At 71.2% G+C, this 57,671-nt stretch carries 41 protein-coding genes and 2 pseudogenes (1 of these 43 running past the window's edge); 19 read left to right on the top strand and 24 right to left on the bottom strand.

The window, feature by feature from the left end; all coding sequences use genetic code 11:
• Together IF11_RS0124390 and IF11_RS0124385 are read right to left on the bottom strand one after the other, a co-directional pair.
• Positions 1 to 306, bottom strand: partial view of a PLP-dependent cysteine synthase family protein gene (locus IF11_RS0124390; RefSeq protein WP_030353855.1) — the start only. 810 nt of this gene lie to the left of the window's left edge; the window shows 306 of its 1,116 coding nt (coding positions 1-306); its start codon is at positions 304 to 306; its stop codon lies beyond the left edge, outside the window.
• 140 nt (positions 307 to 446) lie between these two features.
• Positions 447 to 890, bottom strand: a complete 444-nt coding sequence (locus tag IF11_RS0124385) for a hypothetical protein (protein ID WP_133243191.1) — start codon at positions 888 to 890, stop codon at positions 447 to 449.
• A gap of 174 nt (positions 891 to 1,064) precedes the next feature.
• Between IF11_RS0124385 and IF11_RS0124380 the strand changes: the two genes are divergently transcribed.
• Positions 1,065 to 1,868, top strand: coding sequence for an SAM-dependent methyltransferase (locus IF11_RS0124380; protein ID WP_030353853.1), 804 nt, complete (start codon positions 1,065 to 1,067; stop codon positions 1,866 to 1,868).
• A 160-nt stretch (positions 1,869 to 2,028) separates the two neighbouring features.
• Entirely contained in the window at positions 2,029 to 2,601 is a 573-nt protein-coding gene (locus IF11_RS0124375) for an NUDIX hydrolase (protein ID WP_030353852.1), read from the top strand.
• 36 nt (positions 2,602 to 2,637) lie between these two features.
• On the opposite strand, the gene IF11_RS0124370 is transcribed toward IF11_RS0124375, so the two are convergent.
• Entirely contained in the window at positions 2,638 to 3,327 is a 690-nt protein-coding gene (locus IF11_RS0124370) for a YoaK family protein (protein WP_030353851.1), read from the bottom strand.
• A 314-nt stretch (positions 3,328 to 3,641) separates the two neighbouring features.
• Between IF11_RS0124370 and IF11_RS0124365 the strand changes: the two genes are divergently transcribed.
• Together IF11_RS0124365 and IF11_RS0124360 are read left to right on the top strand one after the other, a co-directional pair.
• Positions 3,642 to 4,904 (top strand): FAD-binding protein, encoded by a 1,263-nt coding sequence (locus tag IF11_RS0124365; protein WP_030353850.1) that lies wholly within the window; start codon positions 3,642 to 3,644, stop codon positions 4,902 to 4,904.
• A 112-nt stretch (positions 4,905 to 5,016) separates the two neighbouring features.
• Positions 5,017 to 5,541: a DUF5954 family protein gene (locus IF11_RS0124360; RefSeq protein ID WP_030353849.1), complete on the top strand. Its 525-nt coding sequence runs from the start codon at positions 5,017 to 5,019 to the stop codon at positions 5,539 to 5,541.
• Between the two features lie 33 nt (positions 5,542 to 5,574).
• On the opposite strand, the gene IF11_RS0124355 is transcribed toward IF11_RS0124360, so the two are convergent.
• Positions 5,575 to 6,402, bottom strand: a complete 828-nt coding sequence (locus IF11_RS0124355; RefSeq protein ID WP_030353848.1) for a class I SAM-dependent methyltransferase — start codon at positions 6,400 to 6,402, stop codon at positions 5,575 to 5,577.
• The gene (locus tag IF11_RS43250) at positions 6,402 to 7,271 is read right to left on the bottom strand and encodes a helix-turn-helix domain-containing protein (protein WP_425315198.1); all 870 of its coding nucleotides are present in this window, start codon (positions 7,269 to 7,271) and stop codon (positions 6,402 to 6,404) included. Before IF11_RS43250 ends, IF11_RS0124355 begins: the two co-directional genes overlap by 1 nt.
• A gap of 608 nt (positions 7,272 to 7,879) precedes the next feature.
• Between IF11_RS43250 and IF11_RS0124345 the strand changes: the two genes are divergently transcribed.
• From IF11_RS0124345 to IF11_RS0124335, 3 genes are read left to right on the top strand one after another with little or no spacing between them, the layout of a single operon-like run.
• Positions 7,880 to 8,761 (top strand): ABC transporter substrate-binding protein, encoded by an 882-nt coding sequence (locus tag IF11_RS0124345; protein ID WP_030353846.1) that lies wholly within the window; start codon positions 7,880 to 7,882, stop codon positions 8,759 to 8,761.
• 20 nt (positions 8,762 to 8,781) lie between these two features.
• Positions 8,782 to 9,693: an amino acid ABC transporter permease gene (locus tag IF11_RS0124340; protein ID WP_030353845.1), complete on the top strand. Its 912-nt coding sequence runs from the start codon at positions 8,782 to 8,784 to the stop codon at positions 9,691 to 9,693.
• On the top strand, positions 9,690 to 10,496 hold the full coding sequence (locus tag IF11_RS0124335; protein ID WP_051746171.1) for an amino acid ABC transporter ATP-binding protein: 807 nt from the start codon (positions 9,690 to 9,692) through the stop codon (positions 10,494 to 10,496). Before IF11_RS0124340 ends, IF11_RS0124335 begins: the two co-directional genes overlap by 4 nt.
• A 523-nt stretch (positions 10,497 to 11,019) precedes the next feature.
• Here the strand turns inward: IF11_RS0124335 and IF11_RS42255 are convergent.
• The 6 genes and pseudogenes from IF11_RS42255 to sthA form a co-directional block, all read right to left on the bottom strand.
• Positions 11,020 to 11,493: pseudogene (locus IF11_RS42255) on the bottom strand (hypothetical protein); the annotation flags it as partial.
• Positions 11,490 to 12,098 (bottom strand): GTP-binding protein, encoded by a 609-nt coding sequence (locus IF11_RS0124325; RefSeq protein WP_030353842.1) that lies wholly within the window; start codon positions 12,096 to 12,098, stop codon positions 11,490 to 11,492. The pseudogene IF11_RS42255 and the gene IF11_RS0124325, both read right to left, overlap by 4 nt.
• Positions 12,076 to 12,441 (bottom strand): DUF742 domain-containing protein, encoded by a 366-nt coding sequence (locus IF11_RS0124320; protein WP_030353841.1) that lies wholly within the window; start codon positions 12,439 to 12,441, stop codon positions 12,076 to 12,078. Before IF11_RS0124320 ends, IF11_RS0124325 begins: the two co-directional genes overlap by 23 nt.
• On the bottom strand, positions 12,438 to 12,848 hold the full coding sequence (locus tag IF11_RS0124315; protein WP_030353840.1) for a roadblock/LC7 domain-containing protein: 411 nt from the start codon (positions 12,846 to 12,848) through the stop codon (positions 12,438 to 12,440). The genes IF11_RS0124320 and IF11_RS0124315 overlap by 4 nt, the downstream gene beginning before the upstream one ends.
• 2 nt (positions 12,849 to 12,850) lie before the next feature.
• A complete protein-coding gene (locus tag IF11_RS42250; RefSeq protein WP_240627585.1) occupies positions 12,851 to 14,563 on the bottom strand; it encodes an ATP-binding protein in 1,713 nt (570 codons plus the stop codon).
• Between the two features lie 900 nt (positions 14,564 to 15,463).
• Positions 15,464 to 16,867, bottom strand: coding sequence for a Si-specific NAD(P)(+) transhydrogenase (gene sthA, locus IF11_RS0124305; RefSeq protein ID WP_030353838.1), 1,404 nt, complete (start codon positions 16,865 to 16,867; stop codon positions 15,464 to 15,466).
• Positions 16,868 to 16,982: 115 nt separating this feature from the next.
• On the opposite strand from sthA, the gene IF11_RS0124300 reads away from it, so the two are divergent.
• The gene (locus tag IF11_RS0124300) at positions 16,983 to 18,065 is read left to right on the top strand and encodes a DUF475 domain-containing protein (RefSeq protein WP_030353837.1); all 1,083 of its coding nucleotides are present in this window, start codon (positions 16,983 to 16,985) and stop codon (positions 18,063 to 18,065) included.
• Positions 18,066 to 18,083: 18 nt separating this feature from the next.
• Here IF11_RS0124300 and IF11_RS0124295 read toward each other — a convergent pair whose 3' ends face one another.
• The 4 genes from IF11_RS0124295 to IF11_RS0124280 form a co-directional block, all read right to left on the bottom strand.
• A complete protein-coding gene (locus IF11_RS0124295) occupies positions 18,084 to 18,806 on the bottom strand; it encodes a VOC family protein (protein WP_030353836.1) in 723 nt (240 codons plus the stop codon).
• A gap of 82 nt (positions 18,807 to 18,888) precedes the next feature.
• The gene (locus IF11_RS0124290; protein WP_051746195.1) at positions 18,889 to 20,802 is read right to left on the bottom strand and encodes a glycoside hydrolase family 15 protein; all 1,914 of its coding nucleotides are present in this window, start codon (positions 20,800 to 20,802) and stop codon (positions 18,889 to 18,891) included.
• 62 nt (positions 20,803 to 20,864) lie between these two features.
• On the bottom strand, positions 20,865 to 21,563 hold the full coding sequence (locus IF11_RS0124285; RefSeq protein WP_030353834.1) for a glycoside hydrolase family 16 protein: 699 nt from the start codon (positions 21,561 to 21,563) through the stop codon (positions 20,865 to 20,867).
• 125 nt (positions 21,564 to 21,688) lie between these two features.
• A complete protein-coding gene (locus IF11_RS0124280; protein WP_030353833.1) occupies positions 21,689 to 22,321 on the bottom strand; it encodes a DUF6629 family protein in 633 nt (210 codons plus the stop codon).
• Positions 22,322 to 22,657: 336 nt separating this feature from the next.
• Here IF11_RS0124280 and IF11_RS0124275 point away from each other — a divergent pair, with 336 nt between their 5' ends.
• Both IF11_RS0124275 and IF11_RS0124270 read left to right on the top strand, forming a co-directional pair.
• Positions 22,658 to 22,861, top strand: coding sequence for a cold-shock protein (locus IF11_RS0124275; RefSeq protein ID WP_014061102.1), 204 nt, complete (start codon positions 22,658 to 22,660; stop codon positions 22,859 to 22,861).
• A gap of 284 nt (positions 22,862 to 23,145) precedes the next feature.
• Positions 23,146 to 24,675 (top strand): annotated as a pseudogene (locus IF11_RS0124270) (DEAD/DEAH box helicase); the annotation flags it as partial.
• Between the two features lie 171 nt (positions 24,676 to 24,846).
• Here IF11_RS0124270 and IF11_RS42245 read toward each other — a convergent pair.
• The 4 genes from IF11_RS42245 to IF11_RS0124250 all read right to left on the bottom strand — a co-directional run bounded on the left by IF11_RS42245 (position 24,847) and on the right by IF11_RS0124250 (position 28,273).
• On the bottom strand, positions 24,847 to 25,224 hold the full coding sequence (locus tag IF11_RS42245) for a hypothetical protein (RefSeq protein ID WP_078490896.1): 378 nt from the start codon (positions 25,222 to 25,224) through the stop codon (positions 24,847 to 24,849).
• Between the two features lie 75 nt (positions 25,225 to 25,299).
• Positions 25,300 to 25,608: an SCO5918 family protein gene (locus IF11_RS0124260; protein WP_030353830.1), complete on the bottom strand. Its 309-nt coding sequence runs from the start codon at positions 25,606 to 25,608 to the stop codon at positions 25,300 to 25,302.
• An 85-nt stretch (positions 25,609 to 25,693) separates the two neighbouring features.
• Positions 25,694 to 27,214, bottom strand: a complete 1,521-nt coding sequence (locus tag IF11_RS0124255; protein WP_030353829.1) for a DUF6056 family protein — start codon at positions 27,212 to 27,214, stop codon at positions 25,694 to 25,696.
• Between the two features lie 66 nt (positions 27,215 to 27,280).
• Entirely contained in the window at positions 27,281 to 28,273 is a 993-nt protein-coding gene (locus IF11_RS0124250) for a glycosyltransferase family 2 protein (protein ID WP_037728434.1), read from the bottom strand.
• A gap of 728 nt (positions 28,274 to 29,001) precedes the next feature.
• Between IF11_RS0124250 and IF11_RS36915 the strand changes: the two genes are divergently transcribed.
• Genes IF11_RS36915 through IF11_RS0124220 form a run of 7 tightly spaced genes read left to right on the top strand, consistent with a single transcriptional unit; the run spans position 29,002 to position 44,619 of the window.
• Entirely contained in the window at positions 29,002 to 34,506 is a 5,505-nt protein-coding gene (locus IF11_RS36915; RefSeq protein ID WP_078490895.1) for a type I polyketide synthase, read from the top strand.
• Positions 34,409 to 35,842, top strand: a complete 1,434-nt coding sequence (locus tag IF11_RS42990; RefSeq protein WP_169746441.1) for an SDR family NAD(P)-dependent oxidoreductase — start codon at positions 34,409 to 34,411, stop codon at positions 35,840 to 35,842. The genes IF11_RS36915 and IF11_RS42990 overlap by 98 nt, the downstream gene beginning before the upstream one ends.
• A gap of 5 nt (positions 35,843 to 35,847) precedes the next feature.
• On the top strand, positions 35,848 to 40,386 hold the full coding sequence (locus IF11_RS0124240; RefSeq protein ID WP_078490893.1) for a type I polyketide synthase: 4,539 nt from the start codon (positions 35,848 to 35,850) through the stop codon (positions 40,384 to 40,386).
• On the top strand, positions 40,376 to 40,711 hold the full coding sequence (locus IF11_RS0124235; RefSeq protein WP_206300645.1) for an acyl carrier protein: 336 nt from the start codon (positions 40,376 to 40,378) through the stop codon (positions 40,709 to 40,711). The genes IF11_RS0124240 and IF11_RS0124235 overlap by 11 nt, the downstream gene beginning before the upstream one ends.
• A gap of 4 nt (positions 40,712 to 40,715) precedes the next feature.
• Positions 40,716 to 41,525: an alpha/beta fold hydrolase gene (locus IF11_RS0124230; protein ID WP_030353825.1), complete on the top strand. Its 810-nt coding sequence runs from the start codon at positions 40,716 to 40,718 to the stop codon at positions 41,523 to 41,525.
• The gene (locus tag IF11_RS0124225) at positions 41,522 to 42,712 is read left to right on the top strand and encodes a glycosyltransferase (protein WP_030353824.1); all 1,191 of its coding nucleotides are present in this window, start codon (positions 41,522 to 41,524) and stop codon (positions 42,710 to 42,712) included. Before IF11_RS0124230 ends, IF11_RS0124225 begins: the two co-directional genes overlap by 4 nt.
• Positions 42,713 to 42,768: 56 nt before the next feature.
• A complete protein-coding gene (locus tag IF11_RS0124220; RefSeq protein ID WP_078490892.1) occupies positions 42,769 to 44,619 on the top strand; it encodes an ABC transporter ATP-binding protein in 1,851 nt (616 codons plus the stop codon).
• 89 nt (positions 44,620 to 44,708) lie between these two features.
• Here the strand turns inward: IF11_RS0124220 and IF11_RS0124215 are convergent, their stop codons facing one another.
• The 5 genes from IF11_RS0124215 to IF11_RS0124195 form a co-directional block, all read right to left on the bottom strand.
• Positions 44,709 to 45,509 carry an SGNH/GDSL hydrolase family protein gene (locus IF11_RS0124215; RefSeq protein WP_030353822.1) on the bottom strand — a complete coding sequence of 267 codons (801 nt, stop codon included), beginning with the start codon at positions 45,507 to 45,509 and terminating at the stop codon, positions 44,709 to 44,711.
• A 75-nt stretch (positions 45,510 to 45,584) separates the two neighbouring features.
• On the bottom strand, positions 45,585 to 46,268 hold the full coding sequence (locus tag IF11_RS0124210; protein ID WP_030353821.1) for a 4'-phosphopantetheinyl transferase family protein: 684 nt from the start codon (positions 46,266 to 46,268) through the stop codon (positions 45,585 to 45,587).
• Positions 46,265 to 47,113: a metallophosphoesterase family protein gene (locus IF11_RS0124205; protein ID WP_030353820.1), complete on the bottom strand. Its 849-nt coding sequence runs from the start codon at positions 47,111 to 47,113 to the stop codon at positions 46,265 to 46,267. The genes IF11_RS0124210 and IF11_RS0124205 overlap by 4 nt, the downstream gene beginning before the upstream one ends.
• A gap of 90 nt (positions 47,114 to 47,203) precedes the next feature.
• Positions 47,204 to 49,054 carry an ABC transporter ATP-binding protein gene (locus IF11_RS0124200; RefSeq protein WP_030353819.1) on the bottom strand — a complete coding sequence of 617 codons (1,851 nt, stop codon included), beginning with the start codon at positions 49,052 to 49,054 and terminating at the stop codon, positions 47,204 to 47,206.
• Positions 49,023 to 50,789: an ABC transporter ATP-binding protein gene (locus IF11_RS0124195; RefSeq protein WP_037728432.1), complete on the bottom strand. Its 1,767-nt coding sequence runs from the start codon at positions 50,787 to 50,789 to the stop codon at positions 49,023 to 49,025. The genes IF11_RS0124200 and IF11_RS0124195 overlap by 32 nt, the downstream gene beginning before the upstream one ends.
• A gap of 275 nt (positions 50,790 to 51,064) precedes the next feature.
• Between IF11_RS0124195 and IF11_RS0124190 the strand changes: the two genes are divergently transcribed.
• A complete protein-coding gene (locus IF11_RS0124190) occupies positions 51,065 to 52,096 on the top strand; it encodes a GDP-mannose 4,6-dehydratase (RefSeq protein WP_030353817.1) in 1,032 nt (343 codons plus the stop codon).
• A 184-nt stretch (positions 52,097 to 52,280) separates the two neighbouring features.
• Positions 52,281 to 57,671: type I polyketide synthase (locus IF11_RS0124185; protein WP_030353816.1), on the top strand; the 5,391-nt coding region annotated here is incomplete at its 3' end.

The raw sequence follows: 57,671 nt of genomic DNA, 5'->3' as shown, positions 1-57,671 counted from the left end.
GGTGACGACGGTGACGGGATGGCCGAAGGCCACCCCGGCCAGCGCCAGCCCCAGGCCCAGCGTGCCGGAGGTGGACTCCACGATCCGTGCCCCGGGCCGCAGTTCGCCGCGCTCCCGGGCGCGCGCCACCATGTACAGGGCCGTACGGTCCTTGATTCCGCCGGGATTGTGTCCCTCCAGCTTGGCCCAGAAGCCGCGGCCGGGGGCCGTGAACGGGGCGCCGATCCACAGCGTCGGGGTGTCGCCGACCAGCGCCGCCGGGCTGTGGGCCGGTTGAGGCGTGGGTGAAATGTCGAAGTGGTCCATCGCGCAGAGCTCCAGTGGCCGGCCGCGCGGGGGCGCGCCCCGGCCGTGGTGAGGGGGTGAACGGTCAGAGAGCCTGAGGGGCCACCGGCGGTACGGGCGGACGGAGCCGCACGCGCGCTGTCAGAGGCCCGGGGCCGTCGTCAGTTCCGCCACACACCCAGCGCCGCGCGCCGCCGCTGTTCAGTGTCCCGTCCGCCCCGGCCGTCCTCGCGTGCCGCATGAGCGCGTGGGCCCATCGGGTTCCGTACGGCGGTGTCCGCCGCGTCCGGTCCGTCCACCGTGAGGGGTGCGACGGACGCGTCCGGACGCTGCGGCAGGACGCTCGGTTCATCCGCGTCGGTACAGGAAGCCGCCCCATGGCTGGCCCGACCGGCGCAGCCGGCCACCGGCGCGGTCGCGTGACCGGGGGCGGGGGACTGCGGCGCGACCGCGGTCGTGGGCATCGCCGCGCTCGGGACGGGCGCGGCGGAGACCGGACCGTGCGCGCAGCCCAGCACATGGAGCAGCGCGGCCAGCACGGTGAGCAGCACGACGCCGGGCCTCGGCCCGCGCCCGCCCTTCCCGTACCTCGCCGCACCGTTCATGTAGCGCAGCGTATGTGATCGGTCACCCCAAGTCGCAACCGGAGGGTGCTCGCCGCGCTGCCCGGTGCGTACCCTGTGGCTCCTGGGCTGTGGCTCCTGCTCTGTGCCCGCTGGTCTGTGGCTGCTGAGGGAACCTGCCGTGTGCTGGGACGACGGGACCGAGAGGTGGATGCGATGGGCGCGGAGCGACCGCCGGAATTCGACTCGGGCGTGGCACACCCCGCACGGGTGTACGACGCATGGCTGGGCGGCACGCACCACTTCCCCGCCGACCAGGAGGCCGCCGAGCTCGCGGCCGTGGCCAACCCGGGGATCGTGCCCGCCGTCCGCGCCAACCGCGCCTTCCTCGGCAGGACCGTCCGGTATCTCGCCGGGGAAGCCGGAATCCGGCAGTTCCTGGACATCGGTACGGGCATCCCCGCCGCGGACAACACCCACGAGGTGGCCCAGTCCGTCGCCCCGGACTCCCGGGTCGTCTATGTGGACAACGACCGGATCGTGCTGGCCCACGCGCGGGCGCTGCTCGAAGGGACGCCCGAGGGGAGGACCGACTACATCGAGGCCGACGCCCGCGACGTGGAGTCCGTCCTCGCGGAAGCCGCGCACACACTGGACTTCAGCCGGCCGGTGGGGCTGATGCTCGTGGCGATCCTCCAGTACATCCCGGACGCGGACGGCCCGTACGGCCTCGCGGCCCGGCTGCTGGACGCGCTGCCCTCGGGCAGCCATCTCGTGCTCTCCCATCCGGCGAGCGACATCGGCGCGGACGAGGTGGCCGAGTCGATGCGGGTGTACAACGAGCGGGCCGCCGCCCATGGCGCCGCCACGCCCCGGACGCGCGACCGGGTACGACGCTTCTTCGACGGTACGGATCTGCTGGCGCCCGGAGTCGTGGCGCTGCCGGACTGGCGGCCGGGGCCGCACGACGCGCGGGCCGCGAACATCCCGATGTGGGGCGGAGTGGGCCGCAAGCCCTGAACGCGGAAACCGAGCGCGGAGAATCGAGTGCGGAGAACGAGCGCGGAGAACGAGCGCGGAAAACCCGGAGGACATCGGCCGCCGTAATCCGTAACGTCCTCGGTGGCGTGGCGCGCGACGGCCACGCCGCTTCAACGAGTTGACGGGTATGGAGAACGCGATGCACGCTGTCGGCCGACCGATCGTCGATCTGTTGTCCCAGTACCGGACACGGGATGCCCGGGAGGCCGCCGACGCGGCCCGCGTCCGCGCGCTGGTGGAGGGCACGGACGATCCCTGGCTGCGCTCGATTCCGCTGCATGTGACGGCGTCCGCGCTGATCGTGCACCCCGGGAGCGGACGGGTGCTGATGCGCTGGCACGCGCGCCAGGGCTCATGGCTCCAGATCGGGGGCCATGGCGATCCGGGCGAGAGCGATCCGCTGGAGGTCGTGTTGCGGGAGGGGCAGGAGGAGACCGGGCTCGGGGACCTGGTCCCGTATCCGGACGCGTCCCTCGCGCAGCTCGTACAGGTGGTGATCGTGCCGGTCGCCGCGGGCGGCGGTGAACCCGCGCATGAACACGCGGACCTCCGGTTCGTCCTGGCCACGGCCGACCCCGACGCGGCACGGCCGGAGAACCCCGACGCCCCGTTGCGCTGGATGACCCCGGCCGAGGCGCGGGAGGCCACCTCCGAGGAGAATGTCCGTGAAGCGCTGCGGCGGGTGGAGGAGTTGCTCGCCGTCGCCGCATAGCGCGGCCGACCGGCAGGCGGCGCGGGCCGGGCGTCCTCAGACCGTGGGCTCGTCCGGCTCAGGGCCCAGCGCGAAGACACAGGCGACGCTCCCCACCAGGACGGCGGCCAGCCCGACAACCCCCGCCGGCGTGATCTGAAGCAGCAGTCCGCCGGTCGCCGCCCCGGCGAACATGGCCAGCACCGAGCCGACCTTGCGGTGCGGTTTCTTACCGATGCCGGCCCCGAGCGCGCTCTCCGCCGTGAGCCCGGTGAGCGTCTGGGTGAGGACGGTCGTCGTCAGATCCCGGGGGGCGAGCAGGCGCACCGTCGCGTTCTGCAGACCGCAGCAACCACCGAGCAGCGCGATGATCACCAGTACGATCCGGCCGTCGGGGCGGAGCACCCCCGTACCGAGCAGCAGAGCCGTCAGCGTGAGTCCGGCGGTCTGGCACGCGAAGGCGCAACCGAGCCAGAACCGGGGCCGGCCGCCGAGGAACCTGCTGAGCTGCCCGCCGAAGAACGCCCCCAGGACGAAGGCCGTCATGGCCACGATCGGCGCCACCACCGGCAGCTGGTACGCCCCCGCGAGGGAGAACCCGAGGAAGACGAGGTTGCCGGTCATATTGGCGACGAAGACATGCCCCAGCCGCAGATAGCTCACCGCGTCCACGAGACCGGTCGCGAAGGTCATGGTCAGCAGCGCGCCCACGGCCCACCGCGGTGCCACGGGAAGTCTCTCGGGCACGGGGGCACCTGCTTTCCTTCGCGCTTTCCCTCACCGGCGGACCGCTTCCGCGGACCGCCTCACGGACCGCTTCCACAGACCGCTTCCCGCGAACGGCTTCGGACGGCATCTCGCGGACGACGTCCTGCACGCACCAACGGATCGTCACCCTAGCCCCGGCGCACCGGCCGCCCTGTCCGCACCACGCGGACCGGCGCCGCGGGCGCATGGGGTAAGAAGTACGGGAGCGGGCATGGCCGCCGCGCCCGACCACAGAGAAGGAGAGTTCCGTGCTCCAGCCGCCCGGAAGCCCCGACGCCGCCCGTGACCGGGCCATGCCTCCCGTGATGAGGAACTGGGCCGGCAACATCACCTTCAACGCGGCGCGCGTGCACACCCCTTCATCGGTGGAGCGGCTGCGGGAGATCGTCGCCGGGAGCGGCTCGGTACGCGCGCTGGGCAGCGGCCATTCGTTCAACACCATCGCGGACACCCACGGCGATCTGGTCTCGGTGGCCGGACTGCCCCGGATCGTGGAGATCGACGAGGCGGCCGCCACCGTCACGGTCAGCGCGGGTCTGCGGTTCGCCGAGTTCACCGGAGCCCTGCACCGGGCGGGTCTGGCCCTGCACAACCTCGGCTCGCTCCCGCACATCTCCGTCGCCGGTGCCTGCGCCACCGGAACGCACGGTTCCGGCGCCGGCAACGGCACGCTGGCCTCGACGGTCCGCGCGATCGAACTCGTCACGGCGGACGGCGAACTGCTCGTCCTCGACCGGGACGACGAGGACTTCGCGGGGGCGGTGCTCGCCCTGGGCGCGGCCGGTATCGCGACCCGCATGACGCTCGACCTCGTTCCCGCGTACGACATCCGGCAGTGGGTGTACGAAGGACTCCCGTACGAGCGACTGCGCGAGCGGTTCGACGAGGTGCTCTCCGCCGCGTACAGCGTGAGCCTCTTCACCAGCTGGCGTACGGACCGGATCGAGCAGCTGTGGCTCAAGCAGCGGGTCGGCGACGGCGACCCGGCGCCGGACAGCCGGTTCGGTGCAGTACGCGCCGACGGGCCCCGGCACCCGGTGCCCGGTATGGACGCGTCGACCTGCACGGAACAGTCCGGCGTCCCCGGGCCCTGGCACGAACGACTGCCGCACTTCCGGCCCGAGTTCACCCCCAGCAGCGGCGAGGAACTCCAGAGCGAGTACTTCGTCGCACGGGAGGACGGACGGGCGGCCTTCGACGCGCTGGCCCGGATCAGGGAGCGCATCGCGCCGGTCCTCCAGATCGGTGAGATCCGGACGGTCGCGGCCGACGGACTATGGCTCAGTCCCGCCTATGGACGGGACACCGTGGCCTTCCACTTCACCTGGCATCCGGACACCGCGGCCGTCACGCCCGTGCTGGACGCGATCGAGGAAGCGCTGGCGCCGTTCGAGGTCAGACCGCACTGGGGAAAGCTGTTCACGATGGGCCCGGAGCGGGTGGCGGCGCTGTACGAGCGGTACGCCGACTTCGAGGCGCTGACGGCGAAGCTGGACCCGCGCGGAGTCTTCCGTAACGACCTGCTGGAACGGTACTTCCCGGGCGGGCGCGGATAGCCGCGGACGGCGGTCCTCGGCCGATCCGCACCACGTAAAAATGGCGGGATTTACCCCGGAAGATCCTCCTGTCCCGTCCTCGGGGACCGCTGTTTTGCGGCACGCTACTCACGTGAGCGCGAACGCCGATGAGGCAGCGGACGATGAGACGGCGGACGGTGAGTCCGCGGGCGGGTTGTTCGACGACGCGGCGGCCCGGCGACTGCTGGAGCTGGGCCAGCGTGAGGAGGCGCTACGGCGTAAGTTCCCGGTCAACGGCCCGGACTGGGAGCGGACGTCGGTCTCGCACTACACGGCGTATTCGGCGATGCTCCACGAGGACGGCGGCTGGCGGCAGCTCTTTCCGGCGGTTCCGGCCGAGGAGGAGGCCAGGACGGATCTCCGTGATGTGCTGCGGGTACGGGCCGTGGACGCGGGCGAGTTGGGGCCGCGCTTCGCCCGGGCCGCCGAGGCGATCGTACGCGGCGAGGACCAGGTGATCATCGGCGGGGATGTCTACCGCGTGGTGCGCATCGAGCAGACCATCATCATGACCGGCCATGGTCCGCAGCCGCCGCAACCACGGGACCAGGAGTTTCCCGAAGTGCTCGACGAACGTCCGGGGCCCCGGGGACCGGGACGGGCACTGGACGACTGACCGGATCCGAGAGGGCCCACGGGAGTACGGGGCTCACTCCCGGAGGGCCACCACCAGCGCGCATCGGGGGCTGCCGTCGGGGCGTTGGCCGAGGTCCGTCAGCGGGAGGAGTTCCGTGGCGAACCCTGTCCGCGCCAGTTCGTCCAGTACCTCGGGAAGCCTGAACGTGCGGTAGTACATGACGAATCGCGGATGCCAGAGCAGATTGCGCAGCCGCATCGCCGAATCGAAGCCCCAGAGCGCCCAGTAGAGAGGGGAGCCGACGTGGGGCGGCGCAGGAAGGGGAAAGACGAACAGACCGCCCGGCCGGAGCACCGCGTGGGCCTGCGCGAACAGTACGGGGCGTTCGGCGGGCAGGAAATGGCCGAACGCGCCGAAGCTGACGGCCAGATCGAAGGCCGGCGCGAAGGGCAGGGCGCGCGCGTCGGCCCGTACCCAGTCGACGGCCGCCGAGGTGAACTCGGCGGAGGCGGGGGCGGAGGCAGACCGGGAAGCGGGGCTGGCGGCGGAGCCAGACCGGGAGGCGGGGGCGGAGGCAGGGGCAGAAGCGGCGGCGGAGGCGGAGGCAGGGGCAGAAGCGGCGGCGGCGAGCATGCCCGCGCTGAAATCGACACCGGTGACCCGCTCGTCGCACAACCGCCGCAGCACACCCACTCCGGCCCCGGTTCCGCAGCAGATGTCGAGCCCCGTGGCGAACGGCCCGAGCGGCCGGACCGTACGTACCACCGCGTCCAGCAGATGATCGGGCGTACGGAACGGCGTGTGGTCGAACTTCGGCGCCAGCAGGTCGTAGCCGTGCTCGATGGATGAGAACGCCTGCACGGCGAGTTCGCGAAGGGTCGGGCCCTGAGGTGTGAACATCAAGGCCCAGGGTAACGACAGAGCCCCACGCCTCGCCTCGGGCAGGCCGCGCCGATCATGGTCCGGCTGACGCCGAGGGCGGTGGCCAGCTCGCGCTCCGGGGGAAGACGGATGCCCGGAGGAAGCCGGCCGTCGTGGACGAGGGCCGCGAGGGCGTCGGCCAGATCCTTGCCGCCGCTGCGGGGGCCACCCACACGCCAGTTCCCGAGGGTATTAGCCAGCCGGGCGGCGGAGATACGGCCGGTCACGCGGCTGGGGAAGGGCGGCGTGGCACTCATGGGGTCACAGTAGGCGGATTGGTCATGGAGGGGACGCTCGTCGGCGGACCACTGTGGTGGAGGGAGAGTGAATTGGTCCTTCATCCGGTGTCGCGGTGTCGCGGTGTCGGTACGCGCGCGGCCGCTCCGTACGTGACATGACGTGACGTGACGCGACGTGCCTGACTGCCTGCCCGCTCGGAGGTGGAGGTTGCGGTGCAGCCGCCAGAGCGCGAGGGCCAGTTGGAGCCGCAGCCGTCCCCGCGGATCGTGCACCGGCCAGCCGAGCCAGTGTTCCGCCTGCGCCAGCCGGTCCTGGAGCGTGGAGTGATGCATGTTCAGCTCGGCGGCGGCGGCGCGCAGGCTCGTGGCGTACGCGACCGTATGGAGCGTGCCGGCCGCCCAGGGGGCCGCGGCGAGGGCGCGGTCCAGCGCCCGTACGTCGGGAATCGGCTCCGTGTCCGGGCCGACGGAGCCCGCCAGCAGGGCGAGACCGCCCAACTCGTCGGCGTACACCGTCCTCGGCCCGGGATCCTGGTCCGTGCCCTCTGCCGTAAACCGCAGCGCGGTTCTGGCGGCCGCCGCGGACGCCGGCAGTTCGAGCACGGGCACCGCGGGACCGACACCCGCGCGCCGGCCGGCGGACAGCGGCGGCCGGGCGTCCCGGACCCGCACCGCCTCGGCAGATCAGCAGGGAGATGTCCGGCTCGCCCGGCGGGCCCGCCACCGTACGCTCCTCGATCTCGAACGCGCCATCCTGCCGCAGGTCCTCGTCCGAGAGCCGGGCCATGATCTCGCTCCCGCGTATGGCGGGTATGTCATCGAGGTTCAGGAGGGCGTCCATCTGCTCACCGATCACACCGAGCGCCGCGGCGAGTTCCGGGTCGAACGGCGGTGGCGGCGGACCGGTCCGGTCGGCCCGTACACCGGAGGGCGGGGTGGCGTTCATGGGCATCTCCCTACGTCGCGGTCACGTCCCTGTGACCGGTGCGGCCATCCTGCCTCCGGACCGAGCCCGTCGGGAGCGCCAGATGGCGGAGATCGTCCGCCGGACGGCGGGAGCCGCGCGGGCTGTGCGGGGTGCCGCGCGGGTCGGTCCGGGGGCCAGGGGGGCACGGGTGAGCGGATCCCGGCCACGCGGCCCCGCCCACCGGCGGAATTCATGCGATCGCAACGCTGTGATCTCGACAGATCCCCCTGTGCGGTGCCACTCTCCCGCCATGCACCTCACCGCCCGAAGCCTTCTCCCCGCGCTTCCCGCCCTGTTCGTCATCGCCGCCGCCACGGCCTGCGCCCCGCAGGACACATCGACCGGAGCCGACGCGCCGTCCTCGTCGTCCGCCGCGTCCTCCTGCGACCCGGGCGTACTGGCCACGGAAGCGAAGGGGAAGCTGACGGTGGGCACGGACAAGCCGGCCTACGCGCCCTGGTTCCAGGACGACGATCCGGCGAGCGGCAAGGGCTTCGAGTCGGCGGTGACGTATGCCGTGGCCAAGGCCCTGGGGTACGAGAAGAACCAAGTCGTCTGGCAGACCGTGCCGTTCAACAACTCGTTCGCACCCGGCGAGAAGAACTTCGACTTCGACATCAACCAGATCTCCATCAGCGACGAGCGCAAGAAGGCCGTCGACTTCTCCTCGGGCTACTACGACGTACGGCAGGCCGTCATCGCGCTGAAGGACTCCCCGTACGCCAAGGCGACGACCACCGCCGCTCTCAAGGACGCCAAGCTCGGCGCACAGGTCGGCACCACGAGCCTCGACACGATCAACCAGGTCATCAAGCCGACGCGGCAGCCCGCCGTCTTCCAGAAGAACGACTTCGCCAAGTCGGCGCTGCGCAACGGCCAGGTCGACGCGATCGTCGTCGATCTGCCCACGGCCTTCTACATCACCTCGGCGGAGGTGCCGGACGCGAAAGTGGTCGGCCAGTTCGCGGACTCGGCCGGCGCGGCGGAGCAGTTCGGACTCGTCCTCGACAAGGGCAGCGCGCTCACGTCCTGCGTCTCCCAAGCGGTCGACGGGCTGCGGGCGGACGGCACACTCGCCGCGCTGGAGAAGCAGTGGCTCTCCGACGCCGTGGACGCCCCGGTGCTGAAGTGACCTCCTCGAACACCGTCCGGATGACGAAGGACGAAGGCGAGGGCGAAAACGGGAACGACGACCGGCTCGGCGCCGGGGGCGAGGACACGTACACGCCCTCGGCGCGGCGGATCGCGCGCGAGCGGTACAAGCGCGCCCGCGCCCGCCGGGCCACCGCCGTCGCCGCGCTCTCCACGCTGGTGACGGGCGTGGTCCTGTTCCTCGTCATCACGGGCTCGCCCGGCTGGCAGCGCACCCGCGAGACCTTCTTCAGCGCCGAGTACGCGCGTATGGCCCTGCCCAAGGTCCTCGACGGACTGCTGCTCAATCTGCGGCTGCTGGCGATCTGCGGGGTGTGCGTCCTGCTGCTCGGACTGCTGCTGGCCGTCGCCCGCACCCTGCGGGGCCCGGTCTTCTTCCCGGTGCGCGCCCTGGCCACCGCGTACACCGACTTCTTCCGCGGGCTGCCACTGATCATCTGCCTGCTGATGGTCGTCTTCGGTGTCCCGGCGCTGCGGCTGGAGGGCGTCACCACGGATCCCGTGCTGCTGGGCGGGACGGCGCTGGTCCTGACGTACTCCGCGTATGTCGCCGAGGTCTTCCGGGCGGGCATCGAGTCCGTACACCCCTCGCAGCGGGCGGCGGCCCGTTCGCTGGGGCTGTCCAGCGCCAAGACGCTGCGGTACGTGGTGCTTCCGCAGGCCGTACGGCGTGTCGTGCCGCCGCTGCTCAACGATCTGGTGTCGCTGCAGAAGGACACCGGTCTCGTGTCGATCGCCGGGGCCGTGGACGCCGTGTACGCGGCGCAGATCATCGCCGGAAAGTACTTCAACTACACGCCGTATGTGGTCGCGGGTCTCGTCTTCGTCGCGCTGACGATCCCGATGACCCGCTTCACGGACTGGGTCACGGCCCGGATGGACCGCCGACGCGCCCAGGGAGGAACCGTATGACGGCCGACGACACCCGTACGGCAGCCGACGACACCCGCGCGACGGGCGGCGACGATGGCCCGGTGCTGCGCCTGGAGTCCGTACGCAAGACCTTCGGGCGGGACCGGGTCGTCCTGCGCGATGTCAGTCTGGATGTGGCCCCGCACACCGTGACCGCGCTGATCGGCGCCTCCGGCTCGGGCAAGTCGACCCTGCTGCGGTGCGCCAATCTGCTGGAGGAGATCGATGACGGCGCGATCTTCCTCGACGGCGAGGAGATCACCGACCCGCGGGCCGACCCGGACGCGGTGCGCCGCCGTATCGGGGTGGTGTTCCAGTCGTACAACCTCTTCCCGCATATGACGGTCCTTCAGAACATCACGCTCGCGCCGCGCAGAGTCCTCGGCGTGTCCCGCGAGGAGGCGGAGGCGCGGGCACGCGAGCTGCTGGGACGGCTCGGCCTCGGGGACAAGGCGGGGGAGTACCCGGACCGGCTCAGCGGCGGTCAGCAGCAGCGCGCCGCGATCGTACGCGCGCTGGCGGTACGGCCGCGGCTGCTGCTCCTGGACGAGATCACGGCGGCGCTCGACCCCGAACTCGTCGGTGAGGTGCTCTCGGTCGTACGCGATCTGAAGGCCGACGGGATGACGATGGTGCTGGCCACGCACGAGATGGGCTTCGCCCGTGAGGTCGCGGACCAGGTGTGTTTCCTGGACAACGGGGTGGTGCTGGAGCGCGGTACACCCCAGGAGGTATTCGGGAATCCGCGGCAGGAGCGTACGAGGCGCTTCCTGCGGCGGATCGTCGAGGCGGGTCGGCTGTGACGGTCGCCTGACGGCGAACTGGGGTTCTCCACACACAGAGTGTGTGGCCAGCGGGATGGTCCGGGGCCGGCGTCGATCCGATCATGGGAGTCGTACCTGAACGATCGACGGGGGAAGACATGACCATGCGACGGAGGAGTTCCCCGGGCCGGCGGCCCGGAGCCGTGGCGGCGGTCGCGCTGCTGTTGGTGGTGGGCTGGGTGGCCATGCCCGCGGCCCCGGCGGGCGCCACGTCCCGGCCGGTGCCGCCCACCGGCATCTGGCGGACGGACGGGTACGGGACGGTGCTCGCGGCGGACGACGGCGTGCTGCGGGAGTACCAGACCACCGCCGTCGGCTGTCTGGAGGGCGACCCGGCGCACCGCACCGGCGGGGACAACGGATCGGTGCGGTACGCCAACGACGACGGCGATGTCTTCACACTGCGCTCGACAGGCAGCCGGGACCGGGCGTCGATGCACGTGGACGGGTCGGCCGGGGACAGGACGCTGCTGCGTATCGCGGCGCTGCCGGATTCCTGCAACCGTGCCCTGCGCTGGTCGATCCGCTCCACACCGTCGTCCAGCGGCTGGCGCAGCCGCCGGTGTTCGGGGCCGTCGGCTCCTATCACGTTGGCACGCCAGGCCATCATCGGCAGCAGCCCGGAGTGCGGTGAGACCACCCCCTCGTCGAGATCGCGCCAGTTACGGGCGTCGCGGGAGAAGACCTGTTCCTGCCGGGTGATGGTGAGCAACTCCCGGTAGCCCATGACGGGCCAGGCGGGCACGCCCGGTTCCAGCTCGACGCGGGCGACATTGCCGTACCGCTCACGCAGCCGGCGGTAGACCTCGCGGGGCCGGTACGCGCGGGTCGCGGCGGAGAGCGGCAGCAGCTCCGTAGCGAGGGAATCCAGGGAATCCGGGGAATCGAGGGAGGGGGAAGTGGAGAGGGAGTGCGCCGGGCACCCGGGCGGCGGGGAGAGCGCCGGGGGCGGGGCGGGCGGGGAGGAGCGGCTCATGAAGCGGTCTCCCTGACACGTACCGTACCGACGTTCGACACGTATTCGACCAGGCTGATCAGCGCGTCCACCGACGCGGCACGCTCACGCGCGTCGCACATCACCACAGGGGTCTCCGGCAGCAGGTCGAGCGCGGTGCGCAGTTCCTCCACCCCGTACTCCTCGCTGTCCGGGAACTGGTTGACCGCCACCGCGAACGGCAGTCCCCGAAGCTCCAGTTGCTCCAGGACATCGAAGCTGTCCTCCAGCCGCCGGGTGTCGACGGTCACGAGCACACCGAGCGCGCCCTCCGCGAGGCCGTCCCACAGGTCCCAGAACCGCCGCTGTCCTGGGGTGCCGAACAGATAGAGGACCAGCCAGGAGTTGAGGGTGATCCGGCCGAAGTCCATGGCGACCGTCGTGGTGGTCTTGGTGCTCATACCGGCCAGATCGTCCACACCGACACTCGCCTCCGTCATCACCTCCTCCGTGCGCAGCGGCGCGATCTCGCTGACCGAGCCGACCAGAGTGGTCTTCCCGACACCGAAGGCGCCCACCACGAGAATCTTGACGGCCTGCTGGACCGTGTCGGGCAAGTAGCGGTCAGCGGAGCCGACGGAGACCATCCAGTACCTCCTGAAGCAGTTGCGAGTCGGGCAGAACGGCCTGCGGAACGCCGGAGCGCGCGGACAGATGGCCACTGTCGACGAGATCGGATGCCAGCACCTTCACCAGACTCACCGGCAGTTCGAGATGGGCGGCGGCCTCCACCAGGGACAGCAGCCGCTCGCACATCCGCACCAGCGCGCGCTCCTCCCGCGTCGCGGAGACCGGAACGTCGCGCGGGGGATCGACGGCGATGAGGAGGGTCTCGACTCCTATGGTGTTACGGGAGGGCCTGGAGCGTCCCTTGGTAATCACATAGGGACGTAACGCACTGGCCGCGTACTCACCGTCCGGTTCACTCACCGCGCGGACTCCTGTCGCGGCGGGCTGCTCAGATTGCCGGCGCCGATCTTCATGACCTGTGCCTGCATCTGACGGGCGACCAGCTTCGGATCCACCACGGGGCCGGTCACCACCGCGAGATGGGCACCGTTGGCGCTCCGCATGAACAGGAACCCGCCGTTGAACTCCACCATCTGCTGATGGACGGCTCCGCCGTCCTCGCCGAACTCCCGGCCCAGGCTGCGGGCCAGGGACTGAAGACCCGAGCAGTTCGCCGACAGCCGGTCGGCGGAGTCCCGGTTCATCCCCTCGGAACTGGCCAGCAGCAGTCCGTCGGCGCTGAAGACGATCACCTCGCGCACCCCGGGGACCGCGGCGACCTCGGCGATCATCCAGCCTCGCTGCTCCGGGTTCTCCACGTAACTCATGCTCACGTCAGTCCTTCCGGTGAATCGGGGGTGGGAGAGGAAGAGCCGTCCTGGCCCTCGTACGGGACGGAGTCGGACGTCGGGACGACCCGGCCGCCCTCGAAGAACTGCTCCATCCAGTCACCGGCCTGTTCCGGTGTGCCCGGCGGTGTGAGGGCGGTGGGGGCCGCCTCGACCGCGGGTGCGTATTCGTCGCGTCGTGAGCGGCGCTGGGGGAGCCGGCGGCCGATCCGCGACGGGAGGGCCGGCGCGCCGGATGCCGACGCGTCATGGACCGACGCGTCGCGCGCGGCGGGCACCGACACGTCCGGTGCCGGTGCGGCGGCGGATCCGGGGGCGGCGGACCGGGAGGCGACCGGCTCGGTCGCGGCGGATTCGGAGGCGGCGGATTCGGAGACGGCGTCGGAGGCGGCCGGCTGCTGAGCGGCGGCCTGCCGGTCGGCGGCGGGGCCGTCCCCGGAGGCGGTCCGCTCCGGCGCGGTGCCGGTCGCGTCGGGCGCTGAGGTGGGCTGGGGCACTTGGGGTACCTGGGGGACGGGAGGGACGGGCGCCGTGGTACCGGCGGGGGCGAGGGTCTCCAGTACCCCCGTGGGCACCAGCACCACGGCGCGGACGCCGCCGTACGGCGAGGGACCCAGGTCGATCTGGAAGCCGTGCCGGTCGGCGAAGCGGCCCACGACCGCGAAGCCGGTCTGCGGGATCTCACCGACCTCACCGACTCCGAGCAACCGGGAGCCGGAGACGATCTCGCGCGCCTCGGCCAGCCGGTACTCGTCCATGCCGAGACCGCCGTCGTCCACCTCGATGACCGCGCCGCGCTGCACCGTACGCACGGTCACGGGCACACCCGTCCGGGGCGGTGAGTACTCGGTGGCGTTGGCGAGCAGTTCGGCGAGCAGATGGATCAGCGGTTCGACGACCGACGGTGTGACCCCGACGTCCGGGTCGCCGGTGACCTCGACGCGCTTGTACGCCACGATCCGTCCGGACGCGGCCCGGACCACGTCGACCATCGCCAGCGGCTTCTGCCACTGCTGTCCCGGCCACTCGCCGCAGAGCACCTTGAGGCTCTGCGCGTGCCGGGCCTGCTGGGTCGCCGCGTGATCCACCTGCATGGTGGTCTCCAGCAGATCGGCGTCACCGGGATAGCGGTCCGCCAGCCCCGTCACCGCGGCCTGGATCCGGTGCGCCGAGGTCTGCACCCGGCTCGCCAGCTCGACCAGCGCGAGCCGCTGCGACTCCTCGCGGTGGTCCACCGCCTCGGCGACCTCGGCCAGCAGCCGGCCGAACCAGTCGGTGACCCCTTCGCCCAGCCGTTCGGGGCTGTGCAGCGGTCCGGGGATCTCCGTCCTGGCGAGGGCGGCGGGCAGCCGCTCCTTGACGAGATGCTCGACCTCCTCCCGTACCAGCTCGGCCTGGTGCTGGACATGGGAGCGCCAGCGGGTGTCGCGACGGGCCGCGTCCGCCTCCCGCTCCCGGGTCTCGTCGCCGTGGCGGACCACATCGGACTCGGCGCGCCGGTGCTGTGCGCGCAGCACCAACAGGCAGACGAAGACCAGCAGCGCGATCACGCTGTAGGCCGAGGTCACGCCGGTGCCGAGGCGCGTTATGGGCACGATCGCGACAGCGAACGCGGCGAGAGCGGCCACCAGGGTCGTCGGCCAAAGCCACGGCGACCTGCGGGAGCGGGGAGAGGGCGCGGGGGAACGTGCCATGGAGAACCTTCGAGTTGGCTGAAGAAATGTGGTGCGCAGGATTCACCCGGCAGTGGTCACGGGGAGTGGGGGCGGCGCGGAGCCGGTACGACTGCCGGGTGCGAGGGTGTCGTTCGGCGGGGTATCTCCGTCCCACCGTGGCCATGCGACTTGATCATGGGTTGAACTACCTCTTCACCAGACGTTGTTGGGGGATCGTATATCCGCCCGGCCTCCCCTGAAGTCATATCCCGGCCATTGATGGTCCCGAAGGTGTGATAAACGGTGGGCGCACGCCGGTGTTGTTCTGTGCATGGTAATGGCGGTGAACTCAACCGGCCCAGGGCTCCGAGAGGTCCCTCTGGCAGGGCGGTCTTCCCCTCGGGTTGCCTGCTCCGGGGGGCGCGAGAAAGGGCGTCGGGCGCCTCGTGTATTCCCTTCGGGGTTCCCTGGACGGCGGTTGACATGAAAGCAAAGAAAAGGCAAAGGTCGGCAGATTCGGTGGCATGCGGGCGGGGCGCGTTGTCACGACGGCCGGGCGCTTCGCGGAAAAGCGTCGCGGCAAAAGGGGTTGACCGACTCTTTGATCGAACTGGCGTGTTTCTCAGGCGCTTGGGGGAAGCGATTCAGTGAGTCTCGTGGAGCGGGAAAGGGAATTCGAATGTCTCGCGGAGCTGCTGGCGGACTGTGAGAGAGGAAGAGGCGCGGTCGCGTTCATCGACGGACCCGCGGGATCCGGCAAGAGCGGTCTGCTCAACGCGTTCGGTGACGGAGCGGCCGCTTTCGCCCGTCGACCGCAGGGCGGCGGCCGCGTCGCCGCGCGAGGCGGACCGCGCCGCGCTGCGTGCCGCCCGAGTGGAGCCCGGGACCGAGACTCCCACGGGCTGAGCGCGGAGATGACTGACTGCCCCGGCGGCGGGCTCAGCGCTTCATGCGGTCGATCTCGCGGATCTTGTTGGTCACATCGAGGGCGGCGACCTTGTACGACTCAGCCAGCGTCGGGTAGTTGAACACCGCGTCCACCAAGTAGTCGACCGTACCGCCGCACCCCATCACGGCCTGGCCGATATGTATCAGCTCCGTCGCCCCCGAGCCGAAGCAGTGCACTCCGAGCAGCCGCCGGTCCTCCGGGGAGACCAGCAGTTTCAGTACGCCGTGCGCGTCCCCGACGATCTGGCCCCTGGCCAGTTCGCGATAGCGGGAGACCCCGACCTCGAACGGCACCCGGTCCTTCGTCAGCTGGTCCTCGGTCCGGCCGATGAAGCTGATCTCCGGGATGGTGTAGATCCCGATCGGCTGGAGATGGTGCATCGGATTAACCGGCTCGTCGCACGCGTGGTACGCGGCGGCCCGGCCCTGTTCCATCGAGGTCGCGGCCAGGGCGGGGAAGCCTATGACATCACCGACGGCGTAGATATGCGGAACCTCGGTGCGGTAGTGCTCGTCGACCGTGATCCGGCCGCGCCCGTCGGCGGAGAGACCCGCCTTGCCGAGATCGAGTTCATCGGTCAGCCCCTGCCGCCCGGCGGAGTACATCACGGCGTCGGCGGCGATCTTCTTGCCGCTCTCCAGCACCGTGAGCGTGCCCTGCTCATGCCGTTCGACCGCCGCCACCGTCTCGCCGAAGCGGAATGTCACGGCCAGATCCCGCAGCCGGTACTTGAGGGCCTCGACCACCTCGACATCGCAGAAGTCCAGCATGCCGGCCCGCTGTTCGACCACAGTGATCTTGCTGCCGAGGGCGGCGAACATCGACGCGTATTCCATGCCGATCACGCCGGCACCGACGATCACCATGGACCGAGGGACCTTCTCCATGCTGAGCACACTGTCCGAGTCCATGACCGTACGGTCGTCGAACTCGACGCTCGCCGGGCGGGCCGGCCGGGTGCCGGTGGCGATCACGATGTGATCCGCGGTCAGCAGCCGGTCCTGGCCCGAGGCGTCGCGTACGGCGACCGTATGGTCGTCCATGAACCTGCCGGTGCCCGCGAGCAGCGTGATCTGGTTCCTTGCCAGCTGGCTGCGTACGACATCGACCTCCAGGCCGACCACATGCCGCGTCCGGGCCGTCAGATCGGCGACGGTGATCTCTTCCTTGAGCCGGTAGCTCTGCCCGTACAGATCCCGCTGAGCCAGCCCGGTGAGATAGAGCACCGCCTCGCGCAAGGTCTTGGAAGGGACGGTTCCGGTATGGATGGAGACACCGCCGACCATATCGGGGCGGTCGATCACGGCGACCCGGCGGCCGAGCTTGGCCGCCGCGATGGCGGCCTTCTGGCCGCCCGGTCCTGATCCGATGACAAGCATGTCGAAGTCGGGCACGGGAGGAGTCTGTCAGCCGTGCGTGTTTCCCGGAAGAGCGGGCTTGACGGTGAGACCCTGACCGGGCCTCACCGGGGGGAAAAGCCGGGCCTCACCGAGGGGAAATGGACAGCCAGTGGTTCTGAAAACGTTCGGATGGGCGTTCGCCGTCACCGCGGCGGGCCTCGCCGTCGGGGCGCTGTACGGCGGTTGGGCCGCTCTGGGGATCGTCGCCGTCCTCGCGGTCCTGGAGATCTCGCTCTCCTTCGACAACGCGGTGATCAACGCCGGGATCCTGAAGAAGATGAGCGCCTTCTGGCAGCTGATCTTCCTCACCATCGGTGTGCTGATCGCCGTCTTCGGTATGCGGCTCGTCTTTCCCGTCCTGATCGTCTCCCTCACCGCCAAGATCGGCCCGGTCGAGGCGGTGGAGCTGGCCATCAACGACAAGAACCGCTACCAGCAGCTGGTGACGGACGCTCATCCGTCGATCGCCGCCTTCGGCGGTGTCTTTCTGCTGATGATCTTCCTCAACTTCATCTTCGAGGACCGGGAGATCAAGTGGCAGGCCTGGCTGGAGCGGCCCCTGGCGAAGCTCGGCCAGGTCGACATGCTCGCGGTCTGTATCGCGCTGATCGTGCTGCTCGTCGCCTCCATGACGGTCGCCACCCATGCCCACCAGCACGGCGGCACACACGCCGACAAGGCCCAGACGGTGCTGACGGCCGGCATCGCGGGGCTCATCACGTATCTGATCGTCGGCGGGCTCTCCCGCTTCTTCGAGCACCGCATCGAGGACGAGGAGGAACGGGTCGAGGAAGCCGCCAAGAAGCGCGGACCCGGCTCGGCGGCCGCGCTCACCGGCAAGGCCGCGTTCTTCATGTTCCTGTATCTGGAGGTGATCGACGCCTCGTTCTCGTTCGACGGGGTCATCGGCGCCTTCGCCATCACCAACGACATCGTGCTGATGGTCCTCGGCCTCGGCATCGGCGCGATGTATGTCCGGTCGCTCACGGTCTATCTGGTCCGTCAGGGGACGCTCGACGACTTCGTCTATCTGGAGCACGGCGCGCACTACGCCATCGGGGCGCTCGCGCTGATCCTGCTCATCACCATCCAGTACCAGATCAGCGAACTCATCACCGGACTCGTCGGTGTCGTCCTGATCGGCTGGTCCTTCTGGTCCTCGGTCCGTCGTAACGCGCGCCTGGCCGCGTGACCCCTGAGCCTGGCGCTCTCACGCCGAGACGATGGTGAAGAGGCCGCCGTCGGGGTCACGAAGAGTCGCCTCCTCCCCTGCGGGGGTGAGGTCCGGCGGGGTGACGACGACCCCTCCGCCCACGGCGGCGGCCCGCGCGGCGGCGCCCACATCGGCCACCCGGAAGTACACATGCCAGCGCGGTCTGATCTGCGGGTCCGGGGCGCTCTCGATCGCGCCCCCGCGCAGCGCCGCGACCGTGTGCGCGCCGTCGCGCACCAGCACTTGATCGTCCTCGTAGTGGACCTCGCAGCTCTCCTTCTCGTCCGAACCCCAGCCGAGGACCTGCCCGTAGAAGATGGCGGCGGCGAACGCGTCCCGGGTCCGCAGTTCCAGCCGCGCCGGCGCGCTGCCCCGCCCCACGGACCAGCCGGCGACGGTCCTGCCCTCCCAGAAACCGAACACGGCGCCGTCCGGATCGGCGGCGAGGGTGGCACGGCCGGTGTGCATGGGGAGCGGCCCCACCGCCACGGTCGCGCCCCGCTCCCGGATACGGGCGGAGACCAGGTCGGCATCGTCGACGGCGAAGTACGGGGTCCAGGCGACCGCGGCCTGGAGGCTCGGAGCGAGTGCCCCGATCCCGGCGACCGCCGCGCCGTTGTTGAGCGCGAGGCTGAACTCGTCGCCCAGGGTCGTGGGCCGGAAGGTCCAGCCGAGGACCGCGCCGTAGAAGGTCTGGGCCGCTTCCAGGTCGCGGGCCATCAGACTCACCCAGCAGGGGGCCCCGTTCACGGGGTGACGTGACGCCGGCATGGTTCCTGTCCGCTCCCTTCCGGTCCGGCCCTCAGCCCATCGCCCGGTCGAGGTTGATCGCCGAGCTGATCAGCGCGAGGTGGGTGAACGCCTGCGGGAAGTTGCCCAGATGCTCACCGGTCAGCCCGATCTGCTCGGCGTACAGGCCCACATGGTTGGCGTACGTGAACATCTTCTCCAGCGCCAGCCGCGCCTGCTCCACCTCACCGGTGCGGGCGAGCGCCTCCACCCACCAGAACGAACAGATCGAGAACGTGCCCTCGGAGCCGTCGAGCCCGTCCGGGGCCTGCGACGGGTCGTACCGGAACACCAGGTTGTCCATCACGAGCCGGTCGGCGATGGCCTCGACGGTGGACAGGAACCGCGGATCGACCGGTGAGATGAACTTGACCATCGGCATCAGCAGCACCGAGGCGTCCAGAATGCTCTCGGGAGGCCGGCCCGGCTCGGTGGAGAGCCGCTGGACGAAGGTACGGGTCCGCGGGTCCCAGCCGCGCGACATGATCTGGTGGTAGATCTCGTCCCGGGCGGCCGTCCAGCGGCCCAGATCGCCGGGCAGTCCGCGCTGGCGCGCCATCCTGATCATGCGCTCGACGGCGACCCAGCACATCAGCCGTGAGTAGGTGTGGTGCTGCTGGCCCCCGCGGGTCTCCCAGATGGACTCGTCGGTGCTGTCCCAGTGCTTCAGCAGCCACTCCAGGATCTCGCACAGATCGGTCCAGCTGTCGTGCGAGATACCCGCGCCGTACTTGTTGAACAGATAGATGGAGTCGATCAGTTCCCCGTAGATGTCCAGCTGGCGCTGGTCGCTCGCGTCGTTGCCGGTACGCACCGGATGCGATCCCCGGTACCCCTCCAGATGCCCGAGCACCTCCTCGGGCAGATGGTCGTGACCGTCGATCGAGTACATGACGCGCAGCGGGCCCACCCTGCCGTCCGTCGCGTCCCGCAGCCGCTCGGCCAGCCAGCTGATGAACCCCTGGGCCTCCTGGGTGAAGCCCATCCGCAACAGCGCGTACAGGGAGAACGCGGCGTCCCTGATCCATACGTACCGGTAGTCCCAGTTGCGCGCGCCGCCGAGCTGTTCGGGCAGCCCGAGCGTCGGCGCGGCGACGATGGCGCCCGTCGGTTCATGGGTCAGCAGCTTGAGGGTCAGCGCCGAGCGGTGGACCATCTCCCGCCAGCGGCCGGTGTACGTGGACTGCCGCAGCCAGCGGCGCCAGAAGTCCACGGTGGCCTCGAAGAGCGCCTCGGCGGCCTCCGCGTCAACCGCGCACGGAACCGGCCCGGTGTCCGGACCGATGCCCGCGTCCGCGGCCGCGGCCTCGGAGGCGCAGTCCGTTTCGAGATCGAACAGGGCCGTTTCGCCCTCGTCGAGATTGAACGTCGCATAGGCGTCGGTGTCGTCGAGTTCGAGGGCGATGGAGGACCGCAGTTCCAGCGCGAGGGCGTGGCCGACGAACCGTACGCCGTCCGGCATCCGCTCCAGCCGGTGCCGCTCACGGCCGTAGTTCAGCCGCGGCGCGATCCGCATCCCCAGCCGCATCCGGCCACGTACGTTGACCACCCGCCGCACCAGCCGCTGCCGGTGGTGCGGGTCCTGCTCCCGCACGATGGGCATGAAGTCCTGGACCTCCACGATGCCGTCGGCCGTGAGCATCCGGGTGATCAGGATGTTGGTGTCGGGGAAGTAGAACTGGTTGTGGGTGGAGACCTGGCACACCGGACGGATGACCCAGCAGCCGCCGCGCTCCGCGTCCAGCAGGGACGCGAAGACGCTGGGGGAGTCGAAGCGGGGAGCGCAGAACCAGTCGATCCGGCCGTCGGTGCCCACCAGCGCCGCGGTCCGCAGATCTCCGATCAGACCGTGCTCGGCGATCGGCAGGTACGCCTCGTCCCGCTGGTCCCCGGCCTGGGTGTCCGTCTCCTGAGCGTCCTCGTTCATCGTGCTGTCGAGTCTCGCGCACCGGCCCCCGGCCCGCATGTCGGTTCAGGGGCGGGTGCGGTTCAGGGGCGCGCGCCGTATACCCGGAGGTAGTCGACCCGGTACGACATGGCGCTCACTCCCGGCTCCGGGGCGGGATGGTAGCGACCGGCGCAGACGGAGAGATTGACGATGAGATAAGCCCGCCAGTCACGGCCCACGCCCCTGCCGTCGGCGAAGACGCGCCGGCCGTTGACCCACCAGACGACGGTCCTGGACTGGAACTCCACCCTCAGCTCCACCCAGGCGCCGGGGGCGACCGCCGGGTCGGTGTAGTAGCGCCCGCCGCCCCGCACATGGTTCGACAGCTCCAGCAGATGGGGGTTGTCGGGGTGGTACTCGAAGATGTCGATCTCGTTCCCGCCGTCCAGCCAGGTCCAGATCGCGGGCCACGCGCCGGTCTCGGTGGGCAGCTGTACGCGCGTCTCCAGCACGTCTCCGGTACGGACGGTGAACTCCTCGGGGCTGCCCTCGGTGGTCAGCAGCCCCGTGTTCCAGTAGCCGTCGGAACGGAGCGCCGCCCGGAAGACGCCACCGCGGCTGTACTCCGCGTCGGGCACGAGATGATCGAGCTTGTTGTCCCCCGGATTGGTCGGCCCGCCGCCGGGATACGCCCACGAGCGCCCCGCGACCCACTGCTCCGTGGAGGAGAAGTCGGCGGTGAAGCGTGGCGTACGGGGCGGACGAGACGTCCGGGACGGATCGGGCGTACCGCTGCTCATGACGTCCCCTCCCGAGACCCGGGCCACGTGGCGGCCGCCGGAGCCAGCCTTCCTCATGCTAGGGATCCATGGCCGGGCGTGGGGGCGGCATACCGCGCGGGCGGGTGCGGCCCTTTGTTCGTACGTCACCCCGTCCGTGGCCGGTGGGCCGCCGGGAGGCGCCGGGTCCACACCAGGACCAGGACGGACGCCACCGCAGCCAGGGCGCACCAGGTGGAGACGAACTCCAGCCGCCAGAGCACCGCGCACAGCACCGCTCCGTACGCGACGACCACACCGAGCAGCCGCACCGTCGGATCGCCGCCGATGAGCAGGGCGCCGACGGTGGCCAGAAGGTAGGCCGCCACGAACAGCGGGGTGTGCGGGAGACCGAGCGCGTACCCCATGGTGTGGCCGCGGATCTCGGCCGTCACGGTCCGATGGATCAGGACGTACGACAGCGCCGCGGCGGTACCGAGCCCGATCGCGGCCGGAACCATCAGCCGGCGCCGCGACCGGGGCGGCGCGGCCAGCAGGACGGCGAACGGCACCCACACCGCGAGTACGGGCAGCGCGATCACGGCCCAGGCGAGGGTGGCCGGGCCCGCGCCGCCACCGGAGCGCCAGACGACCGATTCGATGATCTGGTGCGCGCCCAGGAGCAGCGGCAGCGCGGCGAGCGGCAGATCACGGGCCCTGCGCACGCGCGCCACACAGGCCACGCCGACCGCGGTGATACCGGCGCCCACCGCAAGATCGGCTGTCGCACTCCAGCACACCCGTACCACGGTACGCGTCGGCCCGTCACCGGGGCGGGCTCCGCGGCTCCCGAATATCTGTGGTCGCTGATGCAGAAATCAGCTTGATGCGTGATGAAGATTTGTGGCACGGCGGACGGAGTGATAATGCCCGCAGTGCCCGGCCGCTCGCGCCGTGCTACTGTTGATCTCAGTTGCAGTTGTGGTTCCCAAAGACTTCAAGTGCTCTTACCGGCTTTATGTGCCGGTGGGTGCGCTTTTGTATTTCCGGGCTTTCTCCGGACGGGGTAATCATCGCGGCGACGTGGGGTCCGCATAGTGCGGGCCTCCGGGCTAAATGCCCCGAAGGAGATCAACATGGCCAGTGGCACCGTCAAGTGGTTCAACGCGGAAAAGGGTTTCGGCTTCATCGAGCAGGACGGCGGCGGCGCCGACGTCTTCGCCCACTACTCGAACATCGCCGCCCAGGGCTTCCGCGAGCTGCAGGAGGGCCAGAAGGTGAACTTCGACGTCACGCAGGGCCAGAAGGGCCCGCAGGCGGAGAACATCGTTCCCGCCTGACGCTGAATTCATGACGTAGCTGGGGTCCGCACCTAGAAATGCGGGCCCCAGCTCGTTGTTTTCCGCATTTCCCGGCGTTTCCCGTTTTTCCTCTGTTTTCCCACGTTTTTCACAGAGCCCGTTCCGTGCCCCATGACGGTGTGCGGAACGCGACGCACGGTTCCGGCTGTTTTCCGCCCCGGCGTGGCTCTGGCTCTCTGTATGTCATCGGCTCGTTCTTGCGATTCTTTGTGCGGTGTTCCTGCCAAGAATTCTCGATACGTGCCCATCGAGAAAGGTTCTGAATGAACCGCGCAGCACGCACGAACGACCGTTACTCCCGGACCCGCGGCGGCGCCGCCGGCTCCGGCAGGAGCGGCCGGTTCGGTTCGGGTGCCCCCAGCCGCTCGGGCTCCCAGGGACGCTCCGGCGCCCCGGGCCGCTCCGGCGGCGGATACGGGCGGCGCCCCGCCGCGCTGAAGGGCGAGTTCGCCCTCCCCGTCACCCTCACCCCGGCCCTGCCCGCGGTCACGGCCTTCGCCGACCTGGACATGCCGGCCGAGCTGCTCAAGACGCTCACCGGTCTGGGGGTCAGCGAGCCGTTCCCGATCCAGGCGGCCACGCTGCCCAACTCGCTGGCCGGCCGGGACGTCCTCGGCCGGGGGCGTACCGGCTCCGGCAAGACCCTCGCCTTCGGCCTGGCGCTGCTGGCCCGTACCGCCGGACAGCGCGCCCAGCCCAAGCAGCCGCTGGCACTGATCCTCGTCCCGACCCGCGAGCTGGCCCAGCAGGTCACCGACGCGCTCACCCCGTACGCCCGGTCGCTGAAGCTGCGGCTGGCCACGGTCGTCGGCGGTATGTCGATCGGCCGCCAGTCCAGCGCCCTGCGCGGCGGCACCGAGATCGTCGTCGCCACCCCGGGACGGCTCAAGGACCTCATCGACCGCGGCGACTGCCGGCTGGACCGGGTCGCCATCACGGTGCTCGACGAGGCCGACCAGATGGCCGACATGGGATTCATGCCCCAGGTCACCGCGCTGCTCGACCAGGTACGCGCCGAGGGCCAGCGGCTGCTGTTCTCCGCCACCCTCGACCGCAATGTCGACCTTCTGGTCCGCCGCTACCTCCACGACCCGGTGGTCCACTCCGTCGACCCGTCCGCGGGCGCGGTCACCACGATGGAGCACCACGTGCTCCACGTACACGGCGCCGACAAGTACGCCACCACCACCGAGATCGCGGCGCGCGACGGCCGGGTGCTGATGTTCCTGGACACCAAGCACGCCGTCGACCGGCTCACCGAGCATCTGCTGAACAGCGGCGTACGCGCCGCCGCGCTGCACGGCGGCAAGTCCCAGCCCCAGCGCACCCGCACCCTCGCGCAGTTCAAGACCGGCCATGTCACGGTGCTGGTGGCCACCAATGTGGCGGCCCGCGGCATCCACATCGACAATCTCGACCTCGTCGTCAATGTGGACCCGCCCAGCGACCACAAGGACTATCTGCACCGAGGCGGGCGCACCGCACGGGCCGGCGAGTCCGGCAGTGTCGTCACGCTCGTCCTGCCGAACCAGCGGCGCGAGATGAGCCGGCTGATGGCCGACGCGGGCATCACCCCGCAGACCGCCCAGGTCCGCTCGGGCGAGGCCGAACTGAGCCGCATCACGGGCGCCCAGGCGCCCTCGGGGGTTCCGGTCACCATCACCGCGCCGGTCACGGAGCGCGCCAAGCGCGGCCCCTCCCAGTCCCGTGGCCGCGGCCGCGCGGGTCAGGGCCGCCGCTCCTCCTCCGCCTCCTCCGCCGGATCCGCGTCCAAGACGCGCACGGGCGGCGCGCCGCGCCAGTCGCCCCGTAACGGCACCGTCGCGGGCCCGCGACGCCTGGCACGCACGCTCGCCGCGTTGTCGGGATCACCCCAGTACGTCCAGTACTGGGGAGACCCTCCGCCTTGCGATCGCACGCGCCAGACGCCGCGGCCTGATCCGCGAAGATCGACCGGACAGGACCTAGCCGTCGGAGTAGCTGAGGTCTCCTACCGTCCAGGCGTTCACATCCCCGATGGCGATGCGGTACATGCCACCGGTCTCCGGGATCCCGAAACTTCCCTGGAGGATTCGGGCCACATGGAAATGCAGATGGGTGGGCGGCTCGTACGGCCGCGGTGAGCGGGCATCCGCGCCGGCCGGTCCGAAGACGGCCGCGAACGGCCCCAGCCGCTCGGAGTCCTCCAGGACCTCGGCGACCCGCTCCCTCCACACAACTTCCGGCGCCAGCCGTCCTGTGATGACGGCGCCCTGGACGACCACGGTGAGGGACATCTGATTGCTTTGCTCGGACTCCACGGTGGTGGCGATGTCAACAAGCAGATGATCAGGCTTCGACATGGGCGCCGACTCTACTACGCGGGCGGCGCCCTGAGTGAGCGTACGAAACGCCGCCCGTGGCCGGTCCGGCGTGGATCAGTCCCGCGCGCCGGGGCCGAGCAGCGCCGACGCGGTTTCCAGCGGGGTGAGCGGCTCCGGTGCGACGGGAGCCGGGACGGCGTGGCAGGTGAAGCCGAGCCGGGTCAGCGCCCTGGTCACCTCGAAGGAGGTGAAATCGCGGCGGTCCTGCCGTGTGATGATCTCCCCCACTTGCTTGACGGGGTAGGCGCGGCGGCCGATGACCACGGATTCACCGGTGATGGGTTCGGGCTTGATGCCCTTCATCGCCTGCTGCACCTCGCTCTTGACCAGCTCGAAGGGGAAGCGGGCGATGACGCAGCGCATAGTGCCTCGGGGGGAAGAAGGGGTCGTGCGGAGACTTCAGCATCCCACAAGAACGCGGGCGAAGGCGCCGGTGACGGCGGTGGGATCAGGGAAGCCTTTCCGTGTAGGTGATTCGCTTCAGGTGGTAGTAGTCGGCGACACACCTGGCCGGCCAGTTCCTGCTTCCCCTGCCCCCGAACGGCTCCCCCATCCCGCTGACGGACAGCGGTTTGTACGGGAGGACCCGCGCGCCCCGCGCCGCCTGCTCCCGCAGCCACTGGTCCTGGTGGTCCCACTTCTCGGCCCGTACGCGCATGTTCTCGCCCAACTCGCCGAGCGGAAAGGCCAGTCCGACACACACCGCGACACACATCGCCGCACAGGCGGCCGTCGCGACGGCGCCCGTATGCCGCGCGTGCCCCCGCAGTGCCCGCCCCAGGAGAACCCCGGCGCCCGCCAGAAGGACGACGAACAACAGGAGATAGTCGTTCCAGGTGCGGTACGCGGTCACCACATGTGATCCGAAGAGCGGGTAGGTGATGACCGTGCAGAGGTACCCGGCGACCAGGAACGTGACGGTGCCCGCGCCCAGCAGGAAGAGCGGGCGGCACGGCAGCAGCACCGGCGCGCGTCCTTCCCGGTTCCCGGTCAGCAGCGCCAGCAGCACACCGGCCGCGAGTGCGGCCAGATAATGCCAGGTGGTGAGCAGGGTCCCGAGGATGTCCAGGAACCCGCCCAGCGAGTCCGCCAGCGATTCGGGCGCGAACATCGAGGCCGTGCCCGCGTCGTACCGCTCACGGCGGTTGCGCGATCCCGGGGAGGTGAGCAGCAGCAGCGTGCCGATCCCGATCCCGGCCACACCGGCCAGACACCAGGCGCGCGCCTGCGCCCGTACGCGGGGGACGAGGATCCGGCGGTTGAGCAGCAGCAGGGCCGTGAGCACGACCAGCGCGACGACCGACGTCTCCTCCGAGAGCGTGCCGAGGAAGGCGCCCACGACGAGCGCGGAGGCCGCCGCCACCACGCGCCCGCGGCGCGACCGGGCCCACAGCAGGGGGACCGCCGCGGCGCACGCCAGTACCGGTGCGGCAGTGTGCGAGACGGAGGAGGCGGGCCAATAGAACGTCTTGTACGTGTTGAGGCTCGCGAAGAGAAACACCACCGTCACCATCGACGCCACGAGCAGTGGTACCCCACGCGGCGCCGTCCGGCCCGCCAGACGCAGCAGCAGTACGGTCATGGCCCACAGCAGCCCCAGCATCACCACACCACTGACCAGGCCGAACCACTGATGGCCCGCGACCTCGAACTTCGCGTACAGCCCGACCAGCAGACCGTTGCCGAGCCGTCCGTTGTCCGAGAGGTAGAACTTCCCGACCAGCCCCGCGATGCCGTGATCGCGCACGCTGGGCAGAAAACACCACTCGTCCGCGCTGGGGCGGACATGGCGGCCGAGCCAGAACGCCGACCCGAGAAGGCCCAGAGGCAGTGTCAGCAGGCCCAGCACCCCGTATCTCGTCCACGGGCGTACGGGGGGTACGGCTGATCCGCGGCCGTGCTCCCGCTCCCGCCCCGGGCTTTCGCCCGGCTGTTCCGGGATGATGACGCTCGGCGCGCCCGCGGCCATGTACACCACTGCCTTTCGAAAGGGGACGTTCCGTTTCCGGCGGGACCGCGGCCGGGCGCCGGTGCTCTACCGCTCCGAACGGGCTTGTCCGACGGAGGTCGCCGACGGCGCACCGGACGGAAAGGACGTACGCGTCGTATCCGTTTCCCGGACCACATAGTGCGGACGGCGCTTCGCCTCGTGGTAAATCCGCCCGACGTATTCGCCGATGACGCCGAGCGTGGCGAGCTGGATTCCGCTGAGCGCCACGATGGCGGTCATGAGTGTCGTATAGCCCGGCGCGTCCACTCCGTTCAGGGCGACATTCGCGATGATCCACAGCGCGTAGACGAGCGCGGAGAGAAAGAGCCAGAGGCCGCTATGGATGGCGAGACGCAGCGGGCGGCTGTTGAAGGAGAGCAGTCCGTCGATGCCGTAGTTGAGCAGATTCCGGCCGCCCCACTTGGAGGTGCCGGCGGCACGCTGGACATTCCGGTAGGTGAAGCTCGCGGTGTCGAAGCCGATCCACGAGAAGATTCCCTTGGAGAACCTATTGCTCTCCGGCAGCGACAGCACGCTGTTCACCGCATGGCGGGAGAGCAGTCTGAAATCACCCGCCCCGTCCACGACATGGACATCCATACAGCGCCGCACCAGCCGGTAGTAGACCCTGCTGAGCGCGGTGCGCAGGGCGCCCTCGCCCGTGCGGTCGCGCTGCGCCACGACCTGGTCGTAGCCGTGCCGGTGCAGCTCCAGCATGCGGGGCACCAGCTCCGGGGGGTGCTGGAGATCCGCGTCCATGAGCACGACCGCGTCGCCCCGGGACATGCGCAGTCCCGCGAGCATGGCGGCTTCCTTGCCGAAATTGCGGCTGAAGGAGGTGTAGCGGACGCGCTGGTCGGCCGACGCCAGTTCGCTGAGCTGTCGTCTGGTTCCGTCCACGCTGCCGTCGTCCACGTAGCAGATCTCGAAAGTCTGCCGGGTCGGTTCGAGGGCGGCGAGGAGAGTGATGTGAAAGGTACCGAGCACCTCGCTCTCGTTGAAACACGGTACGACAATGGAAATCTGAGGGGTTGTCATCTCACTCCACATACCCGTGGTGGGGCGGGAAGGAAGGGGCACCGAAAAGGAACGGGTCGCGAAGGGAAAGCCGTTGGATTACGGTGCTGTTCGTGGTGTTGAGGGTGCGTTACCCGGTCCTGCCGTAAGGATTTCCGGAGCTGTCACGGAAAAGGAGTCCGCGCGCGTGCGGACGGAGCGTCAGCGGATGCCGGACGGCGGGCATATGGGCAGGAGGAGATGTGACGGAACGTTCCTCACTCTTCTTCCTCCGGTTCACGCCGCGTTCACTGGTGCGGTGGCAACTATAAGATTTATCTATCGTGTGCTCAAGCGTCACCACGGCATGGCGCCGAGGCAGCTGAAGCGTTTCTGCGGCATCGTCACGCCGCGTAGGCATGCCCGCCGGACGGCGGAATGCGAGACCCGCGTGCTGTGATCTCCGGCACAGTCGGTGGCCCGGAGGCAGATCCTGCATTTCAAGGGCGTGACAGGTCGATATCGCGCACATGATCCGCGGATTGCGGACCTGGTAAGGCGTCCGATTGCTGCCCCCTCGTGAGGGTTCTTCGGCTACGGAGTGTGTGGGTCGGCGGCAATTTGTAACTCGTCGCGCAGCGTGACCAGTTGACCCCTGGGAGGCAGGGCCAGTTAACTACCGGCCAGTCGCCCCCCACGGTCTGCCCCCCACGGTCTGCCCCCACGATTCACCCCCCACGGTTCCCCCCCACTTCGATCCGGGAGACTTCATGCGGATGCCGGAATCCGTCGCGTCCATTGAGTTCTCACTGCCCCAGTCGGTCATCGCCGTCAACCCACTGCACCGCTCGTCGCCACGGCTGACGGCCGCCGCCGCACGGGCGGGCGCGCTCAGTGTGCTGGAGCTGTCCACCGGTGATCCGAGGAGCGTCGCCGACACACTCGACCGCACCCTCCGCTGGTCGTCGCTGCCGTTCGGTGTGCGGATACGGCCCGGCTGCACCGTCACCTCGGCGGAGCTGCCCGAGCCGGTGGACACCGTGCTGCTGGCGGACCCCGGGCGCACAGCGGGGGAGTTCGCCGGCCGCCGGGTCCTGGTGGAGGTGACCGATCTGGCGGGCGCGCGACAGGCCGCCGGAGCCGGGGCGGCCGGGCTGATCGTGCGCGGTGCGGAAAGCGGTGGCAGGGCGGGTGAGCTGAGTACGTTCGTGCTGCTCCAGCAGGTGCTCGCGGACCCGGACATCGCGCTGCCGGTCTGGGCGTGCGGTGGCATCGGCCCGCACACGGCCGCCGCCGCCGTCGCGGGAGGCGCGGCGGGTGTCGTACTCGACACGCAGCTCGCCCTGTTCGACGAGGCGGGCCTGCCCGCGGAGCTCACCGGCGCGCTCACCGGACTCGACGGCTCCGAGACCGTGCTGCACCACGGGACGCGCGTGCTGCGCCGCCGAGGCCCCGGCGCCCCCGAACTCCCCGCAGATCCGGCCGAGTTCGCGGCCAGGGTCGGCAGTGACGATCTGCGCACACAGTTCCTGCCGGTCGGTCAGGACGGCTTTCTCGCGGCCTCCTTCGCCCGGCGCTGGAAGTCGGTGGGCGACGCGATACGGGGCGTCAGGGCAGCGATATCCGCTGCCGTCGAGGACGACCGGCCCGCCGCCGCGCTGGCCGCCGGCTCGGCGGGCGCACGGGCGCTCGGTACCGAATTCCCCATCGCCCAGGGGCCGATGACCCGCGTCAGCGACGAGCCGGCGTTCGCCGCCGCCGTCGCGGCCGGAGGCGGACTGCCGTTCCTGGCGCTGGCGCTCGCGAACGCGGACCGCACCCGGACGATGCTGGAGCGCACCCGCGAAGCCCTCGGCGACGCCCCCTGGGGAGTCGGTGTGCTCGGGTTCGCGGACGAGGAGATCAGGTCCGCGCAGCTGGAGGTCGTACGGGAGCTGAGGCCGACGCACGCGATCATCGCGGGCGGCAGGCCGGCCCAGGCCGCCGCGCTGGAGGCGGAGGGCATCGCCACCTTCCTCCATGTGCCCTCCCCGGGGCTGCTGCGGCAGTTCCTCGCGGCCGGCGCGCGCCGGTTCATCTTCGAGGGCGCCGAGTGCGGCGGGCATGTCGGACCGCGCAACAGCTTCCCGCTGTGGGAGGCGCAGACCGAGGTCCTGCTCGACTTCGTGGCCGAGACCGGTGACGAGACCGCCGCCGAGCTGACCGTCCTGTTCGCCGGCGGTATCCACGACGCCCGCTCGGCCGCCATGGCGGCGGCCCTCGCCGCCCCGCTGACCAGGGCGGGAGCCGCGTTCGGTGTGCTGATGGGCACCGCGTACCTCTTCACCGAGGAGGCGGTCGCGGCCGGCGCCATCCAGCCGCTCTTCCAGCGCAGCATCGTCGCCGCCGAACGGACCGATCTGCTGGAGACCGCCCCCGGCCACGCCACCCGCTGCGCCCACAGCGCCATCACCGAGGACTTCGCCCACCTCAAGGACGAGCTGCGCGGGCAGGGCGTGCCCGACCGGGAGATCTGGGAACAGCTGGAGCGGTTCAACGTCGGCAGGCTCCGGCTCGCCAGCAAGGGCATCGAGCGGGTCGGCGACGAGCTGCGGGCGGTCGACGAGACACGCCAGTCCGACGAGGGCATGTTCATGGCGGGGGAGGTCTGCGTCCTGCGCGAATCCGTCACCACCGTCGCGGCGCTCCACGAGTCCGTCGCCGACGGGGCCGCCGGATGGCTGCGCGCCCGGGCCGCCGGACTGCGCACCGCACTCGGACTCGACAGCGTGGATGATGCCGGGGAGAGCGCACCCGAGCCGCTGCGGATCGCCGTGGTGGGCATGGCCGGCATGTTCCCCGGCGCCCCCGACCTCGCCGAGTTCTGGGCCAACATCCTGGCGGGGAAGGACTGCGTCACCGAAGTCCCGGCACACCGCTGGGACGCGGAGCGGTACTACGCGCCCGACGGCGACGGCGAGCGCACCCCCTCGCGCTGGGGCGGATTCCTGCCCGAGATCCCCTTCGACCCGCTGCGCTACGGCATCCCGCCGGCCTCGCTGGCCAGCATCGAACCCGTACAGCTGCTGGCGCTGGAGGCCGCGCGGCGCGCGCTCGCCGACGCCGGGTACGACGGGGCGGACGCGGATCACGCCCGTACCTCGGTGGTGTTCGGCGCGGAAGCGGGCAGCGATCTGTCCAACGCGACGACCCTGCGTACGGTGCTGCCCGGGTACGTCGGCACCATTCCGTCCGCGCTCGACGAACAGCTGCCCCGGCTGACCGAGGACTCCTTCCCCGGGATGCTCGCCAATGTCATCGCGGGCCGGATCGCCAACCGGCTCGACCTCGGCGGCGCCAACTACACCGTGGACGCGGCCTGCGCCTCCTCGCTCACCGCCGTGGACGTGGCCTGCAAGGAACTGGTCACCGGCACCAGCGATCTGGTGCTCTGCGGCGGCGCCGACCTGCACAACGGCATCAACGACTATCTGCTGTTCTCCTCCGTGCACGCGCTCTCCCCGACGGGCCGCTCCGCCACCTTCGACGGCGCCGCCGACGGCATCGCGCTCGGCGAGGGCGTGGCCTGCGTGGCGCTCAAGCGGCTGGCCGACGCCGAGCGCGACGGCGACCGGATCTACGCCGTGATCGACGGCGTCGGCAGCGCCAGCGACGGCCGGGCGCTCGGTCTGACCGCGCCTCGCCCGGCGGGCCAGCGCTCCGCGCTCACCCGCGCCTATCGCAACGCCGGGGTGTCCCCCGCCGACGTCGGGCTGATCGAGGCGCACGGCACCGGCACCGTCGTCGGTGACCGCACCGAACTCGCCACGCTCACCGAGGTGTTCACCGAAGCGGGGGCCGAGCCGGCCGGCTGCGCGGTCGGCTCCGTGAAGTCCCAGATCGGTCACACCAAATGCGCGGCGGGACTCGCTGGACTGATCAAGACCACGCTCGCCCTCTACCACGGGGTGAAGCCGCCGACCCTGCATGTGCGGCAGCCCAACGCGGCCTGGGACGGCGACAGCAGCCCGTTCGTCTTCCACACCGCCGCCCGGCCGTGGGCCTCGGAGCCGGCGGACCGTATCGCGGGAGTGAGCGCCTTCGGATTCGGCGGCACGAATTTCCATGTTGTTCTACGCGCGTATGACCAGGCGCCACCCGCTCATACGCTGGACACCTGGCCCGCGGAGCTGTTCACGTTCCGTGGCCGGGACGCCGCCGCGGCGCGCCGAGCGGCCCGCGCGCTCCTTGAGCTGATCCAGCGCGGAGGCGAGTGGCGACTGCGCGATTACGCGCGTCACGCGGCCCACCGAAGCGACCAGGCGGCGGTACGCGGCGAGCCGGTACAGATCGCCGTGGTCGCACCGAGCCTCGCGGCGCTGCCCGAGCTGCTGCGCAGGGCCGCCGACGGGGAGCACGACCCGGAGGCCGGTCTCCATGTCTCCGACGACATCGCGACCGACGCCACGGGCAGCGACGCCGAGGGACCCGGAAAGCTGGCCTTCCTCTTCCCCGGACAGGGCAGCCAGCGCCCCGGCATGCTCGCCGAACTCTTCGTCGCCTTCCCCGAGTTGCAGCGCTACCTCCAGCTCGGCGCCCGCTGGGCGGACGCGCTCTATCCGCCGGCCGCCTTCGACGAGGAGACGAAGGCCGGCCAGCTGGCCCGGATCACCGACACCGCCGTCGCCCAGCCCGCGCTCGGTGTGGTCGAACTCGCCGCCGCCGAACTGCTCGCCTCGGTCGGCGTGCGCCCCGCCATGGCCGCCGGCCACAGCTACGGCGAACTGGTCGCGCTCGGTGTGGCCGGGGCGCTCGCGCCCCAGGACGTTCTCACCGCCAGCGCCGCCCGCGCCGAGTCGATCCTCGCCCAGGTGGCGGACGGCGACGCCGGCACGATGGCGGCCGTCACCGCAACCGTCGAGCAGGTCGAGGACGTGCTGCGGCTGGCCGGTCTCGCCGAGGACGTCGTGGCCGCCAACCGCAACGCGCCCCAGCAGACCGTCATTTCGGGACCCACCGAGCCGATGGCCGCGGCCGTCACCCATCTGCGGGACGCCGGGTACTCGGCGAAGCCGCTCCAGGTGGCCTGCGCCTTCCACAGCCCCCTCCTGGCCGGCGCGGGCGACGCCTTCGCCGACCGCCTGGAGTCCATGACCGTCTACCCGACCGCCTTCGACGTCTGGGCCAACCGCACGGCCGAGGCGTACCCGGCGGAGCCCGAAGCGATCCGGGCCGGTCTCGCCGCGCAGATCGGCGCGCCCGTCCGGTTCACCGAGCAGATCGAGGCCATGTACGCGGCGGGCGCCCGGGTCTTCGCAGAGGTGGGCCCCGGCCGCGTACTGAGCAGGCTGGTCTCCGCGGTCCTGGGCGACCGCCCGCACCGTACGATCCCGCTGGACGGCGGCCGGGGCGCCGGACTGACCGGCTTCCTCACCGCCCTGGCCCAGCTCGCCGTCAGCGGAGCCGATGTCCGCACCGGCCGGCTCTTCCAGGGACGCGACGCGGTCGACCCCGAGACCGCGGTCCCCGGGCGCACCGCCGGCTGGACAGTGGACGGCCAGCTCGTCCGTTTCGCCGACGGCACCATTCCCCCCAACGCCCTGCACCCCGCCAGACCCGTTACGGAGCTGATCGTGCCGGAGAACTACGCCCCCCACGGCGCCGCCGCGTCCGGTCCCGACGCACTCGTCGCCGAATTCCTGCGCACCAGCCGGGACTTGGTGGCGGCGCAGCGAGACGTCATGCTGAGCTATCTGGGCGGCCCCGTGGCCGTCCCGGCGGACCGTCCGCTCACTTACGCCGACGCACCGCGGCTGACCGCCCCCGCCGCACTGCCCGCGCCCGCCCCGGCGACCGTGCTCGTCGCGTCCGCCGCTCCTGTCCCCGCTCCCGCTGGTGCCGGTCCGGTGTTGGATCGTGAGGCGGTGTTGGGTGCGGTGTTGGCGGTGGTGGCGGAGCGTACGGGTTATCCGGTGGACATGATTGAGCCGGATCTTGACGGTCCGGTGTTGGATCGTGAGGCGGTGTTGGGTGCGGTGTTGGCGGTGGTGGCGGAGCGTACGGGTTATCCGGTGGACATGATTGAGCCGGATCTTGATGCTCACCACCCGGCTCGGTGGAGGGGAGACCTCCGAGACGAGTGGCGCCCAGGCCGGTCCTGCCGCACCCGCCTCGACCGCCGGGCCGGCGGCCGAGGTCGTGCCCCCGCAGCGGCTGGAGTTCACCGAGGCCGAACTGCCCGCCGTGACCGGGACCGTGGACAGCGGGAGTACGGTGCTGCTCCTGGGCGGCGGTGAGCTGGCCCCGGTCGTGGCCGACCGGCTGCGCGCGGCCGGCGCCGAGCCCGTGCTCGTACCCGCCGGAGAGCTGCCGGAGGGCGGCGCCGACGCCGTGCTCTATCTGGACGCCCTCGACGCGGCCGAGGCGCCGCTGCCCGAGGCCTTCCCGCTCTTCCAGACCGTGCTGGCCGGCGCCCCGCGCCGACTGCTCGCCGTCGAGCGCAGGACCGAGGGCGCGGCCAGCGGGCTGCGGGGCTTCTTCCGCAGCGTCGCCCGTGAGTACCCCGACCTCGCCGCGACCCTGGTCGAGGTGGCCCCCGGCGCGGCACCGGACGCGGTCGCCGACGCACTGGTCACCGAACTCGCCGCCACGGAACGGGAGCCGGTCGTCCTGACCGACGGCGGCACCCGGCGCGCCCTGCGGCTGACCCTCACCGATCTGGGCGCGCTGGCCGCCACCGGCGCGGGCCCGGCCGGTGACGGGGTCGCGGAGGCCGAGGCGGCGGGGCTCGACCGTGACGCGGTCGTCCTGCTGGTCGGCGGAGCCCGCGGTATCACCGCGCGGTTCGCCCGTACGATCGCCTCCGTCAGCCGGTGCCGTATCGAACTGATGGGCCGCACGCCGGTCCCCGCCGACACCGAGGACCCGGCGACCGCCGGAGCCACGGACCGTGCCGGGCTGCGGGCCGCCTTCCTCGCCGGCGGGCTGACCTCGCCCGCCGAGGTCGAGCGCCGGGTGTCCGCCACGCTCGCCGCGCGCGAGGTGCGCGACACGATCGCCGGACTGCGGGCGCTCGGCAGCCAGGTCCGCTACCACTGCGTCGATGTGCTCGACTCGGAGGTGGTACGGGCCACGGTGAAGGAAATCCACGCCGAGCACGGCAGGCTCGACGGCGTCGTCTACGCCGCCGGGGTCATCGAGGACAAGCTGATCGCCGAGAAGCCGGTCGAGTCGTTCCGCCGGGTGTTCACCACCAAGGTGGGCGGGGCGCGCGCGGTGCTCGACGCGGTCGACTCGCTGCCCACCGGGCCGCGCTTCGCCGTCCTGTTCGGCAGCATCGCCGCGGCGCTCGGCAACCGGGGCCAGTCCGACTACGCCGCCGCCAACGACGCCCTGGAGGAGCTGGGACGCCGCTGGTCGACCGACGGCCGGCGCGGGCTGACCGTCCACTGGGGCCCCTGGGCGGCCTCCGAGACGAACGGTGGCATGGTCACTCCCGAGCTGATGCGCTCGTACGCGTCCCGGGGCATCAAGCTCATCGACCCCGAAGAGGGACCGCTGAGCCTGCTGCGTGAACTCGCCTGGGGCGCCCCCTCGGTGCACGCCGCGGTCTACACCGCCTCCGGCTGGTGACCGGGATGGATCCCCGGACACCCGCCGGCTCCGGGACACCGGTGGCCATCGTCGGGATGGCCGCCTTCTTCCCCGGCGCGAGGGACCTGGACAGCTACTGGCACAACATCGTCAACGGCGTCGACGCGATCAGCGACGTACCGGCCGACCGCTGGGACGGGGAGTTCTACGCGCCCGACGGGCCCCGGCGCAGTGACCGGGTGTACTGTCGGCGCGGCGGATTCGTCGACCAGGAAACCGAATTCGACGTCACGCGGTTCGGCATCATGCCCACCTCCGTGGCCGGCACCGAGCCCGATCAGCTGATCGCGCTGGATGTCGCCCACCGGTCCATCGAGGACGCCGGCGGGGATCCCGTACTCCCCGCCGACCGGCAGCGCGCCGGGATCGTCCTCGGCCGGGGCGGGTATCTGACGCCCGGTCTGGTCCGGCTGGACCAGCGGGTGCGGACCGCCGGCCAGGTGGTCCGTACGCTCCGTGAGCTGGCGCCCGAGCTGGGCGAGGACAGGATCGAGGAGGTACGGGCGGCGTTCGCCGCGCAACTCGGCCCCGAACAGCCCGAGTCGGCCATCGGGCTGGTGCCCAATCTGGCCGCCTCGCGCGTCGCCAACCGGCTCGATCTGCGCGGCCCCGCCTACACCGTGGACGCGGCCTGTGCCTCCTCGCTGGTGGCGGTCGACCACGCGGTCCGCGAACTGGCCGCCGGGCGTTGTGATGTCATGCTGGCCGGCGGTGTGCACCACTGCCACGACATCACCCTCTGGAGTGTGTTCAGCCAGCTCGGCGCGCTCTCGCCGAGCGAGCGGATCCGCCCGCTGCACGCCGGCGCCGACGGGGTGCTCATCGGTGAGGGCACCGGCATCGTGGTGCTCAAGCGGCTCGCGGACGCCGAGCGCGACGGCGACCGTGTCTACGCCGTGGTCTCCGGGACGGGAGTGGCCAGCGACGGCCGCTCCGCCAGCCTCTTCAACCCCGACCCCGGCGGCCAGATCCGCGCGGTGCGGCAGGCGTGGGACGCGGCGGGGCTCGACCCGCGCGCGGCGGACGCCCTGGGACTGCTGGAGGCACACGGCACCGCCACCGTCGCCGGTGACCGCGCCGAACTGACCACGCTCGCCGAGGTGTTCGGCCCGGCCGTGGGTGAACGGGCCGCCATCGGCTCGGTGAAGTCCATGATCGGGCATACCATGCCCGCCGCCGGGATCGCCGGGCTGATCAAGGCGGCGCTCGCGATCCACCACGAGGTGCTGCCCCCGACCCTGCACTGCGACGAGCCGAACCCCGCCCTGGACGGCACCCGGTTCGCCCCGCTCGCGAAGGCCAGGCCCTGGGCGGAGCCCGCGACCGGCGTGCCGCGCCGGGCGGGCGTCAACGCCTTCGGCTTCGGCGGCATCAACGCCCATGTCGTCCTGGAGCAGCCGGCCACCGTCCCGGCCGCGCGCAAGGCCCGTACGACGGTGACCGAGCCCGAGGGGGTGCTGCGGCTCGCCGCGGCGAGCCCGGCGGAGCTGGCCGCGCTGCTGGACGCCGACGACTCCACGGTCCTGGCGGCCGGGCTCGACGAGCGCGACCCGGCGGCGGGAGCGGCGGCCGGGCCCGTACGGCTCGGGATCGTCGACCCGACCGCGCGCCGGCTGAAGCTGGCACGCAAGGCCGTGACCAAGGGCGCCGCCTGGCGCGGACGCAGCGATGTGTGGTTCAGCCCGCGCCCGCTGCTCGGCCCGGCCGGCGGCGGGCGGACCGCGTTCGTCTTCCCCGGCCTCGAAGCGGAGTTCGAGCCCCAAGTGGCCGAGCTGGCCGAGCGGTTCGGCCTCCCGTGGTCGGCCGGCGAGGACGCCAGGGTCGGTGACGTGGGACGGCACGGAGCCGCGGTGTTCCAGCTCGGGCGCGTCCTCGACACCGCGCTGCGCAGGCTCGCCGTCGTGCCCGACGCGGTCGCCGGGCACAGCGTGGGGGAGTGGACCGCCATGGCCTGCGGCGGCATCCACGCCGCCGACGAGGTGGACACCTTCCTCGCGGGCTTCGACCCGGACGCGCTGCGCGTCCCCGGCGCGGCCTTCGCCGTGCTCGGCATGCCCGCCGACAAGGTGCTGGCCGAGCTGGGCGGGCGTACCGACGTGGTGCTCTCGCACGACAACGCGCCGAACCAGTCGATGATCTGCGGCCCGGAGGAGGCCGTCGGTGAGCTGGTCCAGCGCTTCCGGGCCCAGGGGGTGATCGGGCAGGTGCTGCCGTTCCGGTCCGGCTTCCACACCCCGATGCTCGCGCCGTACCTCGATCCGATCCGGCGCGCGGCGGAGACGTACACCCTCCATCCGCAGTCCACCCCGGTCTGGTCCGCGACGACCGCCGCGCTCTACCCGGCCGAACCGGCCGCCGTACGGGAGCTGTTCGTCCGGCATCTGCTCGAACCGGTGCGGTTCAGGCTCATGATCGCCGCGATGCACGAGGCGGGGTACCGCGCGTTCATCCAGCTGGGCGCGGGGCAGCTCGGCTCGCTGATCGACGACACCCTGGCGGGCGAGGACCGGCTCGTCGTCTCCGCGCACTCCACGGCCAGGGACAGTCTGGCGCAGCTGCGCCGGGTGGTCACCGCGCTCTGGGTGGACGGCGCCGCGCCCGACGTCGCCCCGCTGCTGGGACCCGTGACCTCGAAGGCGACCGCGTCCGCGCGGTCTGCCCGGGCCGGGGTCCGGCTGGATCTCGGCGGGGCGCTCGTCTCCCTGCCCGAGGGGACCAGGAAAGCACTGACCGGGATCGTGCCCCGGCCCGTCACCCCCGCCGCCTCGCCCGCGCTCTCGGTCGCGGACGGCGGGGCGCTGGAGCTGCTCGGCCGGGCCGGCGCGCGGTTCCCGGTGGCCGCCGAACTCTCCGCGCTGCTGAACGACACCGCGGCCATCGCGAACGAACTCATCGGCGCGGGCGCCGCGCACCGTCGTACCGCCCCGGCCCGCCGGGGACCCTCGACGGGCTCACCCGCCCCCGTCCCCGCTCCGGCCGTGGCGCCGGTCCCCGAGGTGCTGCGGGTCGACGTCGACACGATGCCCTATCTGCTCGACCACTGCTTCTTCCGGCAGCGTCCCGGCTGGCCCGACGAGGCCGACCGCTGGCCGATCGTGCCCGCCACCACGGTCATCGGCCACCTCATGGACATCGCCGAACGCGCCGTCCCCGGAACGCGGGCCGTCGCCGTGCACGAGGTACGGCTGCTGAAGTGGATCGAGGCCATGCCGTCCGTCGACGTACCGGTGGTGGTACGGCGGCAGGCGCCCGACCGGGTCGAGGTGAGCCTGACCGGCTACTCCCGGGCGGTGGTCGAACTGGCCCCGCGCTACACGGAACCGCCCGCGCCGTGGCCGGTGGACCCGGCCGCCGAACGCACCCCCGGGCTGCGGGCCGAACAGCTCTACAGCGAACGGTGGATGTTCCACGGACCGCGCTTCCAGGGCGTCAGCGAACTGACCGCCCTCGGCGATCTGTCGGTACGGGGCGTCATCACCGCGCCGGACGCCCCCGGCGCCCTGCTCGACAACGTCGGACAGCTCCTCGGCTACTGGATCATGGCGACGCTCACCGAGCGCACCACGGTCTTCCCGATCGGGATGGACCGGATCCGCTTCCACGGGCCCGAACCGAAGCCGGGCGAACGGCTGGACTGTCTGATCCGGATCACCGAGGTCACCGACCTCACCCTCACCGCGGACATGCAGCTCGTCCATGAGGGCCGGGTCTGGGCGGAGTTCACCGGCTGGCAGGACCGGAGGTTCGACACCGACCCCAACATCCGTGCGGTGGACCGCTTCCCGGGCCGCAACACCCTCTCCACGGCCGAGCCCGGGGGCTGGACGAAGGTGCACGAGCGCTGGCCCGACCTGGCCACCCGCGAGCTGATCATGCGCAATATGCTCGGCGGCGCCGAACGCGCCGGCTATGACGCGCTGCCTCCCGTCCGGCGCCGTCAGTGGCTGCTCGGCCGGGTCGCCGCCAAGGACGCGGTCCGCGGACTGCTGTGGGGCGAGGGCGCGGACGACATCTATCCGGCCGAGATCGCCGTACGCAACGACGCCACAGGACGGCCCCTCGCCCACGGGGTGCACGGACGCGCGCTGGGCGAGCTGACCGTGTCGATCGCGCACTGCCGGGAGACCGGCGTGGCCCTCGCCCGGCGCGGCGCGTGCGGGATCGACATCGAGGAGATCACCGACCGGCCGAGGTCCGCCGCCGAGATGGCCTGCGACAGCGGCGAACTGGCCCTGCTGGACCGGCTGGTGGCCGCGGATCCGGAGAGCGGGCCCGGCTGGTTCACCCGGTTCTGGACGGCCAAGGAGGCCGTCGCCAAGGCACGCGGTACCGGTCTGCGCGGCCGGCCCGCCGACTACCGCGTGGTGGCGGCGGACGCGGAGAGGCTGCGCGTGGTGACCGAGGGCCGGGCGTACGAGGTGAGTGTGCGGCAGGTGGCCAATCCACCGGGACTGCCCGAACGGCAGTACATCGTCGCCTGGACGACTGATGACAACGAGACAGGAGAGTCTGATGAGCACTGAGGCGATCGGGATCATGACCACGGAGCCGCTGGACACCGATGATGCCGCTGTGCTGGCGGACATCACCCGCATGCTGCGCGAACTGCTGGAGGAGGACGGTCTCGACGACGCCGAGATCAGCCGGGAGACCACCTTCCACGACGACCTCGAACTGGAGAGCATCGATCTCGTGACGCTCGCCGGCGTCCTGCGCGAGCACTACGGGGACCGGGTCAACCTCGCCCTCTTCATCGCCGATCTCGAACTCGACGAGATCATCGCCCTCACCGTCGGCGAGCTGGCCGACTACGTCGCGGCGTCGCTGCGCGCCAACGGGCAGGGCTGAGCCGATGACCAAGATACGTACGGGCGAGATCACCACGCATGTGCAGCGGCTCCCCGCCGCCGGCCGGCCCGCGGACGGCAGTGAACCGGACGTTGTCGTGTTCGTGCACGGCCTGCTCACCGACAGCCTGGCCAGCTACTACTTCACCCTCGGCCCGGCCTTCGCCGCCGCGGGCTTCGACGTGATCATGTACGACCTGCGCGGCCACGGCCGCAGCGACCGGCCGGCCACCGGCTACCGTCTGGAGTCCTTCGTCGGCGACCTCGCCGGGCTGCTCGACGCGCTCGGCGAGACCCGTCGGGTGCATGTCGTCGGCAACTCCTTCGGCGGTACGGTGGCCGCCGCGCTCGCCGCCTGGCACCCCGACCGGGTCGCCACGGTCACCATGATCGAGTCCGAGCCGCCGGTCGCGGAGTGGACCCGGCACATGGCAGACGGGCTGGCCGACGCCAAGAGCCAGCTCTCCCGCGAGGATGTCATCGGCTGGATCTCCGCCCATCACGGCGCGCACACCGCCCGGCTCTCCCGGGGCGCCAGCCGTATCCTGCGGGTCACCACCCTCGCCGAGGACATCCCGGCGGGGCGCGTCATCGACGACGATCTCTCCGCGCTCAACTGCCCGGTCCTGGCCATCTTCGGCGACGAGTCCGGTCTGAGCGCCCAAGTCGACTCCCTGGAAGCCAAGCTGGCGTCCTGCCGCACCGTGGTCCTCGCCGAGCAGGGCCACTCCGTACTCGTGGAGCGGACCGAGGAGACCCGGGACCTGATCCTGGAGTGGATCCGGGATCACACGCTCGCCGGGGCGGTGCGGTGACCCGCTTCCTGCTCGTCGTCCCGCCGCTGGTCGGGCATGTCAACCCGCTGGTCGGGGTGGCCGGCGAACTCGCCCGGCGGGGGCACCCGGTGGCATGGGCCGGCCACGCCGACCAGATCCACCGGCTCGCCGGCCGGGACGTCACGGTCTTCGACTGCCCCATGCCCGCGGGCGGACTGGTCAGGCCGCCGGAGCTGACCGGACCCGCCGCCTTCCGGTTCCTCTGGGAGGAGTTCTTCGTACCGCTGGCCGACCTGATGGCGCCGGGCATCGAGGCCGCCATCGACGCGTTCCGCCCGGATGTTGTCCTCGGCGACCAGCACGCCGTGGCGGGCGCGCTGATCGCGGAGCGCAAGGGCATCCCCTATGTCACCTCCGCGACCACCTCGGCCGAACTCATCGACCCGCTGGCCGGGATGCCCAAGGTGGCCGCCTGGCTCGGTGAGCTGCTGGGCGGGCTGCGCGCACGGATCGGCGACCCGGCGGGCACGGCCGACCCGCGGTTCTCCCCGTACGGTGTCATCGCCTTCACCGGCCGCGAACTGCTCGGTGACGCGCCGCTGCCCTGGGAGCGGACGCATCTGGTCGGACCGGCCATCGCCCCCCGCGCCGACCGCTCCGACTTCCCGTGGGACGAGCTGGATCCGGGGCGTCCCACCGTGCTCGTCTCGCTCGGCACGGCCAACGCGGACGCGGGCGGCCGGTTCCTGGCGGAGGCGGTCAGCGCGCTCGACGGGCTCGGGGACGCGGTGCAGGGCGTCGTGGTCGACCCCGGCCATACGCTCTCCGCGGTGCCACCGGGAGTCCTCGTACGTGCCCATGTTCCCCAACTCGACCTGCTGGCACGGGCCGACGCCGTCGTCTGCCACGCCGGACACAACACCGTGTGCGAGTCGCTCTGGCACGGGCTGCCGCTCGTCCTCGCCCCCATCCGCGACGACCAGCCCATCGTCGCGCAGCAGGTGGTCGACGCGGGCGCGGGGGTGCGGGTCCGCTTCAACCGGGTGAACGCCGCCCGGCTGGCCACGGCCGTCGAAACCGTACTGGACAGCGCCGGCGGCCACCGCGCCGCCGCCGAGGCGATCGGCCGGTCCTTCCGCGCGGCGGGCGGCCATGTCACCGCCGCCGGCCACCTGGAGCGGATCGCGGCGCAGCACGCGCCCGCACCCATACCCGCGACCCACTGAACACCCCACTCCCCACCGGTGATCACCCCTCCCGACCAGCGAACCCGGGACCTCCCATGACAACGGCTTCCGCTCCTCCCGCGACGGCTGAGACCCCTCAGCCACCCGCGCCGGCCCAGACCCCTGAGCCGCCCGCGACGCCCCCGCTGCGCGTACTGCTGCGCTACGCCCGCCCGCACCGGACGGTGCTGCTCGCCACCCTGCTGCTCGTGCTGGCCGCCAGCGCGGCCGGACTCGTACAGCCGCTGGTGGCCCAGCACGTACTGGACGGACTGAGCGACGGGCGCGGGGTGCTCGGGCCCGTGCTCCTGCTGGCCGCGCTCGTCGTCCTGGGCGCCGGGCTCACCGGACTCCAGTCCTGGTGGCAGCAGCGCACCTCGGAACGGGTGGTCCGGCAGATCCGCCGCGACCTGGTGTTCCGGCTGATACGGCTGCGCGTACCCGAGCTGGACCGCCGTCCTCCGGGCGACCTCATCTCCCGCGTCACCTCCGACAGCGCGCTCGTCCAGAACGCCGCCACCGAAGGGCTGGTGATGGTCTCCAACGGAGTGCTCAGCATCCTCGGCGCGGTGGTCCTGATGGGCGTGGTGCATCTGGGACTGCTCGGGGTCACCGCCGCCGTGCTGATCGCCGTCGCGCTGGTCATGGTGCTCGTCCTGCCCCGGATCCGTGAAGCGGTCGCCCGCGCCCAGGAGTCGGTCGGCGCGGTGGGCGCCGCGCTGGACCGTACGCTCGGCGCCGCCAGGACCGTGAAGGCCAATGGCGCCGAGGGCAGGGAGACCGAGCGCGCCGGAGACGCGATCGAGGGTGCCTACCGCGCCGGACTGGCCGGCGCGCGCTATGTCGCGCTGGTGAAGGTCCTCTCCGGAGTGTCCATCCAGGCCGCGTTCCTCGCGGTGCTCGGCGTGGGCGGCGCGCTGGTGGCCGCCGGCAGCCTCGAAGCCTCCGCCCTGATCGCCTTCCTGCTGTACGTGTTCTATCTGGCGAGCCCGGTCGGCTCACTGGTCGCCGGCCTGAGCATGCTGCAACAGGGGCTCGGCGCCGTCGGCCGTATCGAGCAGGTCAAGCACATGCCGGTCGAGGACGACGTGGACGACCCGCGCGAACGGCTCGCCGCCGTGGCCGCGCCCGGCGCGCCCCCGGTCGAGTTCCGGGACGTACGGTTCTCCTACCCCGGCCGCGCACCCGCCCTGCGCGGTATCTCGTACACCGTCCCCGGCGGTACCCAGACGGCGCTGGTCGGACTCTCCGGCGCGGGCAAGACCACGATGTTCGCCCTGCTCCAGCGCTTCCACGAACCGGCGTCGGGACAGATCCGGATCGACGGCGTCGACATCGCCACCCTGCCCCGGTCGGAGGTGCGCAGGCGCATCGCCTATGTGGAGCAGGAATCGCCGGTGATGGCCGGCACCATCGAGGACAATCTGCGCTACGCGGCGACCGGCGCGTCGGACGAGGACATCGCGGAGGTCCTGCGGCTCACCCGGCTCGACACCCTGATCGACCGGCTGCCCGACGGACTGCGCACGGAGGTCGGCAACCGCGGCGTCACCCTGTCGGGCGGTGAGCGCCAGCGGCTGGCCATCGCGCGTGCCCTGCTGCGCCGGCCGGAGGTGCTGCTCCTGGACGAGGCCACCGCCCAGCTCGACGCGAGCAACGAGCGGGCGCTGCGGGAGGCGGTGGACCAGGCGGCCCGGCGCTGCACCGTGATCCTGATCGCGCACCGGCTCTCCACCGTGACCGGCGCCGACCAGATCGTGGTCCTGGAACACGGTCTGGTGCGCGCCGCGGGGACCCACGCGGAGCTGGTCGAGGCCGATGTCCTCTACCGCGAACTCGCCTCCTCCCAGATGCTGGTGAGCGAAGGTAATGAGGACATCAGCGAATTGGCCGACGTGCCGCGCTGACAAAGGGATACGGCAGTGGGGGCGTTCCGCGCAAGAAAGCGGAACGCCCCCACTTATTCAATCCGTAGGCCGGTCGGCCGGTCGTTCCGTCAGCCGGTGCGGGCGTTCAGAGCGGCCAGATAACCGTCGCGGTGGCCCGCGGCGTTCGGGTGGTAGGACTCGTTAATCTTGTCCCATTCCAGGCTGGTGACCCAGGTGGAACCGGACGAGCAGATCGTGTGCGGGTCGAATACCGGTCGTGCGTCCAGGAATTCGAAACCGGCGGCCGCCGCACGGCTGGACATGACAGAGGCCAGGGTGTCGGCCGCGGAGTTCATGGCGGTACGCTCGGCGTCGCTCAGTCCGAATATGCCGCAGGAACCTCCGATGGTGTAGAGCCGGGGATATCCGATGACGATGACTCTCGCGTTGGGGGCGGCGGCGCGCACCGCCCCGTAGGTCTGCGCGAGCGCGGGGGACAGGACGGACTGCGCCGCCTGCTTGGCCGCCTCGACGCCGTTGATGCAGTCGCGGTCGTCGATGGTGAGGATGCAGTTCGTCAGTACGTCGACGAAGCCGACGTCATTGCCGCCGACCTGCAGCGTCACCAGTGTGGTGTCCGCCGTGAGCTGCGGTATCTGGGAGTTGATCACATCGGTCGTGGTCGCACCCGAGCACGACGCCTCGACGAACGCCACCGAGCTGTGCTGAGCCGCCCACAGCCGTGGGTAGGTCAGCGGGCCCCGGCGGCACGGGTCGTTGGGGTTGTCGTACGTACGGGTACCGGGAGCGACCGCGTACGAGTCACCCAGCGCCACGTACTTACCGTTGGCCGCGTAGGCGGTGGGCGAAATCGTGACCGCCGCGACGATTGCCAGAAGGACGGCGAACAGTGCCTTTATTGAACGCACGGAGATGCTTCTCCAGGGGTGGGGGGACAAGGACCCCACTTGGATAGCAGTTCACGGCGGCGAGTGATGAGGGATTCAATGAAAAACTGATGACGATTCAGATGCCACATGGATGGCGGTGGCCACCAGGCCCCGATCCGCGATCCAACGGCCCTGGAATTCACCGATATGACGGCCATTCACGAAGGGGCCCGGTACCAGAAGCCTTGCCTGAAAGGTCCGTTCGACCGGATCGATGTCGATTTCCGCCTCGGAGAAGTCGAGTTCGCGCCCGGTGAGCGGATACCACACCTTGAAAACGCTCTCCTTGGCGCTGAAAATCAGCCGGTCATAGCTGACCCCGGGGTGACGCTCGGTCAGCGACGCGATCCACGTCCGCTCGGCCGGCAGCGTGACGACATCCAGCACGCCCTCGGGCAGCGGCGCGTCGGGCTCCGCGTCGATACCGAGCGCCACTGTTCCCTCGGACCTGGCCACGACCGCGGCGCGGTAGCCGTCGCAGTGCGTCATGCTCCCGACGATGCCTTCCGGCCACTGCGGCGCCCCGCGCCGGTTGGGCAGCAGCGGCACGGGCCGCTGGCCCAGACGGCGCATCGCGCGCCGGGCCAGGAACCGTACCGTGGTGAACTCCCGCTGCCGCTTGGGGACCGCGTTCGCCACCAGCGCCTTCTCCTGCGGGAACAGCTCCTCGCCCGGCTCGCGCCCGTCGTCGTACGCCGCCTCGGCCGCGACCGCGGCGGGCAGCACCTCCCCGATCACCGGGCCGCCTGTCCGGCCGGCTCGGGCAGGATCTGGCGCAGCGGCTCCCGGGGCGGGCGTTTGCGCCACTCGCGCGGATAGCCGATCGACACCTCCTCGAAGCGCACCCCGTCGTGGTGGGTGACCCGGGGGATGTGCAGATGGCCGTAGACCACGGCGGCGGCGCGGAAGCGCACATGCCAGTCGGCGGTCAGTTCCGTACCGCACCACTGCGCGAACTCGGGGTAGTACAGGACGCGGGTGGGGTCACGGACCAGCGGGAAGTGATTGACCAGCACCGTACGCAGGGACGGATCGACGGCCGACAGCCGGCGCTCGGTCTCCTCGACCCGCGACCGGCACCAGGCGTCCCGGCCCGAGAACGGGTCGGGGTGCAGGAAGTACTCGTCGGAGCAGACCACGCCCGCCTCATGGGCCAGCCGCAGCGACTCCTCCATCGTGGTGGCGCCGGGCGCCCGGAACGAGTAGTCGTAGAGCACGAACAGCGGAGCGACCGCCACCGGCCCCCCGGCGCCCCGCCACACGAGGTAGGGGTCCTCCGGGGTGGCGATGCCCAGCCCCCGGCACAGCTCCACCAGATGCAGATAGCGCTTCTCGCCGCGCAGATCGCACGGATCCTTCGGATGGGTCCACAGCTCATGGTTGCCCGGAGCCCAGATCACCTTCGTGAACCGCTCGCTGAGCAGCCGCAGGGCCCACTCGATATCGGTGTACTTCTCGGCGACATCACCCGCGACGATCAGCCAGTCGTCGTCCGAGGACGGGCGCAGTTCCTCGACCAGCGCGCGGTTCTCGTCGTACACGACATGCAGATCGCTGACGGCGAGGAGTTTTCCGTCGGGCACAATACCGTCCTTATCGGTCGGGCTCGAACGCCGGTGTTCGGACCGGTGGCGCTGACCCTTCGAGATTACGCGGAAGCGGGCGGCGACGCCTCAGCCACCGGTCACCAGTTGCTCACCGTCGGCGGCCGGCCGGGGGGAGCCATGGGCGCGGGCCGCGTGCAGCCGGGCGTAGGCGCCCTGTTCACGGATCAGTTCGTCATGGGTGCCGCGCTCCACGATCCGCCCCGACTCCATGACCACGATGACATCGGCGTCGCGGATGGTGGACAGCCGGTGCGCGATGACGAAGCTGGTCCTGCCCGCGCGCAGGGTGTTCATCGCGCGCTGGATCAGCACTTCGGTACGGGTGTCGACGGAGCTGGTCGCCTCGTCGAGGACCAGCACGGCGGGCTGGGCGAGAAACGCCCTGGCGACCGTGATCAGCTGCTTCTCGCCCGCGCTCACGCTGGACGACTCGTCGTCCAGCACGGTGTCGTAGCCGTCCGGCAGCGTACGGATGAAGCGGTCCGCGCAGGTGGCGCGTGCCGCGGCGACGATCTCCTCGCGGGTGGCGCCGGCATGGCCGTACGCGATGTTCTCGGCGATCGTGCCGCCGAACAGCCAGGTGTCCTGGAGCACGAGACCGAACTGCGCGCGCAGATCGTCCCGGGTCATCGCCGCGATGTCCGTGCCGTCGAGCAGGATCCGGCCCTCGTCCACCTCGTAGAACCGCATGAGGAGATTGCCCAGTGTGGTCTTGCCGGCCCCGGTGGGGCCGACGATCGCCACCGTACTGCCGGGCTCCACGGTCAGGGAGAGGTCCTCGATCAGCGGGGTCTCGGGGGAGTAGCGGAAGCCGACGCGGTCGAACTCCACGCGTCCGGTGACCCGTTCCGGCCGGACGGGGTGCTTCGGGTCGGGGCCCTGCTCCTCCGCGTCGAGCAGGGTGAAGACCCGCGCGGCGGAGGCGATCCCGGACTGGAGACGGCCGGCCACGCTGGCGACCTGCACGATCGGCTGGCTGAACTGCCGGGAGTACAGGATGAACGCCTGCACATCCCCGAGCGTCAGCGCGCCGCTCACCACCTTCCACGCGCCCACCACCGCCACCACCACATAGCCGAGGTTGGCGATGAACATCATGGCGGGCTCGATGGTGCCCGAGGCGAACTGGGCCTTGGCGCCCGCCCGGAACAGCGCCTCGTTGTGCGCGTCGAACCGCCGCTCGGCCTGCTCGCGCCTGCCGAAGCCCTTGATCAGCGAGTGGCCCGTATAGACCTCCTCGACCTGCGCGTTCATCGAGCCGGTGGCGGCCCACTGCTCCGCGAACCGGGGCTGGGCGCGCTTGCTGATCCACGCGGCGAGCACCCCCGACACCGGCACGCTCGCCAGCATGATCAGCGCCAGGGACGGCGAGATCACCAGCATCAGGATGAGCATGGTGATGATGGAGAAGACCGAGGTGATCAGCTCGGCGAGGGTCTGCTGAAGGGTCTGCTGGAGATTGTCGACATCGTTGGTCGTACGGCTCAGCACCTCGCCGGCCGGATTGCGGTCGAAGTAGCGCAGCGGCAGCCGTCCGAGCTTCTCCTCCGCGCTCTCCCGCAGATCGAAGACCACCCGCTGGACGACGGACGCGACCAGCCGGCCCTGCGCCAGCATGAACAGCGACGCCGCGACATACAGCACGAGCAGGAGCAGCAGCACGCGCCCGACCGCGTCGAAGTCGACGCCCCCGGTGGTGACCCCCGGCGACGCGCCGCCGGGTCCGTCGAGCAGACCGTCGACGATCAGGTCGGTGGCCTTGCCGAGCAGCAGCGGACCGAACGCGTTGAGCGTGATCCCGCCGATGCCCACCAGGAGGGCGACGGCGATCCGGGGGCGGTGCGGCCGGAGCAGGCCGAGGAGCCGGCGGCCGGGCCCGCGGGGCTCAGTGGGGCTGGGGCTGGCCGGCGAGACCATGAACGGTCTCCTCCTCGGTGAGCTGGGAGAGGGCTATCTCGCGGTAGGTGGCGCTGTCGCGCAGCAGTTCGTCATGGGTGCCGGTGTCGATGACGCGTCCGCCGTCGAGGACCACGATGCGGTCGGCGTACCGGACGGTGGCGACCCGCTGGGCGACGGTGATGACGGTCGACCGCGCGATCTCCGGCGCCATCGCGGTACGCAGCGCGGCGTCCGTGGCGTAGTCGAGCGCGGAGAAGCAGTCGTCGAAGAGATAGACATCGGGCCGGCGCAGCAGGGTGCGCGCGATGGCGAGCCGCTGGCGCTGGCCGCCCGAGACGTTCGTACCGCCCTGGGAGATCTCGGCGTCGAGCCCGTCGGGCATGCGCGCGACGAACTCGGCGGCCTGGGCGATCCGCAGGGCGTGCCACAGCTCGTCGTCGGTGGCGTCCGGGTTCCCGAAGCGGAGGTTGGTCGCGACGGTCCCGGAGAACAGATAGGGCTTCTGCGGTACGAAGCCGACGGCCCGGCTGAGGACGTCCGGGTTCAGATGCCGTACGTCGACGCCGTTGACCCGTACCGAACCCTCGGTGGCGTCGAACAGCCGCAGGACGAGATTGAGGAGCGTCGTCTTGCCGCTGCCGGTGGAGCCGAGGATCGCCACGCTCTCCCCGGGGCCCGCGGTCAGATCGATCCCCTGGAGCACCGGCTTCTCCGCGCCCGGGTAACGGAACTCCGCCCCGCGCAGCTCCAGCCGGCCGACGGCGTCCGACGCGGCCTCCACCGGCTCGGACGGCGGGGTGACACTCGTCGGCGTCGCCAGGATCTCCTGGATACGCGCGGCGGACACCTTCGCGCGCGGCACCGACAGGAACACGAACGCGACCATCACGACCGACATGAGTATCAGCGAGAGATAGCTGAGGAACGCGCTGAGCGCGCCGATCCGCATCGCCCCGCTGTCGATCCGGTGGGCGCCGACCCAGAGGATGGCGACCATGAACGCGTTCATGAGCAGCAGCACCACGGGCAGCATCGACGCGATGAGCCGGCCGACCCGCCGTGAGACCTCGTACAGCTCCGTGCTCGTACGGGCGAACCGCTCGCGCTCGTAGCCGTCCCGTACGAAGGAACGCACCACGCGCACGCCGGTGATCTGCTCGCGCAGCAGCCGGCCGAGCCGGTCGAGACAGGTCTGCATCCGCTCGTAGAACACACCCATCCGGGCCAGCAGCAGCCCGAACGCGACGGCGACCACCGCGACGAGGACCACCAGGATCAGCGCCAGCGGGACGTCCTGCTGAAGCGCCAGTACGACGCTCCCCAGGCACATCAGGGGCGCGGCCACCACGATGCCGAAGCCCGACTGCGTCAGCGTCTGCACCTGCTGCACATCGTTGACCGTACGGGTCAGCAGCGACGGCGTACCGAAGCGGCCCACCTCACGGGCGGAGAAGTCCAGCACCCGGCGGAAGACGACGCGGCGGATGTCGCGTCCCATCGCCATCGCGGTACGGGAGGCCAGGGACACCGCGCCGATCGCCGCGGCGACCTGGACGAGCGCCAGCGCGACCATGACCGCGCCGAGGCGCGAGATATAGCCGCTGTCGCGCGCGACGACACCGTTGTCGATCAGGGCGGCGCCGAGCGTCGGCAGCAGCAGTGTGCCGAGGATCTGGATCAGTTGCAGGAGGACCAGCAGGGCAGCGGCTCGCCGGTACGGGCGCACATGGGTACGCAGAAGTCTGAACAGCACGGAAAGACGCTCCGGTTGACAGAGCCGGCCCGAACGCCGACGCACACAGTGCACCGCATCGCGGTCCCGAAAATTACTAGTGTTCCGCCTCTCCATGCCTTCCCGGCTCCGCTCCGACTCGGGAATTCCCTAGTAAGCACGGGTTTTCTTGACACCGTGGTCGGCGGCTTGCGAGCGTGCCGATGTCTATCGTCCGGACAGAAGCGTATTCGATGCAAGGTCGTCGACCGAGCTCTGCGTTTGGGCGGTCTCTCCGTGGTCGAGAAGGGGTTGGTATGACCAAGCGTGCGCTGATCACCGGAATTACCGGGCAGGACGGTTCTTATCTGGCCGAGCATCTCCTGTCACAGGGCTACCAGGTTTGGGGATTGATCCGAGGACAGGCCAACCCGCGAAAGTCGCGGGTCAGCCGGCTCGTCTCCGAACTGTCGTTCGTGGACGGCGACCTGATGGACCAGGGCAGCCTGGTCTCCGCCGTCGACACCGTGCAGCCGGACGAGGTGTACAACCTCGGCGCGATCTCGTTCGTGCCGATGTCGTGGCAGCAGGCCGAACTCGTCACCGAGGTCAACGGCATGGGCGTGCTCCGCGTCCTTGAGGCGATCCGGATGGTGAGCGGCCTCAACAGCTCACGCACCGCGGGCAGCGGCCAGATCCGCTTCTACCAGGCGTCGTCCTCGGAGATGTTCGGCAAGGCCGCCGAGACTCCGCAGCGTGAGACGACGCTGTTCCACCCGCGCAGCCCGTACGGCGCCGCCAAGGCGTACGGGCACTTCATCACCCGCAACTACCGTGAGTCCTTCGGGATGTACGCCGTTTCCGGAATGCTCTTCAACCATGAATCCCCGCGCCGCGGCTCGGAGTTCGTGACCCGGAAGATCTCCCTCGCCGTCGCCCGGATCAAGCTGGGACTCCAGGACAAGCTGCACCTCGGAAACCTCGACGCGGTACGTGACTGGGGCTTCGCCGGCGACTATGTGCGCGCCATGCATCTCATGCTCCAGCCCGACGAGCCGGACGACTACGTGGTGGGCAGCGGCTCCATGCACTCGGTACGGGACGCGGTGCGCATCGCCTTCGAACACGTGGGTCTGGACTGGCAGGACTACGTCGTCATCGACCCCGAGCTGGTCCGCCCCGCGGAGGTGGAGATTCTCTGCGCGGACAGCGAGCACGCCCGTACCAAGCTGGGCTGGAAGCCCAGTGTCGACTTCCCCGAACTGATGCACATGATGGTCGACGCCGACCTGAATCAGGTCTCCCGGGAACACGAATACGGGGACCTTCTGCTGGCCTCCAACTGGTAGCGGAACGAAGGACTGCGGAGGACTAGGGAATTCCCGTAGCGGTCCGTACGACACTCGCCACATGGCTTCCCGCTAAACGGCTGCGAAGCCATGTGGCTTTCTATTTATCGCATTGCACGGCGAGCGCGAGATGCCCCGCGTGATTCATGTTCGGCCGCTGGCTGTCGAGATGGGTTGAGTTGAGATGGACAACGAACAGAAGCTCCGGGACTACCTCAAGCTTGCTACCGCCGATCTCCGACGGACGCGGCAGCGGGTCAATGAGCTGGAGACGGCGGCCCAGGAGCCGATCGCCATTATCGGTATGACCTGCCGCTATCCCGGCGGTGTCAGCAGCCCGGAAGATCTCTGGCGGCTGGTCGAGGCGGGTGAGAACGGCATCACGGCGTTTCCCGCCGACCGCGGCTGGGACGCCGAGGCGCTCGCCTCGTCCAGCACCTCGTCCGGCGGGTTCCTGCACGACGCCCCCGACTTCGACGCCGACTTCTTCGGGATCTCGCCGCGCGAGGCCGTGGCGATGGACCCGCAGCAGCGTGTCGCGCTGGAGTCCGCCTGGGAGGCGTTCGAACGCGCGGGCATCGACCCGACCTCGGTCAAGGGCAGCCAGACCGGTGTGTTCATGGGCGCGATGGCCCAGGACTACCGGGTCGGACCCGCCGACGGCGCCGAGGGATTCCAGCTCACCGGCAACACCGGCAGCGTCCTGTCCGGACGTATCTCCTACACCTTCGGCACCGTCGGCCCCGCGGTCACCGTGGACACCGCCTGCTCCTCCTCGCTCGTGGCCGTCCATCTCGCCACCCAGGCGCTGCGCGCGGGGGAGTGCACCCTCGCGCTGGCCGGCGGCGTCACCGTCATGTCGAGCCCCGGCACCTTCATCGAGATGGGCCGTCAGGGCGGCCTCTCCGCGGACGGCCGCTGCCGCTCCTTCGGGGACACCGCCGACGGCACCGGCTGGGCCGAGGGCGTCGGCGTCCTCGTCCTGGAGCGGCTCTCCGACGCCCGGCGCAACGGGCACGAGATCCTCGCCGTGGTACGCGGCACCGCGGTCAACCAGGACGGCGCGTCGAACGGACTGACCGCCCCCAACGGCCCCTCGCAGCAGGAGGTCATCCAGCAGGCCCTGATCAACTCCCGGCTCTCCGCCGCCGAGGTCGACGCCGTCGAGGCGCACGGCACCGGCACCACGCTCGGTGACCCGGTCGAGGCACAGGCCCTGCTCGCCACCTACGGCCAGGGCCGCGACGAGAACCGGCCGCTGCTGCTCGGCTCCGTCAAGTCGAACATCAGCCACACCCAGGCCGCCGCCGGTGTCGCCGGTGTCATCAAGATGGTCATGGCGATGCGCCATGGAGTGCTGCCGCGGACCCTGCTGGCCGACGAGCCCTCCTCGCATGTCGACTGGTCGCAGGGCGCGGTCCGGATCCTCACGGAGAACTCCCCGTGGCCCGAGACCGGCGCGCCCCGGCGCGCGGGCGTCTCCTCCTTCGGCATCAGCGGCACCAACGCGCACACCATCGTCGAGCAGGCCCCGGGCGCGCCCGGGACCGAGAACGCTGCCGACGCCTCCGCGGACGGCGGGGGCATCGAGCCGGGCGCCGTACCGCTGCTGGTCTCCGGTCGGACCCGTGAGGCGCTGCGCGCCCAGGCCGCCGGGCTGCTGACCGCGCTGGAGGCCGACCCCGCCGCGACCGTCCTCGACACCGCCTACTCACTGGCCACCACCCGCGCCGGCTTCGAACACCGCGCCGTGCTCATGGCCGCCGACCGCGACGGCGCGCTCGCCGCGCTGACGGCGCTGGCCGGGGACCGGGAGGAGACCGGCCAGGTGCGGGGCGCCGTCCAGGGCGCCACCCAGGGCGACGGGAAGCTGGCGTTCCTCTTCACCGGCCAGGGCTCCCAGCGCCTCGGCGCCGGGCGCGAACTCCACGCCAGATTCCCGGTGTTCGCCCAGGCGCTGGACGCCGCCTTCGCCGCGCTCGACCCGCTGCTCGACCGGCCGCTGCGCGAGGTGCTCTGGGGCGAGGACGCCGACGCGCTGAACCGCACCGAGTACGCGCAGCCCGCGCTGTTCGCCGTCGAGGTCGCGCTGTACCGCCTGGTCGAGTCCTGGGGCGTCAAGCCCGACTATCTGACCGGCCACTCGATCGGTGAGATCACCGCCGCCCATGTCGCGGGAGTGCTGTCGCTGCCCGACGCGGCGGCGCTCGTCACCGCCCGCGGCCGGCTGATGCAGGCGCTGCCCGAGGGCGGCGCGATGATCGCCGTACAGGCCACCGAGGACGAGGTCACCCCGCTGCTGGCCGGCCACGAGGACGCGGTGTCGATCGCCGCGGTCAACGGCCCCTCCGCCCTCGTCCTCGCCGGCGAGGAGAGCGCGGTCACCGAGATCGCCGCCCGCCTGGCGGACGAGGGCCGCAAGACCAAGCGGCTGACGGTCTCGCACGCCTTCCACTCGCCGCTCATGGAGCCGATGCTCGACGAGTTCCGCGCCGTGGTGGCCGGCCTGTCCCTCCAGGCCCCGCTGCTGCCGTTCGTCTCCAACCTCACCGGCGAGCCCGGCACCGTCGCGCAGGTCACCTCCGCCGACTACTGGGTGGACCATGTCCGGCGGGCCGTACGGTTCGCCGACGGCGTCGGCTGGCTCGCCGGCCACGGCGTCACCACCTTCCTCGAACTCGGCCCCGACAGCGTCCTGTCCGCGATGACCGAGGACTGCCTCGACACGGCGGACACCGAGGGCCACGCCGCGCTCCCCGCGCTGCGGGCCGGCCGCCCCGAGACCGACACCCTCACCACCGCGCTGGCCGGACTGTACGTACGCGGCGTCACCGTCCGCTGGGCGGAGTACTTCGCGGGCACCGGCGCACACCGCCACGACCTGCCGACCTACGCCTTCCAGCGCCGCAGGTACTGGCCCAAGGGCGGTGCCCAGAACCAGTCCGCCGACCTGCGGGCCGCCGGGCTCGGCGCGGCCCACCACCCGCTGCTCTCCGCCGCCGTCTCCCTCGCCGACTCCGAGGGTGTGCTCCTCACCGGCCGGCTCTCGCTCCAGTCCCACCCGTGGCTCGCCGACCACGCCGTGCGCGGCACCACGCTGCTTCCCGGCACCGCCTTCCTCGAACTCGCCCTGCGCGCGGGCGACGAGGTCGGCTGCGACCTGGTCGAGGAACTGACCCTGGCCGCGCCGCTGATCCTCCCTGAGCGGGGCGGTATCCAGGTCCAGCTGTGGATCGGCAACCCCGACGACTCCGGCCGTCGCACCGTCAACGTCTACTCGCGCCCCGAGGGAAGCGACGAGACGGCCTGGACGCGGCACGCCACCGGCGTACTCGCCGTCGACGAGCGGGCCGGGGAGCGGGGCGCCGGATTCGACGCGGCCGTATGGCCCCCCGCCGGGGCCGAGCCCGTCGCCGTCGAGGGCGTCTACGACCGGCTGGCCGACGACGGCTTCGCCTACGGTCCGGTCTTCCAGGGCCTGCGGGCCGCCTGGCGGCGCGACGGCGACGTGTACGCCGAGGTCGTGCTGCCCGAGGGCGGCGAGGCCGAGGCGGACGCGTTCGGTCTGCACCCCGCGCTGCTGGACGCGGCGCTGCACGCCGCCTCCTTCGTCGAACTCGGCGCGGAGAGCCGCGGCGGACTGCCCTTCTCGTGGGAGGGCGTGTCGCTGCACGCGACCGGCGCCTCCGCGCTGCGGGTACGGCTCTCCCCGGCCGCTGAGGACGCGGTCTCGATCACCGTCGCCGACACGTCCGGTGAGCCGGTCGTCTCCGTCGAGTCGCTGGTGCTGCGCGCGGTCGCGGCGCGGGAACTGGGCGGCGCCGCCACGGCCGCCCGCGACGCGCTGTTCGGCCTCGACTGGGTTCCCGTACGACAAGGGGCACAGGCCCCCGAGTCCGTCGCCCTGGCCGGCCCCGACGCCTTCGGACTCGCCGGGCACGAGGCCCTGGCGGGCGGCATCGCGGTCCATCCGGATCTGGCGGCGCTGGCGGCGGGCGAGGAGCCGGTGCCGGCGGTCGTACTCATGACGGTCGGCGGTACGCCGGGGGTTGAGGCGGCGGAGTCCGCACACGCGCTGACCGCCGAGGTCCTGGCGTCGGCGCACACCTGGCTGGCGGAGGAGCGCTTCGCCGGATCACGGCTGGTGTTCGTGACGCGCGGCGCGGTCGGCGGCGCCGAGGTGGCGTCGGCCGCGGTGTGGGGTCTGGTGCGCTCCGCGCAGTCGGAGAACCCGGGCAGCTTCGGACTGGTCGACCTGGACCCGGCGGAGCCGGTCGCGCTCCCGCTCGGGGCGCTGGGTACGGACGAGCCGCAGCTGATCGTCAGGAACGGCGAGATCAGGGCCGGACGGCTGGTGCGCCGGGCGCTCGGCGAGATCGAGGCCGGGCCGGTCTGGGACGCCGACGGCAGCGTGCTGATCACCGGCGGTACGGGCGGTCTTGGCGCGGTGATGGCGCGGCATCTGGTGGCCGAGCACGGCGTGCGCAGGCTGCTGCTGGTGAGCCGCCGGGGCTTGGCCGCCGAGGGCGCCGAGGCGCTGACGGACGAGCTGACGGAACTGGGCGCCGAGGTCTCGGTCGAGGCGTGCGACGCGGCCGACCGCGACGCGCTGGCCGGACTGCTGGCCCGCCACACCGTCTCCGCCGTGATCCATACGGCGGGTGTGCTGGACGACGGCCTGATCCCTTCGCTCACGCCCGAGCGGCTGGACACGGTCCTGCGCCCCAAGGCCGACGCGGCCTGGAACCTGCATGAGCTGACGCAGGGTCAGGACCTGTCCGCGTTCGTGGTCTTCTCGTCGGTCGCCGGAGTGATCGGCAGCGCGGGGCAGGGCAACTACGCGGCCGGAAACGCCTTCCTGGACGCGCTGATGGAGCGCCGCCGGGCCGAGGGCCTGCCGGGCGTGTCCCTCGCCTGGGGCCCCTGGGAACGTACCGGCGGTATGACGGGCACGCTGGCGGAGGCCGAGGCCGAGCGGCACGCCCGCTCCGGGGTGCCGGCGCTCCCGGTCGAGCAGGGCGTGGCGCTGTTCGACGCGGCGCTGACCACCGGCGAGGCCGCCGTCGTACCCGTGCGGCTGGATCTGCCGGTGCTCCGCGCACAGGGCGACGTCCCGCCGCTGCTGCGGTCGTTGATCCGTACCCGCGCCCGCCGTGCGTCGTCCGTCGCGGGGTCGAGCACGGCCGGCGGTCTCGTCCAGCGGCTGGGCAGGCTGGACGCGACCGAGCGCGGCGAGCTGCTGCTCGATCTCGTACGCGGACAGGTGGCCCTCGTCCTGGGCCACACCAGTGGCGCGGACATCGACGCCGGGCGCGCCTTCCGCGAGCTGGGCTTCGACTCGCTGACGGCGGTGGAGCTGCGCAACCGGCTGGGCACCGTCACCGGACTGCGGCTGCCCGCCACGCTGGTCTTCGACTACCCGACCGTGCGCGCCCTGGCCGCCTACCTCCTCGATGAACTGCTGGGCTCCGACGCGGCGGTGGCCGTGCCGGCCGCCACGCGGACCGCCGCGGTGGCCGACGATCCGATCGTGGTCGTCGGGATGAGCTGCCGCTATCCGGGCGGGGTGGCCTCG

This window comes from Streptomyces scopuliridis RB72 (assembly GCF_000718095.1).
GTDB lineage: Bacteria > Actinomycetota > Actinomycetes > Streptomycetales > Streptomycetaceae > Streptomyces > Streptomyces scopuliridis.
This window is presented reverse-complemented; position numbering and strand designations above follow the sequence as displayed.

Excerpts from the sequence above, each read along its gene's own strand:
- IF11_RS0124380 (WP_030353853.1), top strand. The coding sequence starts at position 1,065 with ATGGGCGCGGAGCGACCGCCGGAATTCGACTCGGGCGTGGCACACCCC.
- IF11_RS0124345 (WP_030353846.1), top strand. The coding sequence starts at position 7,880 with ATGCACCTCACCGCCCGAAGCCTTCTCCCCGCGCTTCCCGCCCTGTTC.
- IF11_RS0124315 (WP_030353840.1), bottom strand. The coding sequence starts at position 12,848 with ATGAGTTACGTGGAGAACCCGGAGCAGCGAGGCTGGATGATCGCCGAG.
- IF11_RS0124275 (WP_014061102.1), top strand. The coding sequence starts at position 22,658 with ATGGCCAGTGGCACCGTCAAGTGGTTCAACGCGGAAAAGGGTTTCGGC.
- IF11_RS42250 (WP_240627585.1), bottom strand. The coding sequence starts at position 14,563 with ATGGCACGTTCCCCCGCGCCCTCTCCCCGCTCCCGCAGGTCGCCGTGG.
- IF11_RS0124340 (WP_030353845.1), top strand. The coding sequence starts at position 8,782 with ATGACGAAGGACGAAGGCGAGGGCGAAAACGGGAACGACGACCGGCTC.
- IF11_RS0124355 (WP_030353848.1), bottom strand. The coding sequence starts at position 6,402 with ATGTTCACACCTCAGGGCCCGACCCTTCGCGAACTCGCCGTGCAGGCG.
- IF11_RS0124200 (WP_030353819.1), bottom strand. The coding sequence starts at position 49,054 with ATGGTCTCGCCGGCCAGCCCCAGCCCCACTGAGCCCCGCGGGCCCGGC.
- IF11_RS0124240 (WP_078490893.1), top strand. The coding sequence starts at position 35,848 with ATGGATCCCCGGACACCCGCCGGCTCCGGGACACCGGTGGCCATCGTC.
- IF11_RS0124335 (WP_051746171.1), top strand. The coding sequence starts at position 9,690 with ATGACGGCCGACGACACCCGTACGGCAGCCGACGACACCCGCGCGACG.
- IF11_RS0124190 (WP_030353817.1), top strand. The coding sequence starts at position 51,065 with ATGACCAAGCGTGCGCTGATCACCGGAATTACCGGGCAGGACGGTTCT.
- IF11_RS0124230 (WP_030353825.1), top strand. The coding sequence starts at position 40,716 with ATGACCAAGATACGTACGGGCGAGATCACCACGCATGTGCAGCGGCTC.
- IF11_RS0124375 (WP_030353852.1), top strand. The coding sequence starts at position 2,029 with ATGCACGCTGTCGGCCGACCGATCGTCGATCTGTTGTCCCAGTACCGG.
- IF11_RS36915 (WP_078490895.1), top strand. The coding sequence starts at position 29,002 with ATGCGGATGCCGGAATCCGTCGCGTCCATTGAGTTCTCACTGCCCCAG.
- IF11_RS0124260 (WP_030353830.1), bottom strand. The coding sequence starts at position 25,608 with ATGCGCTGCGTCATCGCCCGCTTCCCCTTCGAGCTGGTCAAGAGCGAG.
- IF11_RS0124255 (WP_030353829.1), bottom strand. The coding sequence starts at position 27,214 with ATGGCCGCGGGCGCGCCGAGCGTCATCATCCCGGAACAGCCGGGCGAA.
- IF11_RS0124220 (WP_078490892.1), top strand. The coding sequence starts at position 42,769 with ATGACAACGGCTTCCGCTCCTCCCGCGACGGCTGAGACCCCTCAGCCA.
- IF11_RS0124235 (WP_206300645.1), top strand. The coding sequence starts at position 40,376 with ATGAGCACTGAGGCGATCGGGATCATGACCACGGAGCCGCTGGACACC.
- IF11_RS42245 (WP_078490896.1), bottom strand. The coding sequence starts at position 25,224 with ATGTCGAAGCCTGATCATCTGCTTGTTGACATCGCCACCACCGTGGAG.
- IF11_RS0124325 (WP_030353842.1), bottom strand. The coding sequence starts at position 12,098 with ATGGTCTCCGTCGGCTCCGCTGACCGCTACTTGCCCGACACGGTCCAG.
- IF11_RS0124285 (WP_030353834.1), bottom strand. The coding sequence starts at position 21,563 with ATGAGCAGCGGTACGCCCGATCCGTCCCGGACGTCTCGTCCGCCCCGT.
- IF11_RS0124385 (WP_133243191.1), bottom strand. The coding sequence starts at position 890 with ATGAACGGTGCGGCGAGGTACGGGAAGGGCGGGCGCGGGCCGAGGCCC.
- IF11_RS0124365 (WP_030353850.1), top strand. The coding sequence starts at position 3,642 with ATGCCTCCCGTGATGAGGAACTGGGCCGGCAACATCACCTTCAACGCG.
- IF11_RS0124290 (WP_051746195.1), bottom strand. The coding sequence starts at position 20,802 with ATGAACGAGGACGCTCAGGAGACGGACACCCAGGCCGGGGACCAGCGG.
- IF11_RS0124250 (WP_037728434.1), bottom strand. The coding sequence starts at position 28,273 with ATGACAACCCCTCAGATTTCCATTGTCGTACCGTGTTTCAACGAGAGC.
- IF11_RS0124295 (WP_030353836.1), bottom strand. The coding sequence starts at position 18,806 with ATGGCCCGCGACCTGGAAGCGGCCCAGACCTTCTACGGCGCGGTCCTC.